General features: G+C 60.9%; 67 protein-coding genes, 1 tRNA gene and 2 pseudogenes (1 of these 70 running past the window's edge). 45 read left to right on the top strand and 25 right to left on the bottom strand.

The features are described from left to right. From rplT to thrS, 4 genes are all read right to left on the bottom strand, one after another. On the bottom strand, positions 1-257 hold the 5' portion of the coding sequence (gene rplT, locus GGR61_RS12155) for a 50S ribosomal protein L20 (RefSeq protein ID WP_016903313.1). The gene continues 103 nt to the left of window position 1, outside the view; only the first 257 of its 360 coding nucleotides appear in the window; its start codon is at positions 255-257; its stop codon lies off the left edge, out of view. A gap of 10 nt (positions 258-267) precedes the next feature. Continuing rightward, the gene (rpmI, locus tag GGR61_RS12150) at positions 268-465 is read right to left on the bottom strand and encodes a 50S ribosomal protein L35 (RefSeq protein ID WP_002811096.1); all 198 of its coding nucleotides are present in this window, start codon (positions 463-465) and stop codon (positions 268-270) included. A gap of 241 nt (positions 466-706) precedes the next feature. After that, positions 707-1,234, bottom strand: a complete 528-nt coding sequence (infC, locus tag GGR61_RS12145) for a translation initiation factor IF-3 (protein WP_074057168.1) — start codon at positions 1,232-1,234, stop codon at positions 707-709. 63 nt (positions 1,235-1,297) lie between these two features. Beyond that, a complete protein-coding gene (gene thrS, locus GGR61_RS12140) occupies positions 1,298-3,202 on the bottom strand; it encodes a threonine--tRNA ligase (RefSeq protein ID WP_184621622.1) in 1,905 nt (634 codons plus the stop codon). 521 nt (positions 3,203-3,723) lie between these two features. Between thrS and GGR61_RS21165 the strand changes: the two are divergent. Continuing rightward, positions 3,724-3,813: pseudogene (locus tag GGR61_RS21165) on the top strand (IS5/IS1182 family transposase); the annotation flags it as partial. 26 nt (positions 3,814-3,839) lie between these two features. Next, a pseudogene (locus tag GGR61_RS12135) lies at positions 3,840-4,398 on the top strand (transposase); the annotation flags it as partial. 560 nt (positions 4,399-4,958) lie between these two features. On the opposite strand, the gene GGR61_RS12130 reads toward GGR61_RS12135, so the two are convergent. The 11 genes from GGR61_RS12130 to GGR61_RS12080 all read right to left on the bottom strand — a co-directional run bounded on the left by GGR61_RS12130 (position 4,959) and on the right by GGR61_RS12080 (position 16,013). Further along, positions 4,959-7,412, bottom strand: coding sequence for a VirB4 family type IV secretion/conjugal transfer ATPase (locus GGR61_RS12130; RefSeq protein WP_184621620.1), 2,454 nt, complete (start codon positions 7,410-7,412; stop codon positions 4,959-4,961). 102 nt (positions 7,413-7,514) lie between these two features. Then, on the bottom strand, positions 7,515-7,826 hold the full coding sequence (locus tag GGR61_RS12125) for a VirB3 family type IV secretion system protein (RefSeq protein WP_184621618.1): 312 nt from the start codon (positions 7,824-7,826) through the stop codon (positions 7,515-7,517). Beyond that, complete coding sequence (locus tag GGR61_RS12120; protein WP_184621616.1) at positions 7,819-8,220, bottom strand: TrbC/VirB2 family protein; 402 nt, start codon at positions 8,218-8,220, stop codon at positions 7,819-7,821. Before GGR61_RS12120 ends, GGR61_RS12125 begins: the two co-directional genes overlap by 8 nt. Positions 8,221-8,282: 62 nt before the next feature. Beyond that, the gene (locus GGR61_RS12115; RefSeq protein ID WP_184621746.1) at positions 8,283-9,101 is read right to left on the bottom strand and encodes a lytic transglycosylase domain-containing protein; all 819 of its coding nucleotides are present in this window, start codon (positions 9,099-9,101) and stop codon (positions 8,283-8,285) included. A gap of 58 nt (positions 9,102-9,159) precedes the next feature. Then, complete coding sequence (virB11, locus tag GGR61_RS12110) at positions 9,160-10,200, bottom strand: P-type DNA transfer ATPase VirB11 (RefSeq protein ID WP_184621744.1); 1,041 nt, start codon at positions 10,198-10,200, stop codon at positions 9,160-9,162. Positions 10,201-10,214: 14 nt separating this feature from the next. Next, complete coding sequence (locus GGR61_RS12105; RefSeq protein WP_184621614.1) at positions 10,215-11,399, bottom strand: TrbI/VirB10 family protein; 1,185 nt, start codon at positions 11,397-11,399, stop codon at positions 10,215-10,217. Beyond that, entirely contained in the window at positions 11,396-12,163 is a 768-nt protein-coding gene (locus GGR61_RS12100) for a TrbG/VirB9 family P-type conjugative transfer protein (RefSeq protein WP_184621612.1), read from the bottom strand. The genes GGR61_RS12105 and GGR61_RS12100 overlap by 4 nt, the downstream gene beginning before the upstream one ends. Further along, positions 12,160-13,179: a type IV secretion system protein gene (locus GGR61_RS12095; protein WP_184621610.1), complete on the bottom strand. Its 1,020-nt coding sequence runs from the start codon at positions 13,177-13,179 to the stop codon at positions 12,160-12,162. The genes GGR61_RS12100 and GGR61_RS12095 overlap by 4 nt, the downstream gene beginning before the upstream one ends. A 125-nt stretch (positions 13,180-13,304) precedes the next feature. Then, positions 13,305-13,715 carry a TcpQ domain-containing protein gene (locus GGR61_RS12090; protein ID WP_184621742.1) on the bottom strand — a complete coding sequence of 137 codons (411 nt, stop codon included), beginning with the start codon at positions 13,713-13,715 and terminating at the stop codon, positions 13,305-13,307. A gap of 345 nt (positions 13,716-14,060) precedes the next feature. Beyond that, the gene (locus GGR61_RS12085; protein ID WP_184621608.1) at positions 14,061-15,734 is read right to left on the bottom strand and encodes a type IV secretory system conjugative DNA transfer family protein; all 1,674 of its coding nucleotides are present in this window, start codon (positions 15,732-15,734) and stop codon (positions 14,061-14,063) included. Positions 15,735-15,770: 36 nt separating this feature from the next. Next, positions 15,771-16,013, bottom strand: a complete 243-nt coding sequence (locus GGR61_RS12080) for a hypothetical protein (RefSeq protein ID WP_184406822.1) — start codon at positions 16,011-16,013, stop codon at positions 15,771-15,773. A 52-nt stretch (positions 16,014-16,065) separates the two neighbouring features. Here GGR61_RS12080 and GGR61_RS12075 point away from each other — a divergent pair, with 52 nt between their 5' ends. Beyond that, positions 16,066-16,350, top strand: coding sequence for a hypothetical protein (locus GGR61_RS12075; protein ID WP_184621606.1), 285 nt, complete (start codon positions 16,066-16,068; stop codon positions 16,348-16,350). 111 nt (positions 16,351-16,461) lie between these two features. On the opposite strand, the gene GGR61_RS12070 is transcribed toward GGR61_RS12075, so the two are convergent. Beyond that, positions 16,462-16,536 (bottom strand) — tRNA-Val (locus GGR61_RS12070). A gap of 96 nt (positions 16,537-16,632) precedes the next feature. After that, the gene (gene uvrB, locus GGR61_RS12065) at positions 16,633-18,654 is read right to left on the bottom strand and encodes an excinuclease ABC subunit UvrB (protein WP_184621604.1); all 2,022 of its coding nucleotides are present in this window, start codon (positions 18,652-18,654) and stop codon (positions 16,633-16,635) included. A gap of 94 nt (positions 18,655-18,748) precedes the next feature. On the opposite strand from uvrB, the gene GGR61_RS12060 reads away from it, so the two are divergent. Beyond that, the gene (locus tag GGR61_RS12060) at positions 18,749-19,336 is read left to right on the top strand and encodes a GspH/FimT family pseudopilin (RefSeq protein WP_326520628.1); all 588 of its coding nucleotides are present in this window, start codon (positions 18,749-18,751) and stop codon (positions 19,334-19,336) included. Positions 19,337-19,894: 558 nt separating this feature from the next. Here the strand turns inward: GGR61_RS12060 and GGR61_RS12055 are convergent. After that, positions 19,895-20,068, bottom strand: a complete 174-nt coding sequence (locus GGR61_RS12055) for a hypothetical protein (RefSeq protein ID WP_184621600.1) — start codon at positions 20,066-20,068, stop codon at positions 19,895-19,897. A gap of 539 nt (positions 20,069-20,607) precedes the next feature. Here GGR61_RS12055 and GGR61_RS12050 point away from each other — a divergent pair. After that, positions 20,608-22,302 (top strand): AAA family ATPase, encoded by a 1,695-nt coding sequence (locus GGR61_RS12050; RefSeq protein ID WP_221237375.1) that lies wholly within the window; start codon positions 20,608-20,610, stop codon positions 22,300-22,302. A gap of 14 nt (positions 22,303-22,316) precedes the next feature. Here the strand turns inward: GGR61_RS12050 and GGR61_RS12045 are convergent, their stop codons facing one another. The 4 genes from GGR61_RS12045 to GGR61_RS12030 are packed head-to-tail and all read right to left on the bottom strand — an operon-like array spanning position 22,317 to position 26,019. Further along, positions 22,317-23,045 (bottom strand): site-specific DNA-methyltransferase, encoded by a 729-nt coding sequence (locus GGR61_RS12045; RefSeq protein WP_184621598.1) that lies wholly within the window; start codon positions 23,043-23,045, stop codon positions 22,317-22,319. After that, complete coding sequence (locus tag GGR61_RS12040) at positions 22,963-23,208, bottom strand: Com family DNA-binding transcriptional regulator (protein ID WP_010364016.1); 246 nt, start codon at positions 23,206-23,208, stop codon at positions 22,963-22,965. Before GGR61_RS12040 ends, GGR61_RS12045 begins: the two co-directional genes overlap by 83 nt. Before the next feature lie 25 nt (positions 23,209-23,233). Next, a complete protein-coding gene (locus tag GGR61_RS12035; RefSeq protein ID WP_184621597.1) occupies positions 23,234-24,256 on the bottom strand; it encodes a phage portal protein in 1,023 nt (340 codons plus the stop codon). Next, positions 24,256-26,019, bottom strand: coding sequence for a terminase ATPase subunit family protein (locus GGR61_RS12030; protein ID WP_184621738.1), 1,764 nt, complete (start codon positions 26,017-26,019; stop codon positions 24,256-24,258). The genes GGR61_RS12035 and GGR61_RS12030 overlap by 1 nt, the downstream gene beginning before the upstream one ends. A gap of 142 nt (positions 26,020-26,161) precedes the next feature. Between GGR61_RS12030 and GGR61_RS12025 the strand changes: the two genes are divergently transcribed. From GGR61_RS12025 to GGR61_RS11895, 27 genes are all read left to right on the top strand, one after another. Continuing rightward, positions 26,162-27,004, top strand: coding sequence for a GPO family capsid scaffolding protein (locus GGR61_RS12025; protein WP_184621595.1), 843 nt, complete (start codon positions 26,162-26,164; stop codon positions 27,002-27,004). A gap of 54 nt (positions 27,005-27,058) precedes the next feature. Beyond that, positions 27,059-28,075 (top strand): phage major capsid protein, P2 family, encoded by a 1,017-nt coding sequence (locus tag GGR61_RS12020; protein ID WP_184621593.1) that lies wholly within the window; start codon positions 27,059-27,061, stop codon positions 28,073-28,075. Between the two features lie 3 nt (positions 28,076-28,078). Next, complete coding sequence (gene gpM / locus GGR61_RS12015) at positions 28,079-28,798, top strand: phage terminase small subunit (protein WP_184621591.1); 720 nt, start codon at positions 28,079-28,081, stop codon at positions 28,796-28,798. A gap of 98 nt (positions 28,799-28,896) precedes the next feature. Next, entirely contained in the window at positions 28,897-29,364 is a 468-nt protein-coding gene (locus GGR61_RS12010; RefSeq protein ID WP_184621589.1) for a head completion/stabilization protein, read from the top strand. Further along, positions 29,364-29,573, top strand: coding sequence for a tail protein X (locus GGR61_RS12005; RefSeq protein WP_005917735.1), 210 nt, complete (start codon positions 29,364-29,366; stop codon positions 29,571-29,573). The genes GGR61_RS12010 and GGR61_RS12005 overlap by 1 nt, the downstream gene beginning before the upstream one ends. A gap of 4 nt (positions 29,574-29,577) precedes the next feature. Beyond that, on the top strand, positions 29,578-29,934 hold the full coding sequence (locus GGR61_RS12000; protein WP_005929454.1) for a phage holin family protein: 357 nt from the start codon (positions 29,578-29,580) through the stop codon (positions 29,932-29,934). Further along, the gene (locus tag GGR61_RS11995) at positions 29,927-30,202 is read left to right on the top strand and encodes a phage holin family protein (RefSeq protein WP_005922189.1); all 276 of its coding nucleotides are present in this window, start codon (positions 29,927-29,929) and stop codon (positions 30,200-30,202) included. Before GGR61_RS12000 ends, GGR61_RS11995 begins: the two co-directional genes overlap by 8 nt. After that, on the top strand, positions 30,202-30,840 hold the full coding sequence (locus tag GGR61_RS11990) for a glycoside hydrolase family 19 protein (protein ID WP_184621587.1): 639 nt from the start codon (positions 30,202-30,204) through the stop codon (positions 30,838-30,840). Before GGR61_RS11995 ends, GGR61_RS11990 begins: the two co-directional genes overlap by 1 nt. After that, positions 30,840-31,328 (top strand): hypothetical protein, encoded by a 489-nt coding sequence (locus GGR61_RS11985; RefSeq protein WP_184621585.1) that lies wholly within the window; start codon positions 30,840-30,842, stop codon positions 31,326-31,328. The genes GGR61_RS11990 and GGR61_RS11985 overlap by 1 nt, the downstream gene beginning before the upstream one ends. Next, the gene (locus GGR61_RS11980) at positions 31,325-31,744 is read left to right on the top strand and encodes a phage tail protein (RefSeq protein WP_184621583.1); all 420 of its coding nucleotides are present in this window, start codon (positions 31,325-31,327) and stop codon (positions 31,742-31,744) included. The genes GGR61_RS11985 and GGR61_RS11980 overlap by 4 nt, the downstream gene beginning before the upstream one ends. Next, positions 31,732-32,181: a phage virion morphogenesis protein gene (locus tag GGR61_RS11975; RefSeq protein ID WP_184621581.1), complete on the top strand. Its 450-nt coding sequence runs from the start codon at positions 31,732-31,734 to the stop codon at positions 32,179-32,181. The genes GGR61_RS11980 and GGR61_RS11975 overlap by 13 nt, the downstream gene beginning before the upstream one ends. Before the next feature lie 81 nt (positions 32,182-32,262). After that, positions 32,263-33,153 (top strand): baseplate J/gp47 family protein, encoded by an 891-nt coding sequence (locus GGR61_RS11970; protein WP_184621580.1) that lies wholly within the window; start codon positions 32,263-32,265, stop codon positions 33,151-33,153. Beyond that, positions 33,146-33,691, top strand: coding sequence for a phage tail protein I (locus GGR61_RS11965; RefSeq protein WP_184621578.1), 546 nt, complete (start codon positions 33,146-33,148; stop codon positions 33,689-33,691). The genes GGR61_RS11970 and GGR61_RS11965 overlap by 8 nt, the downstream gene beginning before the upstream one ends. 11 nt (positions 33,692-33,702) lie before the next feature. Then, the gene (locus GGR61_RS11960; RefSeq protein WP_184621576.1) at positions 33,703-35,088 is read left to right on the top strand and encodes a hypothetical protein; all 1,386 of its coding nucleotides are present in this window, start codon (positions 33,703-33,705) and stop codon (positions 35,086-35,088) included. A 79-nt stretch (positions 35,089-35,167) separates the two neighbouring features. Further along, entirely contained in the window at positions 35,168-35,506 is a 339-nt protein-coding gene (locus tag GGR61_RS11955; RefSeq protein WP_326520629.1) for a hypothetical protein, read from the top strand. Positions 35,507-35,509: 3 nt separating this feature from the next. After that, the gene (locus tag GGR61_RS11950; protein ID WP_184621572.1) at positions 35,510-35,788 is read left to right on the top strand and encodes a hypothetical protein; all 279 of its coding nucleotides are present in this window, start codon (positions 35,510-35,512) and stop codon (positions 35,786-35,788) included. 98 nt (positions 35,789-35,886) lie between these two features. Beyond that, positions 35,887-36,429 carry a phage baseplate assembly protein V gene (locus GGR61_RS11945; RefSeq protein WP_184621570.1) on the top strand — a complete coding sequence of 181 codons (543 nt, stop codon included), beginning with the start codon at positions 35,887-35,889 and terminating at the stop codon, positions 36,427-36,429. Continuing rightward, the gene (locus GGR61_RS11940) at positions 36,426-36,785 is read left to right on the top strand and encodes a GPW/gp25 family protein (protein WP_184621568.1); all 360 of its coding nucleotides are present in this window, start codon (positions 36,426-36,428) and stop codon (positions 36,783-36,785) included. Before GGR61_RS11945 ends, GGR61_RS11940 begins: the two co-directional genes overlap by 4 nt. Positions 36,786-36,796: 11 nt before the next feature. Next, positions 36,797-37,963 carry a phage tail sheath protein gene (locus GGR61_RS11935; RefSeq protein WP_184621566.1) on the top strand — a complete coding sequence of 389 codons (1,167 nt, stop codon included), beginning with the start codon at positions 36,797-36,799 and terminating at the stop codon, positions 37,961-37,963. A gap of 30 nt (positions 37,964-37,993) precedes the next feature. Beyond that, entirely contained in the window at positions 37,994-38,503 is a 510-nt protein-coding gene (locus GGR61_RS11930; RefSeq protein ID WP_184621564.1) for a phage major tail tube protein, read from the top strand. A gap of 45 nt (positions 38,504-38,548) precedes the next feature. After that, positions 38,549-38,851: a phage tail assembly protein gene (locus GGR61_RS11925; protein WP_184621562.1), complete on the top strand. Its 303-nt coding sequence runs from the start codon at positions 38,549-38,551 to the stop codon at positions 38,849-38,851. A gap of 8 nt (positions 38,852-38,859) precedes the next feature. Further along, positions 38,860-38,973 (top strand): GpE family phage tail protein, encoded by a 114-nt coding sequence (locus tag GGR61_RS11920; protein ID WP_005922203.1) that lies wholly within the window; start codon positions 38,860-38,862, stop codon positions 38,971-38,973. Positions 38,974-39,002: 29 nt separating this feature from the next. Continuing rightward, positions 39,003-41,873, top strand: a complete 2,871-nt coding sequence (locus tag GGR61_RS11915) for a phage tail tape measure protein (protein WP_184621560.1) — start codon at positions 39,003-39,005, stop codon at positions 41,871-41,873. Between the two features lie 12 nt (positions 41,874-41,885). Further along, positions 41,886-42,287: a phage tail protein gene (locus GGR61_RS11910; RefSeq protein ID WP_184621558.1), complete on the top strand. Its 402-nt coding sequence runs from the start codon at positions 41,886-41,888 to the stop codon at positions 42,285-42,287. Continuing rightward, complete coding sequence (locus tag GGR61_RS11905; RefSeq protein ID WP_184621557.1) at positions 42,284-43,273, top strand: phage late control D family protein; 990 nt, start codon at positions 42,284-42,286, stop codon at positions 43,271-43,273. Before GGR61_RS11910 ends, GGR61_RS11905 begins: the two co-directional genes overlap by 4 nt. 136 nt (positions 43,274-43,409) lie before the next feature. Further along, on the top strand, positions 43,410-43,859 hold the full coding sequence (locus GGR61_RS11900; RefSeq protein WP_184621555.1) for a hypothetical protein: 450 nt from the start codon (positions 43,410-43,412) through the stop codon (positions 43,857-43,859). Between the two features lie 26 nt (positions 43,860-43,885). Then, positions 43,886-44,992, top strand: a complete 1,107-nt coding sequence (locus GGR61_RS11895) for an N-acetylmuramoyl-L-alanine amidase (RefSeq protein WP_184621553.1) — start codon at positions 43,886-43,888, stop codon at positions 44,990-44,992. Positions 44,993-45,265: 273 nt separating this feature from the next. Here GGR61_RS11895 and GGR61_RS11890 read toward each other — a convergent pair whose 3' ends face one another. Then, positions 45,266-45,703, bottom strand: coding sequence for a helix-turn-helix domain-containing protein (locus GGR61_RS11890; RefSeq protein ID WP_184621551.1), 438 nt, complete (start codon positions 45,701-45,703; stop codon positions 45,266-45,268). 70 nt (positions 45,704-45,773) lie between these two features. On the opposite strand from GGR61_RS11890, the gene GGR61_RS11885 reads away from it, so the two are divergent. The 5 genes from GGR61_RS11885 to GGR61_RS11865 are packed head-to-tail and all read left to right on the top strand — an operon-like array spanning position 45,774 to position 49,582. After that, entirely contained in the window at positions 45,774-46,016 is a 243-nt protein-coding gene (locus GGR61_RS11885; RefSeq protein WP_184621549.1) for a DNA-binding protein, read from the top strand. 17 nt (positions 46,017-46,033) lie between these two features. Then, positions 46,034-46,354 carry an ogr/Delta-like zinc finger family protein gene (locus GGR61_RS11880; protein WP_184621547.1) on the top strand — a complete coding sequence of 107 codons (321 nt, stop codon included), beginning with the start codon at positions 46,034-46,036 and terminating at the stop codon, positions 46,352-46,354. 10 nt (positions 46,355-46,364) lie between these two features. Then, positions 46,365-46,649, top strand: a complete 285-nt coding sequence (locus GGR61_RS11875) for a hypothetical protein (RefSeq protein WP_184621545.1) — start codon at positions 46,365-46,367, stop codon at positions 46,647-46,649. Then, entirely contained in the window at positions 46,646-46,858 is a 213-nt protein-coding gene (locus GGR61_RS11870; RefSeq protein WP_184621543.1) for a hypothetical protein, read from the top strand. The genes GGR61_RS11875 and GGR61_RS11870 overlap by 4 nt, the downstream gene beginning before the upstream one ends. A 9-nt stretch (positions 46,859-46,867) precedes the next feature. Next, the gene (locus GGR61_RS11865; RefSeq protein WP_184621541.1) at positions 46,868-49,582 is read left to right on the top strand and encodes a toprim domain-containing protein; all 2,715 of its coding nucleotides are present in this window, start codon (positions 46,868-46,870) and stop codon (positions 49,580-49,582) included. Between the two features lie 316 nt (positions 49,583-49,898). Here the strand turns inward: GGR61_RS11865 and GGR61_RS21160 are convergent, their stop codons facing one another. Further along, complete coding sequence (locus GGR61_RS21160) at positions 49,899-50,627, bottom strand: hypothetical protein (protein ID WP_260287630.1); 729 nt, start codon at positions 50,625-50,627, stop codon at positions 49,899-49,901. Between the two features lie 379 nt (positions 50,628-51,006). On the opposite strand from GGR61_RS21160, the gene GGR61_RS21155 reads away from it, so the two are divergent. The 8 genes from GGR61_RS21155 (at position 51,007) to GGR61_RS11825 (ending at position 53,586) form a co-directional block, all read left to right on the top strand. Next, complete coding sequence (locus tag GGR61_RS21155) at positions 51,007-51,225, top strand: hypothetical protein (RefSeq protein WP_260287719.1); 219 nt, start codon at positions 51,007-51,009, stop codon at positions 51,223-51,225. Next, the gene (locus GGR61_RS11855; RefSeq protein WP_184621537.1) at positions 51,222-51,509 is read left to right on the top strand and encodes a hypothetical protein; all 288 of its coding nucleotides are present in this window, start codon (positions 51,222-51,224) and stop codon (positions 51,507-51,509) included. The genes GGR61_RS21155 and GGR61_RS11855 overlap by 4 nt, the downstream gene beginning before the upstream one ends. After that, on the top strand, positions 51,509-51,781 hold the full coding sequence (locus GGR61_RS11850; protein WP_184621535.1) for a hypothetical protein: 273 nt from the start codon (positions 51,509-51,511) through the stop codon (positions 51,779-51,781). The genes GGR61_RS11855 and GGR61_RS11850 overlap by 1 nt, the downstream gene beginning before the upstream one ends. Positions 51,782-51,859: 78 nt before the next feature. Then, complete coding sequence (locus GGR61_RS11845) at positions 51,860-52,285, top strand: hypothetical protein (protein WP_184621533.1); 426 nt, start codon at positions 51,860-51,862, stop codon at positions 52,283-52,285. Next, on the top strand, positions 52,278-52,460 hold the full coding sequence (locus GGR61_RS11840) for a hypothetical protein (protein ID WP_184621531.1): 183 nt from the start codon (positions 52,278-52,280) through the stop codon (positions 52,458-52,460). The genes GGR61_RS11845 and GGR61_RS11840 overlap by 8 nt, the downstream gene beginning before the upstream one ends. Next, positions 52,453-52,725: a hypothetical protein gene (locus GGR61_RS11835; protein WP_184621529.1), complete on the top strand. Its 273-nt coding sequence runs from the start codon at positions 52,453-52,455 to the stop codon at positions 52,723-52,725. Before GGR61_RS11840 ends, GGR61_RS11835 begins: the two co-directional genes overlap by 8 nt. Further along, on the top strand, positions 52,722-52,958 hold the full coding sequence (locus GGR61_RS11830; RefSeq protein ID WP_184621528.1) for a hypothetical protein: 237 nt from the start codon (positions 52,722-52,724) through the stop codon (positions 52,956-52,958). The genes GGR61_RS11835 and GGR61_RS11830 overlap by 4 nt, the downstream gene beginning before the upstream one ends. Beyond that, the gene (locus GGR61_RS11825; RefSeq protein ID WP_184621526.1) at positions 52,951-53,586 is read left to right on the top strand and encodes a phosphoadenosine phosphosulfate reductase family protein; all 636 of its coding nucleotides are present in this window, start codon (positions 52,951-52,953) and stop codon (positions 53,584-53,586) included. Before GGR61_RS11830 ends, GGR61_RS11825 begins: the two co-directional genes overlap by 8 nt. Here GGR61_RS11825 and GGR61_RS11820 read toward each other — a convergent pair. Next, a partial coding sequence (locus GGR61_RS11820) for an integrase core domain-containing protein (protein ID WP_184621524.1) occupies positions 53,583-53,732 on the bottom strand: 150 nt, incomplete at its 5' end. The genes GGR61_RS11825 and GGR61_RS11820 overlap by 4 nt on opposite strands.

Below are 53,732 nucleotides of genomic sequence, written 5' to 3'. Positions count from 1 at the left end.
GCCTTCAACAGGCCATTCATGAAGCGGCTGTAGCTCAGGCCATTGATGCGGGCAGCCGCATTGATGCGGGTGATCCACAACGAACGGAAGACGCGCTTCTTCTGCTTACGGCCGATATAGGCGTACTGCTGTGCCTTGATGACCGCCTGCTTGGCGACGCGGAAGACCTTGCGGCGGGCATTGTAGTAGCCCTTCGCCAGAGTCAGAATTTTCTTGTGGCGGCGGCGCGCCTGCACACCACGCTTTACTCGTGCCATGGTTCAGTCCTCAGAGGTAGGGAAGCATACGGTCAAGACGGCCTGCGTCCTCGGCACGGACGTGATTCGTCTGCCGCAGGTTGCGCTTCCGCTTGGTCGCTTTCTTCGTGAGGATATGGCTACGGTTTGCGTGGCCGCACTTGTACTTGCCGGAGGCGGTCTTGCGGAAACGCTTGGCCGCCGCCCGGTTGGTCTTGATCTTGGGCATTGCTATGTCCTTGATGGTGTTTTGTCACTGACCCGGGCGGCAGTCTTGCGACCACGCTTTCCATCCATGCCCTTGCCTGCTTGTAAGTCCTTGATCGAACACGATCCGGACAGGTCCTGTACCGCCTACGCGGCGCCCCGGCAAAACCGGGCCGCGCAGTCTACCCGTTACCGGGAATTCTTGCAAATCGGACGCCGCCGCAGCAGCGCCGGACCCCAGCGAGGCCCGGCGCAACGTGCGATCAGATCTTCTTCTTCGGCGCGATCATCATGACCATCTGCCGCCCTTCCAGGCGCGGACGCGACTCGATGACGATGTCTTCGCCCAGATCGGCCTCGATCCGGGACGCCATTTCGCGGCCCAGCTCCTGGTGGCTCATTTCACGGCCACGGAAGCGGATGTTGACCTTGACCTTGTCGCCCTCTTCCAGGAAGCGACGCATGTTGCGCAGCTTGATCTGGTAGTCGCCCTCGTCCGTGACCGGACGGAACTTGAGTTCCTTGATCTCGACCTGCTTGGTCTTCTTCTTGGCCTCGTTGGCCTTTTTCTGCTGCTCGAACTTGAACTTGCCGAAATCCATGATCTTGCAGACCGGCGGATCGGCCTGCGGCTGGATTTCGACCAGATCCAGGCCTTCTTCCTCGGCCTTGGCGAGCGCTTCGTCGCGCGACAACACGCCGACCATCTCACCGTCACTGCCGATCACGCGGACGCGCGGCACACGGATTTCTTGGTTCTTGCGGTTCTGTTTGTTGTCAGGGGTACTGATATTGCAATCTCCCAGGGGAATCGAACCGGCGCATCCGGATCATCCAGACCGGCCGGGGTTGGCTCACGCTGCCTGCTCTGCCTGCAGGCGTTCGATGAAGGCAGAGACCGTCATGGTCCCGAGGTCCTCCCCCGAACGCGTCCGCACGGCGACTGCGCCATTTTCCTTCTCGCGGTCACCGACGACGAGCAGGTACGGCACGCGTTGCAGCGTATGCTCGCGAATCTTATAACCGATCTTCTCATTACGCAAATCGGCGTTGACACGGAAGCCTTGATTTGCAAGGGTTTTCCGAACCGAGTCCACATAGTCTGCCTGTGCGTCGGTGATATTTGCGACAACGACCTGGACCGGGGCGAGCCAGGACGGGAAGGCACCGGCGTGGTGTTCTATCAAGATGCCGATGAAACGCTCCATCGAACCGACGATCGCCCGGTGCAGCATCACCGGATGCCTCTTCTGGCTGTGCTCGTCCACGTACTCTGCGCCGAGGCGGCCGGGCATCATGAAATCGACCTGCATGGTGCCCAGCTGCCAGGTGCGGCCGATGGCGTCCTTGAGGTGATACTCGATCTTGGGGCCGTAGAAGGCGCCCTCACCCGGCAGCTCCTGCCACTCCACCCCGCACACGCCCAGCGCGCTGCGCAGCGCCGCCTCGGCCTTGTCCCAGGTGACGTCGTCGCCCAGGCGCTTTTCCGGGCGTAGCGCAATCTTGATCTCGATATCGTCGAAACCGAACGCGGTGTAGACCGCCAACGCCTGCTGATGGAACGCGGTGACTTCGGATTCGATCTGCGATTCCAGGCAGAACACGTGCCCGTCGTCCTGGGTGAAGCCGCGCACGCGCAGGATGCCGTGCAGCGCGCCGGAGGGCTCGTTGCGGTGGCAGGCACCGAACTCACCGTAGCGGATCGGCAGGTCGCGGTAACTGTGCAGGCCCTGGTTGAACACCTGCACGTGGCCGGGGCAGTTCATCGGCTTGACCGCGTAGGTGCGCTTTTCCGACTCGGTGAAGAACATCGCGTCCTGGTAGTTGTCCCAGTGGCCGGATTTCTGCCACAGCGACACGTCCAGGATTTGCGGGCAACGCACCTCGCCGTAGCCGCTGTCGCGATAGACCTTGCGCATGTACTGCTCGACCACCTGCCACAGCGACCAGCCCTTGGGGTGCCAGAACACCAGACCGGGCGCCTCTTCCTGCAGATGGAACAGGTCCTGCTGCTTGCCGATGCGGCGATGGTCGCGCTTGTCGGCTTCTTCCATGCGCAGGATGTAGGCGTCCAGCTGCTTCTTATCGGCCCAGGCAGTGCCGTAGATGCGCTGCAGCTGCTCGTTCTTGGCATCGCCGCGCCAGTAGGCGCCGGAAATGCGGGTCAGCTTGAACGCTTTGAGAAAGCGCGTATTGGGCACGTGCGGGCCGCGGCACATGTCCACGTATTCCTGGTGGTAGTACAGGCCCATCGCGGTGATGTCGTCGGACATGTCCTCGATCAGCCGCAGCTTGTATTCCTCGCCGCGCTGGGCGAACAGCTCGATCACCTCGGCGCGCGGGGTGACCTTCTTGATCACCTCGTAGTCCTGCGCGATCAGTTCCTGCATGCGCTGCTCGATCGCGGCCATGTCTTCGGGCGTGAAGGGGCGCTCGCTGTAGATGTCGTAATAGAAGCCTTCGGCGATGACCGGGCCGATCACCATCTTGACCTCGGGATACAGCTGCTTGACCGCATGCCCGACCAAGTGCGCGCACGAGTGGCGGATGATCTCCACGCCTTCGGCGTCCTTGGCGGTGATGATGCGCAGGCTGGCGTCATGGTCGATGACGTCGCTGGCGTCGACCAGCTGGCCGTCCACCTGGCCGGCGATGGTGGCCTTGGCCAGGCCGGCACCGATCGACTGGGCGACCTGCATCACCGAGACGGGGGATTCGAATTCGCGGCGGCTGCCGTCGGGGAGCGTGATGTTGATCATGGGCAAGAATGAGGTCTGTGCTGGCTGCAGCGCGACGGCTGCAAGGGAGATCTGCCCTTTGCGGGACAGGCTCGGATAGGGATGCGGCGAGAGGTGATGCAGGAAGAACGCCGCGCGGGCGCCCTGCGAACTGGCGCGGCCGGAATCAGCGGTGGGCGGTGGTAGTGCTCATGTCGCACGCTGGGCCGGCGCGGGGCGCGGGCCACCTTCTCGCAAGGGGTCTTGGAGACGAATGGTAAACCAATCAGCCCGGCGTTGCGCATGCCAGCACGGGGCCGGCGGGCGGGTGGCATGATGCCGGCCACTCGCCCGCCGCTACCGATCAAAGCGATGTGGTCGAAGACCCCTACGATCGGGCAAAATCCAAAGCGGTCACGACGATCGCGCTGGCTTTGAGCGCCAGATCACCGGCAGCAAGACATCGTTACATCGACATCGAACGCGCGGTTGTTTTCTGCTAATGACGGAACTGAACACATCTTGGGTCAGTGAAGCAGCCGATTCATCTGCAGAGGTACGATGCTTACGAAGGAGACAAAACACGGCAGTTGCCGCTTGATCTGGTTTTCGTGCCGGTTGCCCCACCGAAGCCCAACCGGATCGAGCCTTGGGTGGTACAACCGAGAGATGTACCCAGGCCGGCTGCTTTGAGGCCATTTTCAGCGATCTGATCTCACTCCTGAGTGTGGCGCAAGAGAAGAAATCCCAGCCGAGCGCGTTTTTTGATGGCCACCCGCTGCAGCGGGCCGCGTGCTGGATACTATGGCTACAAACGCAAGAAGGGAAGCAAGACCCATATGGCGGTCGATACGTAGGGACATCTGCTTGCCGTCCAGGTCACACCAGCCAATGAGCAGGGCGCGCCCAGGGCCGATCGTTGACCCAACAGGTACTGCACCCGACCCGTGAAACGATCAAGATCGCCTTTGTAGATTGGGCTACATCGGCCAGGAAGCGGCGCAGGCGACCAAGGAAGAAGGCATTGAGTTGCACATCATCAAGCTGCAAGAAGCGAAACAAGGCTTTGTCTTGTTACCGCGCCGATCGGTCGTCGAGCGCAGCTTCGGATGGGCCAAACGTTTCAGACAAATGGCACGCGACTATGAACGACTGCCGGAAACCTTGGCCGGTCTTCATTATGAATCTTTACGATCCTGATGTTGGGAAATGCAGCAACGCTCTTTCAAAGATCATAACATGCTCTATCCGACTGTATTTAAACCTTGATACCATCGGGATTGTTTAAGACCTTGTAAACAGCACTGAGCATGCAGCAACTCAGCGGCTCGCCACCCACTTGAAATAAATACTTCTAGCAATTGCGCGATGCGCCAAAAATTTCAGCTCCGGATGCCAAATCCATTAACCCCCTGACTATCGATATAAGCTCTCCGAGGGTCGGAGGCATATGGGTCGTTGCGCTGACCGGCTTACTTGAAGCTACACCCAAAATCTTTGCAGTTGAGATATCAATTCCAGGCTTATTGATCTTTGCCCTTAGACTCACTGCCCTGTGGCTGCGACTGGATCTCTGACTTTCAGCCAGTGCAAGCAATACTTTTCATTACAAGAAAAACCATACTCGCAGAATGACGCCCACTCTAAGCCACCCTGAGAGATCTATGGTTTTTCAAAAAAATGGCCCTATGCCTTCGTAAAAAATACATGAATTTATTTCATAACGCTCTTCACCCACCCACCCTATTACACGGATGAACATGGTGCCGCATACATCTGCCGCTGCTTGAAAAAGGTGTTATGCATCTTCGACTTCCTTGTCCTTGGCCGACGCGCGCTTGCCCGAGCCCTTGCGGTTGGCATAAAAATCTTCCAGCCACTGCTCCGGGGTCAGCTGGTCCACGCTCACCCCTAGCTGGCCGGCCTTGCGTGCCAGGATCTGATGCATGATCTCGATGTTGTCGGTCGATGAGGAGATCACCGACAGCGCGTCGTCCATCCCGCGCAGGTTGAGCTGGCACACCGCCGAGGCGTGGCCTTGCTTGACCAGGAAGCAGCGCGAGCGCTCGTCCAGCGACACCACCACCTGATACTCGGCATCGGTGAGCTTGAGGCCTTCCATGTAGTCGTCGCGACTGGCGCTGGGGTTGGGCAGCAGGATCATCGTGGCGGTCTGCTCGATCAGCGCTGCCGCGATGTCGCTGGCCAGCGCATCTTCAGGGCTTTGCGTTGCGAAGATCCCCATACCGTTCTGCTTACGGATGGTCTTCTGCTTGTTCTTGGCGAATTCCTTCAAACCGCCCTTGCCGTCCAGGATCTTCCAGAATTCGTCCATCACATAGATCAGCGGACGTCCATCGATCAGCGCTTCCAGGCGATGCAGCAGGTAGTTGATCACCGGCACGCGCACTTCGGCGTTATCGATCACATCGGTATAGTCGAAGCCGATGATCGAAGCGCGCGTCAGGTCGATCGTGTCCACCGGGTTGTCGAACACCCAGCCCAGCGAATTGCCCGCCGTCCAGCGACGCAGGCGCGCATACAGGCCGTCGTCGCCCATGTTGGGCAGGCTCTTGCGGAAGTTGCTCATGCTGCGCAGGTGCATCGGCGTGTCCAGCATGCCTTCCACTGCACGGTAGATGTCTTCTTCCTCGCGGGCGCTGTACTCGACCTTGCCGCCGAGCACCTTGATCAGCTCGGCCAGAAACTGCGTGTTCGCCTCGTTGCTCTCGCACTGAAACGGGTTGAAGCCGGTCGGCGCGCCGTTCTCCAACGCCAGATAATTGCCACCGCAGGCACGCACGAAAATCTCCGCGCCGCGATCCTTGTCGAAGAAAAAGATCGTCGGGATCGGATCGAACTTCTGCACCTGGCTCAACAGAAAGTTGATCAGCGCCGTCTTACCGGTACCGGACTTGCCGATCACCATCGTGTTGGCAATCGCCTTCTCACCGAGGGAATTCTCGGCCGGGTGCGTGGCGTGGAAGTTGAAGTAATACGGCTGGCCATTGGTGGTCTGCAGCGTGGTGACGCAATCGCCCCACGGGTTATTGTGTTGCTTGCCCTGGGCAAAGTTGTGCAGCGGCGACAGGCCCAAGAAGTTGAGCGAACTCAGGTTGGCGATGCGCGTGCGAAAGCGCCAGTTACCCGGCAGCTGCGCATAGAACGACGAGGCGATCGCAAGGTCTTCCTTGGACGACACAAAGCCAGCGTTGGACAGCTCCGCACGCGTGGTCGCAATCTGACGGGCGAGTTTTTCCTGGCTGTCGGCGTAGACCGCAAGGGTAAAGTGATACTCGCCCAGCACGAAGTTGCCCGACGCCACATCATCCATCGCCAGGTCCAGGTCGCGGATCTGGCTGGAAGACTTGTCGCCCGACGAAATCATCATGCCCTTGGTGCGTTCGAGCACCTTCAGCGCGTCGTGGCGACCGACCGGACTGAAGGAATGGGTAATCACATATTCAAAGTCCAGATACTTCAGGCCATTCAGGATGCCCGGATACGTCCCATCGGCATATTCCTTGACGTTGAGGATCGCGCCAAAATGATTGATGCCATCGGGCGTGCGGATGACGAAGTCGCCGGTCTTGTTCGCAAACATATGCTTGCTGACAGGCAGATACGCCGAAACCGGCGCCTGCAGCACCGGGACCGGCTCGTCGATCCGATTCAATAGATAACCCAGAAACTCCAGCGTCTCGGAAAACACGACGCCATTCTTGGCCTCGTACATGCCCAGTCGATAAGGCGAGTAATCCTTCAGCACCGCCTCAACGTTGGTGGCCAGTTCGATCACCTTGGCGATCGCCTGCTCTTCTTCGACGCGGATCTTGTCGGGATCACCCGACTTCTCCATCATTCGACGACCCGTGACCACCGGACGGTAGATCATGCTGAAGTACAATTCGTTCTGCATGATCTTTTGCGACGATAGCGCAGCGTAATACTCGTCGGACAGTCCCTGGTTGAACGACTGCTTGAAACGGCCGGCATTACCAATCCTGCGGCGGCGACGGACATCGTGCACCCAGAACGCCACATTGGCGAAGTCCGGAGCACGCAGGGTCTGCACAAGGCGATTGAACGTGTTGTGGCGCTGCTCGAGCTCGAACTCGTCACGCCCGACGAAAGGCAAACCAGCCAGATGCCAGATCAATAAGTAATCACCACCGGTCGTCTTGAGAACGGACGGTGCGACATGGGTTGAAATGGAGACAAATTCGCTGATCGGACTATCGGGGCTGAACATGGTCTTACCAATTTAAGAAGGAAGCATCACACCATTAGGATCGTTTCAAACGCCAACCCCATGCAGCTTGCGCGCATGGGGCTGGTCAAGCGGTTCACGTGCTCACCGAGGTTTTCCTGGGGGAGTCTTCCGATATTCGTTTGGAGTGAAGACCCACATTCCCGAATAGCGCTGGACGTTTCGAGCACGCATCCGGAACAACCATCGCAACCCCAGCAACCTGAAGATCATGTCATCCCTCTTGGCCATCTGTTGCATGACAAAGATGATGACCGGAATTGTCAGCAGGTACCAAAGATTGAAGTACATTCCCAACAGCAGGCCGCCGCCGGCGCCGATGAAGAATGGGATGTAAGGCACTCCCAGAAACATCGCCGGACGGGTACACCCACGGAAGAGGACGTCTTTATGCATAGTTGGCAAACTGCAGCAGCGTGTTGGATACGCAACCGTCGGTGCCACCGTCTTTGCCGATCACCATATTGGCAATCTGAGCGGCCGCGCCGATCAGGACACCGCCAATCAGAATCGGAGATACTTCAGAGATACGCTTGTGAGCAAACGCAATCTGATAACCGGCGATGACCACGGCAATTGTCACAACAAGCGCCGAACCCATATTCAGCAGCCCGTTGACGTTGTTAAGGAAGCCGCACATTTTTTTGCCCGTCTCTCCGAGACCACCAGTTTCCTGTGCCATGCCCCCGCCGGCAACCAGGATCAACGAGGTGAACACCAGAGCCTTCAACGCCTGCTTACCAATCATCTTGGCGTCGGCTGCCGTCTTCTTGTCGATTTCGAACTTCATTTCAATCTCCTTGGGAGCAGGGGGGGTCTAGCAGCCAGTCCTTGGCAGGTCTTCCATCCTGGTTAAAAAACAAATGCGGTATCTATTTGCTGCGTTTGAGCTGGTTGGCGCCCGGGCAAAGGGCCGCCTGCCGCTTGATTCGTCGTTGCTGGGGCTTCCTGTGCTCCGGCAGGTACGGCAACCCCTCGCCCCTGCCCTGTCGCCTTGACGACGTACAATTGGTCGTCGGCTAAAGGGGCCGGGGAGACTGCGGGCGGCTGCGGCACTGGTGTAGGAGACGCAAGCATAGGACTTTGCTGTGAAGCCGCTGTGCGCCCCGGGTTAGAAAGGTCCTGAATCCGACGCGCGACGATGGCATCGGCCAGTTCCGCAGCGGCCTGCCGCACGGGATTTTCGACACGCACCTTGATTGGACGATTCGGAACCACCGCGATGGGCTCCGCTCCGGAAGAGGCAACCGACTGACGAATGGAGGCATAGATCTTCTGGACATAACCGTGCTTGAAGCCGGTCTCGAAATTGCCCGAGTAGTAGCAGCTAAACGACTTGCCCCAATTGGCACCCGACCGGGAATGGCACTCAGCCAGAATCCGGGACGCGGCGACCAGATTCGGGCACTTGGCAAATGCCATCTCGTAGCTGGTCAGCCCATACTTTTGCAGGTTGTAACGATTGACCTGACCGAGCCCGAGAGAGAAATTGTAGCCCTTCTGCTCCAGCATCTTGGCCGTGGCGACCGCCTCTTCCAGCCCACGCGGCTCACGCACCAGCCGACCGCCAACCACACCAATGGCATAGGGATTGCGCGAGGACTCCACGCGAACGACGTGTTGCATGACCTCACCAGGCACGGCAAGTCCAGTACAGCCCATCAATTCCATGCCAGGAAGCATAACGGTCTCCTCTAAGCCCGATCAACGTCAAATCGCAGGCGGCTAGTCAGCCGCCTCGCAGGGTTCTAGCTGGATCAAAATCGATCCCGGTAATAAAGCGGCGCCCAGCGTGCGCCTTGATATGCACCACGATGTCGATGGTCATGCGCAACAACCGTTTGATCACTTCAAACTCCAACCCAGAGCCCTCGTTGGATGCCTTCACCATCAAGGCGAGTTGGTCCCAGGTCTGTTCGACGCTACCGGCGTGACAACTTGTGATCGAGCCAGGATGTCCGGACGCGCAATTGCGGATGAAGTAGAACGATTCATCGCCGCGCAACTCGGCCAGGATGATCCGATCCGGCTTCATGCGCAAACACGCCTCCATGCAGCTCTTGGCGGTCACATTACTCGCACTCTGCCCGCCTTTCGAGTACAGCAAATGCACCGAATTGGGCTGACTGATGAACAATTCACGGGCGTCTTCGATTGTAACAAGGCGCTCCTCGTTCGGAATATGGTTCACCAGTGCCTTCATAAACGTGGTCTTGCCACTACCGGTGGCACCAGCCACCACCACATTCTTCTTGTAAAGCACCGATTTCTTGAAGAACTCGGAGTACTCCTTGTTACGGCGCAATTCGAGCAGTTCGCGGTCGTGATCGCTGACGTCCGCAGCCTGCTCAAGCACCTGATCGAAGAACCCATCGCTGGTGTACTGCTCCAGGGTCTTGGTGTGCTTGGAAGGTAGACGAATCGTGATCGACACCTTGCCAGCATCGCAGGCAGGCGGAATGACGAACTGCGCACGTTGGCCGGTTGGAAAGGTCAACGACACCACCGGATCCGCATCGGTGATGCGCTGACCGGTGTTGCTTTCGTTGACCACGGCCGTGCAGAACTGCCTGGCCCGATCAAAGGTCAGGGACGGCACCTCCATTCGCTGCCAGCCGTTGATGGTCTCCAGGTACAGCTCGCCAGGGCGATTGATGCAGATTTCAGTCACCTCTGGAGAATTCAAATAGTCCAGAATTCCCAGCACGGAGTACTGGTAATCCAGGAAATCATTCGAAATCCGCGCAGTCGGGGAATCATCAATCGTCATGGCAGCGGTCTCGCTCACTTAGGCAGCACCGCCGAGAAGTCGACATCCTTTGCAACGTAAACGTTCAGGACCGTTCCTTGATTGATCGTCAGCGTCCCAGGGCGACGGCCGGATTTTTCTACGGCTTGCTGAGCGAGCTGCTGAATGCTTTGTGCAGTGTTGCTCTCAAAAGGCTGCTGCGTGACGATACCGGAACCTAGGCCAATCGTGGTTGTTTGGGGGCCGTACTCGGCTGCCGCGTACTTGAACGCGTCGCTCAACAGACTGACGAACAGGGCCGAAGCGATCTTGTTGCCCCAATGCGCATCGTACTGGCCTGGATGACCAGCGCTGCCAAGCGTATCGATACCAGGGCCGACCAACGTCACATCAAGTCCGGTTGGCGTGGTCACGCGATCCCAGACCACCTGCATACGCCGCGATGAGGGCTCACCTGCACCGTATTGGCCCAACATCTTGGAGCCCTTCGGCAACAACAGATTGTGACCATTAATCGAATAGACCGGCTCGGTGACGATGCAGGACGTGTAGCCGCCAAAATCAGAAATGATCCGCGTCTCCAGAATGCAGCGGATATAGGTTCCGCGCACAAGCAGACCGTCAGGATTGCTGATCGGCTTGGCCAACGTCAGCTGTTCTTCCTGCGCCACAGGCTGTGCACCGGGCTGCCCCGGCATACCGGCGGCAGCCCCACCTGCTCCCGCCGACGACTGTTCGGCCAGAATGCGGCGCTCCAACAAGGTTGGACCACGCGGGCGCTCCTGGTCAGACCCACTAGACACACTATCGATGTCATCAATCGGCGGAGGCGGCAAGGGCGGAAGACTGGGCTGTTGCGCTAGGGCAACCGGCGCCGTGTCCAAAGGAGCAGTCATATTTTGCGGAAGCGCTGGCGCAACGACCGTCTCTGCGCGTGGCTTCGGCGTTTCCGAGTCGTCAGACCCCTGCTTGACCAGCCAGAAAATTGCCAGCAGCAACAAACCGGCGATCAGCGCGAGGAAAACCAGCGCCTTACGATTCAGCCGTTTGATGTCGCTGGATCGCAGTACGGGTTCGTTCGCATCCAGATCGGGCTCTGCAGCCGACTGCTGGCGTGCGAAGTAGGGGTTACTACGCTCGTCGTACTCGTGATTTACGCGCCCTTCCCCATGGTTGCCCTGGGAGCGCTCATCGGGGCTGTTTGGAATATTCGAGTTCACTTTTGCTTGTTCCTTCGCAGACCGATGACATTATCGCCATGACGAACCACCAGGAAAGGGTAGGTTCCATGCACGATCAAGGTATTACCCTCGACGGTCGTATTCACGAGAAAGTCCTCGCTATGCTCTTTTTCACGAGCAAACACCGCCGGAAAGTTACCCGTGGGAAAGCGTGTCAAATCCATATTGATGTAAGTGAACTTACCGTCGTCGTAAACACGACTTGGAACCAGCGAGGACTTCTTAACCCGAGTCGAGTAATCATAGTCGTAGTAGTAACGCCGATCCTTGAGAATCTTTGCGTTCAACAACGGACCATTCTTGGCGGCCGCGGCGTCTTCAACATTATTGAAACTGGTGTCTTTCGGATAACTGAAAACGACCTTGTACTGCACGCCGGCTTGCTTGGCCTGCTCCAGACGTTGCCAGTCGGTTGCAACAACCTTGAGCTCTAGAATATAGGAGTGCGTTGCGGTACGAATCATCATATTCGTATCGACATCAACATTCTTTGGCTTCAAATAAAAGACATTTTCCCGACGAGTAAGCTCCCAACCGCCGGTAAAACCGGTACTGTAATCGAGGATCTTTTCATTCGGACTGAGTTCGACCTGGGTAGTAATGCCCAGACCGGTACGCACCTGATAAATACGATCAGGCGCATACTCATACTCCTGCACCACCTGAGCGGCGGCCGAGAATGCACAGAACGCGAGTGGCAGCGCTGCAGCCAATGCCGCCCTGTAGGGGTTAAAGGGTTTCATCGACCGCTTGCTCCATTGACATTGTTCGGCATCCCTTGGGGTTGGATCGTGGGCTGAGCTTGAGGTTGACCCGCAGGCTGGGCCTGACCGGGATATCCGGGCTGCATCTGTTGCACCGGCGCACCACCTGGTGTTGCGGGCATACCCTGCTGCATCGGCATACCGGTTTGTGTCGCGGCGCCAGCCGCATTCGGATCTACCACGCCAGGGGCGACTTGCTGCTGGTTTGGAGTCTGAGGGACAGGCTGCGGCTGCGTGCTGATCGAAGATGGTGCAGCAGGCAATGCCGAATAATCGTTATCGACACGATAGTCGGTTACGCGGAAGCCCAAGGGGTTTTCCACCCTGAGGCTATCGCTCATCTGAAGGTTGTCCTGGTAGACGAATCCCATCGTCGCAATTTTATTATCCAGCAATGTCGTCGCGGTGGAGGCCTTGTCGTAGACATTCCGCTGGAAACGCACCGTCGCACCGGTGTACGGTTGACCCTTGCCACCGATAAGCGTGATGCTGAGAATATTGACGCGAATCGATTTCATCCGACCGTACGTGTTGAAAGGCCTCATCGGGTTGTTGCCGGAATGCAACGTACGGTACTCAGCCAGCACATTGGTGGCCGCCATCGCGGCGACAGTGTTCCAGTCACGGTCACCGATCGTAGATGCATCAAACGATTCACGCGCCAGGATGAAACGCGCGATATTGCTGCGCGCCAACGCCTCGCTGGTACTGATCGTGCGCCCGCCATAATTGGCTTCGAGCTTGGCGATGGTGCTGGTACCGGAGTAAGCATCGGCCATCACCAGATACGGAACCTTCTCCTTCAGCGGCAGCATGTAGTAGTAGCCACCGGCCGTCATCACGGTGATGAGCATGGAAACGGTCGCGACGATCCATGCGCGCTTTTCACTACGGCGTGCGATATCAGCGATGCTGACCTCGTAGTTCACCGCTTTTTGGACAGCTGCACCCACTTGAGCAGACCCATCCTTCTCACTGACCTTCTTACGCAACATGTCTAGATCCGTCACCGTAAGGCCTTGTCAGGCCTAGAACTATCGCCGCGACGAGCGCGGACATGGAAAGCTTGAACGAATTGACCGACCGGATACCCATGGGACATGGCGTCCGAAATCGACCTTTAAAGCTTGGTTCCAGACGACACCGGGACCGGCTGTACCAACAGCTTGTTGGCCGATACCGAAACCGAGACCCCCTGCGCTGCATACGCTGCGCTCAGTTCAGTCGCTGCCTGTTGCACACTGGTTGTGCTGATGCTGGATACGGGTGCAATCAGGGTGTAATCCGACGGCAGGTTGTAGGACAGCTGCATGTTGGAATCCGCAGCCCAACGCTCCAGCATGGTCTTCAGCGTGCCGTCCATCGGCGTTGCCTGATAGGTGTAAGAGGTGTAGAGCGGAATTTCAGTTGGTGATTCATCAAAATGGTTGACGGGCTTCCAACGTCCACCAAAATCGGGAGCAGGCTTGGTCGCGCAGGCGCCTACCAATGCAGCGACCATCAAGACCAGCGACAGCTTGGACACATACATCGGCTTCACTCTGACTTCTCCAACTCATGAAATTTCGGGCTTAAGACGGACAGCACGACGCCCCCGCCCACCGGCAGGTGGCAGAGAAAAAATGCGTTTACGGAACCAATCGAGCGCGCACGACCACCCGCCCCGGCCAAAACGGCCCTGCTGGGATCACACATAGGCGCCACAGATGAACATGAATACACTGAAGAACCGTCCATAGCTTCAATCCTGTACGGCCTGTCCGGCGCCGCTCCCCTAACAAAGCTTCACAACCACAAATTCTTGCTAACTTTGCCCTTAACAAGTAGACGAGTCAAGAATTACCGCACCGCGCCCAACCTACATTCGTGACGATCATCACACTTTTATGGAAAGCGTTTTCACCTCGGTCTTCGGAAGCAGACGGGCTGTGAAATGACGATCTTCGTAATACCGGATCTTGTCGCATTTCACCGGGTGCGGGATGCCCTCGTAAAGGAAGACTTCCTTTTCGTTGCCCATTGCCTTGAGTTCCTGCGGGAGCATCAAGGCACGCCGCTCCTCCGAGGTGCTGCGCGTGGTCTCCCTGCCACGGGTGATGTTCTTCTTCTTGATGGTCGTGTAACCAAGCATCTCCGAGTAGTCGTTCGCGTCTTGCTGTTCCCGCGGCGCGTACAGAATTTGCAAGGCGTGGTTGGTGATGATCGTTCTTGACAGATCCTTGCCATAGGTCGCGTCCAGCTGCGCCATGCTCTGGATGATCGGCAGCAGACGCAGGTTGTAGCCGGCCATGTACGCGACCGCAGTCGCGATGATGTCTACCTTGCCGATGGAGGTGAACTCGTCCATCAACAGCAGGCACTGATACTTCAACTCCGGGTTGGACTTGGGAAGTTCGCGGGTGTTGAGGTTGATTATCTGACTGAAGAGCAAGTTGATGATCAGGCGGCTTTCGGCAAGCTTGTTGGGCTGGATGCCGATGTAAATGGTCATCTTCTTCTTGCGGAGATCGGTCAGCAGGAAATCGTCTGCGCTGGTTGCCGCATCCAGGACAGGATTGATCCACGCGTTGAGCGGCTCCTTCAAGGTGCCCATGATCGAGGCGAAGGTCTCATCCGCCTGGGACAACATGTTGGCAAACGCGGAGCGTGCGTTGCCGCTGAGGAACCTGCGCTCGGAGAGCGACTTCAGGTACTTCTTGAGATCGGTGCCATCACCGGACGACAGGCGGTAGATGCCACCCAGTGTCGGGGCGCCCGCCCCACCGGGGAAGCCAAGCTGCAGCTCCTCATCCCGGTTCTCGAATAGATACAAGGCGAACGCCATGAAGGCGTTACGCGCCTGACTGACCCAGAATTTCTGGTCGTCGGACCCATCCGGGTACAGCATCGCCGCAATGCTCATCAGATCCGAGACACGAAATGCAGGATCGCTGGAGACGTAGGTCAGCGGATTCCAGCGATGCGTGCGGCGGTCTTCTGCAAAGGGATTGAACAGGAACACCTCGTGTCCCTGACTTGCGCGCCAACCGCTGGTCAGGTCGAAATTCTCCTGCTTGATGTCCAGCACGACGATCGATTCCTGATACTCGAGCAGATTGGGAATGACCACGCCGACACCCTTGCCCGAGCGCGTCGGCGCGGCGAGGATCACGAACTGCTGTCCACTCAACCTGACGAGTTTGCCGTTGAACTTGCCGACGACGATGCCGTTGCCGCTCGGCTTGAACAAGCCATGCTTGGAAAGATCGGATGCCCCGGCGAAGCGCGCATCACCATGCAGCGCTCGCGCCTTGGGCTTGACCATGAGCACAACCGCGATGGCCCAGATGATCCCCGGCACACCGAAGCCGATGATGCCGGACATCTTGATCTTGCTCGCGTAAGGCGCTACTTCCGGCAGGCTCAGCGCCTTGAAGTAACGGTAGTAGGTATCCCACGCGTACAGCCCGGTATCGAGCCGCAACAGCAGCAAAGTCAAATATCCAGACAGCAGATACCCAACAAGCAATGTCACCACGGTGGCGATTGCAATTATCTTTGGCTTGGACACGCGCCCTTACTCCTTGGGTTGCAACTCAACGGCAATTTAGCGGCGGACGCCATGTTTATGATCGATGGAGTCAGCCTTGCGCCCACCGCTTTCGCTCTCGACGAGCGAGTCGATCCAGACCTTGGCTTGATCCAATGAAAGATCCGGCGTTAGCCGCGTTCCGGCATCCGTCACCACCGCATAAGCCACCACTGCGTCGGGCGCATAGGTTTCGTCGCGGGTGATTGCCACGACACGGTAGCCTCCCCTGGTCAGCACGGTGTGCTGATACTCGTCCATCGCCAGCCTTCCTTTTCGTCAGCGCGGAAGGGATGCTAAAGCAAGACGCGTGATGGAGAAAGCGGTTTCGGTAACGCCGACGGAACCGCGAGTTCAGGCGATGGCGTCGAAAACCGCCAAGACTCGGATGGCGGGCGCACGACCCCATGCCGCCGCCCTGCGCGACGCCGAAGCGATTCGAACATCAAGCAAGAAGAGCTCGCCGGGGGGCGGCGATTGGGCAGGTAGAGCACTGCCATTAAAAATGGCCGCATCAGGAGGAAACCAGGGGCCTCTAGCTACAGCGCTTGGTAAGGACGGCCAGCGCCTGAAGATGGAGATCAACAAGGCGGCGTAGAGCTCGCGTGACCTGCACCAGGTGACCCCAATGCAACTTCCCGAAACATCCCGTGTAACTCAGATGAGTTCTTTGAAACCACTCAAGTCGCCATGTCATCCGCACTTGCAGTGGTGGGCGGTACAGGGTTCGAACCTGTGACCCCTACCATGTCAAGGTAGTGCTCTACCGCTGAGCTAACCGCCCGTTTCCTGCGTCAGCATTGCGCTGTGCAGGGCGCGCATTCTAGCGCAGGGTTTTGATCACCACAAGCCCTGCCTGCAGCGGGCCTGTCGCCCCACCCTAGCCCAGGCTCGCGGCTTTCAGTTTCTGGATCTGGTCGCGAATCTGTGCGGCCGCCTCGAACTCCAGATCCTTGGCGTGCTGGTACATCTTCTGCTCCAGGCTCTTGAGCTTGCTGGCGATCTCTGCGGGCCCCATCGCGCGGTAGTCGGGCATCTCTTCGGCCACCTGACGCGACTTCGAGCGCCCCTTGCCCGCCTTCTTCTCGGCGGCATCCTCGCGCGCACCTTCCATGATGTCGGAGATCGGACGCGCTACCGACTTGGGCGTGATGCCGTGTTCCAGGTTGTACTCGACCTGCTTCTCGCGACGACGATCGGTCTCGTCGATCGCGGCCTGCATCGAACGCGTCATCTTGTCGGCATACAGAATGGCCTTGCCGCGCAGGTTGCGTGCGGCGCGCCCGATGGTCTGGATCAGCGAACCGGTCGAACGCAGGAAGCCTTCCTTGTCTGCATCCAGGATCGCCACCAGCGACACTTCCGGCATGTCCAGGCCTTCGCGCAACAGGTTGATGCCAACCAGCACGTCGAACTTGCCCAGGCGCAGGTCGCGGATGATCTCCACGCGCTCCACCGTGTCGATATCCGAATGCAGATAGCGCACGCGGATGCCGTGCTCACCGAGGTACTCGGTGAGGTTCTCGGACATGCGCTTGGTCAGCGTCGTCACCAACACGCGGTCGCCGAGCTTGATGCGCTCGTGGATTTCGGACATCAGGTCGTCGACCTGCGTTCCGACCGGGCGGATTTCCACGACCGGATCAATCAAACCGGTCGGGCGCACCACCAGCTCGGTGATCTCGCCCGCGGACTCGCGTAGCTCGTAGGGACCTGGCGTCGCCGAGACATAGATGCTGCGTGGCGAACGCGCCTCCCACTCCTCGAAACGCAGTGGCCGGTTGTCCAGCGCCGACGGTAGACGGAAACCGAACTCCACCAAGGTTTCCTTACGCGAGCGATCGCCCTTGTACATCGCGCCGATCTGCGGAATGGTCACGTGCGACTCGTCGATGACCAGCAGCGCATCTGGCGGCAGGTAGTCGAACAGCGTCGGCGGCGGCTCGCCGGGGGCCTTGCCGGTGAGATGCCGCGAGTAGTTTTCGATGCCGTTGCAGAAGCCGACTTCGGCCATCATTTCCAGGTCGAACTGGGTGCGCTGCGCCAGGCGCTGCGCTTCGACCAGCTTGTTCTGCGAATACAACTGCTCCAACCGTTCCTTCAGCTCATCCTTGATCGTGTCCACCGCACTCAGCGTGCGCTCGCGCGTGGTTGCGTAGTGCGTCTTTGGGTAGACGGTGTAGCGCTGCAGCTTGCGCAGCGTTTCGCCGGTCAGCGGATCGAACAAGGTCAGCTGCTCGATGTCGCCATCGAACAACTCGATGCGCAAGGCCTCGGTATCGGACTCGGCAGGAAACACATCCAGCACTTCGCCACGCACGCGGAATGCGCCGCGCGTCAATTCGAATTCGTTGCGGGTGTACTGCAGATCGGTGAGATGGCGGATCAACTGGCGTTGATCGATGTGCTCGCCCACTGACAGGATCAACCGCAGCGACAAGTAGTCTTCCGGCGCGCCCAGGCCGTAGATCGCCGACACGGTGGCCACCACCAACGAATCGCGGCGCGACAGCAAGGTCTTGGTCGCCGACAGGCGCATCTGCTCGATATGCTCGTTGATCGAACTGTCCTTCTCGATGAAGGTGTCCGACGACGGCACATAGGCCTCGGGCTGGTAGTAGTCGTAGTAGCTGACGAAGTATTCCACCGCGTTGTGGGGGAAGAACGACTTGAACTCGCCGTACAACTGCGCCGCCAGCGTCTTGTTGGGCGCCATCACCAGGGTCGGCTTCTGCACCTGTTCGATCACGTTGGCAATGGTGTAGGTCTTGCCCGAACCGGTCACGCCCAACAAGGTCTGCTTGGCCAGGCCGGCCTCGAAGCTGGCCACCAACTTGTCGATGGCTGCCGGCTGGTCGCCGGCTGGGGAGTACGGGGATACGAGCTGGAAACGGTCGGTCATGGAGCGGGTCTCGGGGGAGGACTACACGAAGCCGGAGGTCACGATCGGGAAAAATCTGACGCCCCATCAAGTAGGGTCAGACGTTACCTGAGCTATGGCCGCCGTAGAAACTGCTTTCTCCATGTCAAGGAGAAGCGCGATGCCAGCAGTGACTCGTTCGTGCACGAAAGGGTACACGGCAGTCGAACTACTGATCGTGATGGCACTCATCGGGATCATGGCGACCATCTGCCTGCCCAGCTTCAGGACGTTGATCGAATGGCAGCGAGCGCAGACACGGGTTCACCTACTCACCGGGCATCTAGCGATGGCCAGGAGTCTTGCTATCACTCATCGCATACCTGTCAGTGTCTGCCCATCGATTGATGGGGCGAGTTGCCGATCCGACCGGGACTGGAGCCAGGGATGGATTCTCTTCAAAGACCCGATGCGTAGCGGGCAACCTGCAGACGCAGCCTCAATCCTGCGGATTGAGCAGTACCCAGCAAGCGACAACATCAGCGTTACCGGAACGCTTGGCAGATCACTCGTTCGATTTCTTCCCAGCGGCCGCAATAGCGGTAGCAACATCACCATCAGCCTATGCACCCGCGCGCAGCGCCTGGCCGACGTTGTCGTCAACACCTCGGGGCGTGCGCGATCTGTCCGCTATACGCGGCCCACCAGTTGCCCCGCGCGATGAACTTCCGTCAAAAACAGAAGAGGCCGCGACTAGTCGCGGCCTCTTCAACATCTTGATCTTGGCGCCCGAAGTTGGACTCGAACCAACGACCCCCTGATTAACAGTTAGCGCTACTGAGCTTACGAATCAGCGACTTGCCTCACTTATTTTTCCCAGCGGCTGACGCCGGAGGCCTAGTGCGCGCGTAGGCGTCCTGCCAATTTTCCCGACCCTTGCGGTCACCGGCCACGCCCTAAATGGCTCAAGAATGCGTTCTCCGGGCGGTCACCTCAGCTCGGATCCTGGCCTCATGGCGCACTGCCCACATGACGGTGCCACGTCGCCCCTGGTCGAAGCTGCTGCAGTCACGCTGGACAAAGGGTGCGAAGGGTTTGCCAGCCGGCACCGACCTTTGGCGCTCCAGCAGCACGTACCACTCGCCAGTGAGTCTCTGCACCAACCTGGCCACCTCTTCACCCTCGAAGAAAAGCGCTGTCGGTGACCCCATCGCGCCCTGCCAAGGCCTGTCCCAGCGGAAGCCAGGCGGCAGCTCAGGTTCATCGCCGGCATCGATCGCGCTCATGCAGCAGTGACCGACATATATAAGGTGTGCTGCTGACCACCGTGCTTGTTGCCCAACTGGCTTCCGCGCTTGAGCACGGCCACGGCCTGGTCTACCACCCACCAGCGCTTCCCGCCCGCCGCGTCGACGGGATCGAGGTTTGCCTGCGGAGCATCGTGGGTCAGCGACATTGCGGGGGAACCGGTCGTAGCGAGTGGTGTGGCAACCCACTCTAGCGCGCCCCAATCTCAATTTTTCAGATGACCACGGGAAGGAGGTAATCTAGGTAATCCGCCTCCAGAAATGGGCATATTTCCTTATTTATCAATTACTTATAAGAAAATATCAAAGGTAATTAAAGGGTAATTGAGAGGTAATGGGATTACCTTTTGGGGAGGTAATCCCATCCCCAAAAAATATCCTTCAATTTCAATCACATAACCTTTCCATGGGGTGCCGATTACCTTAAATCACCCCAAAAGGTAATCCATAATTTCCCATTGATATCAGTCGCTTAGGCCTTGTTTCAGGTCTCGGATTACCGATTACCTGGTTCCGATGGTCATGTGCCGAAATGCACCCGGCGGTCAAGCCAAGGAAAGCAGCCGTACTCACCCGCAAAGCGCCCTAGGCGCGCAGGGATCTGCAGGGAAGAGAGGCCCCCTTGAATCGTACGGATCGGTAACAGCAGCGCGCCCTAGGCCCACCCTGCGGGGGTGCAGCGAAAACCGTGCATGAAGACCGCAGGCGTGGCGGGGCGACGATTGCGCGCCAGCGCCGAGGCGGGTTACAGGAGATGACGCGGATGTCGCGGGCGACAGCGGTTGCAGCATCTGCAACTGAATGCGAGGATCCCTATAACAATGGAGAGGAAGGACGAGGTATGTTTAGGAGCCAAATCCGACACAGCGAAATCACCGCGTTGCTTGAGAAGGTACGCAAGCGTAGCTACGGCACTTACTTGACGAAGATGACGCTCAGAAAAGTGCGCGGGTTTCAAGGAGAGCCAATCACCTTCGACTTTCCTGTAACAGCCATCATTGGTCCCAACGGAGGTGGGAAGACAACTGTTTTAGGCGCTGCTGCCTGTGCTTATAAAGCAGTACAACCTAAGCGCTTCTTCGCTAAAAGCGGGAAATACGATGAGAGCATGCAAGACTGGACAATCGAACACGAACTTATCGACCGGGGAAAAGATAGTAGAGACACGATAAAGAGGACCGCCCGCTTTGCGCGCCAGCGGTGGAATCGTGACGCCCTTGATCGCAAGACTTTAGTGTTTGGCGTTTCTCGCACCGTGCCAGCAATCGAGCGCAAAGAGCTTAGTAGCTACGCGTCCAATAACTTTGTAGTTAAAGATCAGGATATTCACGAACTAAGTGCTGACGTCGCCTCAGCTGTGTCGAAAATTCTAGACAAAGATGTGAGTGCATTCCGCCGCATGGAGGTTGATAGCAGGGGGACTGTCACTCTGCTAACAGGCGCCACAAAGACAGGCACAACCTATTCAGAGTTTCACTTTGGCGCAGGTGAGTCTAGTATAATCCGGATGGTTAATGAAATTGAGTCAATTGTCGATGATGAGCAACCCCTCATAATAATTGAGGAGATCGAGAACGGCCTGCATCCTGTCGCAACTATCCGCATGGTCGAATATCTAATTGACGTCGCCCAGCGCAAAGGTGTCCAGTGCATCTTTTCAACACACTCAAATGATGCACTCAAGCCGCTACCCAACGAGGCGATTTGGACTGCAACAAATGACCGCTTATTCCAGGGAAAGCTGGACATCGCATCCTTGCGCGCAATCACTGGACAGGTTGAACAGAAGCTCGCGATTTTTGTAGAAGATGATTTTGCGAAAATGTGGCTTGAGGCAATGCTACGCCAGCAGGGCTACAGTCTTGATCACATCGGTATATTCCCAATGCAGGGTGATGGGACCGCCGTGAAAATGAATGAGTACCACAACAGAAATCCGGCCCTCACGGTAAAGTCAATATGCATTATTGACGGTGATTCAAAAGAAGTGAATGATGCTGAAAAGCGTATATTCAGACTGCCTGGAGCCGCGCCAGAGCTCGTTGTCTTTGAACAAGTTCTGGCTAAGTGGCCACTAATAGGCGGGAAGGTTAGCGTAGGTCTATTTCAGGAATTGGCAGCAGCAGATCGCATAAAAGTTATTTGTGACGACACCGGTCGCCAGTGCCGAGATCATCATCTATTGTTCGCCCAACTTGGCGAGCACCTGAATATGATTCCAGCATCATCCGTCGCAATGGCGTTTGTGAATCAATGGGCGCAAGCGTACCCCGAATTAGTGGAGAATCTTCTTAACCCTTTAGCATCGTCGCTGCCACGCGAAACGCCGCCTCCTGCATCAGGTTCTAGTAAGACAGAAGGGGACAGTAGTGCCCCCTCCTAACTGATGAGCGGAAACTAGGCCAGAGATTTAGGTGCCGCATCTCTTAGCCTTTGGTCGGCGATATTGAAGTAGGTCGAATCAAGCTCAATACCAAGCCATTGGAAGCCCTCCAGGTCGGCGGCACAAAGCGTTGTGCCACTACCTGCAAACGGGTCTACGATCCGCCCTCCGGACTCACATATCTGCACGAGCTTCCTCATCAGCTCTGTAGGCTTCCCGGTTAGATGATGCTTGTCGGCCTTGCGTACCGACTCACGGATGACACCTGGCAGCACCGGCGCACGCCGATCAAGCGACATGTTGCCCTTGCTGCCCCAGACGATGTATTCGGCCTGGTTGCGGAAGCGCCCCAGCTGCGGCCGCACGCCCTCGGTCTTGTCCCAGACAGTGATGCCGCGCCAGGTGAAGCCGGCGATCTGCAGCGCGTCGGTGGTCAGCGGCAGCTGCCGCCAATCGGTAAACAGCAGCACCGGTGCGCCGTCCTTGAGCACACGCGCGCATTCGGACAACCACAGGTGCATCCATTTCAGGTGCGAGCGTTGGTCGCGTTCGTCACCGACAAAGTCGGCATGCAGTTGCGCGCCACCGCCTTGGACGTACTTCTGCGATGGCGGCTTGGCCCGTGCCACAGCAGTGAGACCGCCGCTGGCATACGGCGGATCAGTGATCAGCGCGTCGAACGAATTCGCTTCGAGCGTGGGCAGGATGGTCAGGGCGTCGCCCTGCAGGAGCTGGTTTTTCATGGTGAGAGCCTTCTTGGATTCGCTCGCGGCGATCGGAGGTGAGGCTCTCGGCCTTCAGGTGATTGAGCGTGCCGCAACGCGGGCACTTGATCTGGATTTCATCGAAGGCGCCGGCCTTGCACAGCAGGCGGGCGCATTCGCCACAACGGAGGTTCTTGAGCATTGCGTGGTCTTGCGGTGGGAAAGGATTACGCGGTCGCGGGCGGCGCGTACGGGGTGAACGAGATCACCTCATCGCCTACCCAGTCGTTGATCTTCAGCATGCGCGCCTGCAGCGGTTCCAACTCGTTGGCGGCCCACACGGCAGCGGCCTCACGGATCGATCCGAAGCCGCCTGCGTTCTGCGGCACGATGCCCATGAGTTGCGGCGGGATCCGCAGCGCGGCCAGCATGTCGTCGCGGGTGATGCCCTTGATGCCGCTGAACTCATCCTTGGCCGCCACTTCGCTGACCGGGATCAGCTTCAGCCCGTCCTTGTTGCCGCCTGGCGAGTACAGGAACAGGTTGCGGAAGTTGCCCGGCCCCTTGGCGCCCTTCATGGCGTTGCGCAGCGCGTCGACGTCTTCCTGGCTCTGCTGCGGGTCGGTCAGGTACAGGATGAAACCGGCGTGCGAGCCGTTGTTGTAGTACTTGCGGCGGAACAGCGTGGCCGATTCGTTGAGCAGCGCGGACTGCATCGCCGGCATCCACTCGGGCAGGCCGTAGAGCTCCTGATCGACATCGGCTTCGCGCAGCTGGAACACGCTGCCCGGCTCGAACACGTGCTCGTCATGCCAGGTGCGTACTTGGAAGTACTCACCCTCGGTGATGCCGCGCCGCATGTACTTGGACAACGGCGCAGCCAGCGACAGCGCACCGCCCATGCGGTTGCGGCGGCGCTCAAGGTAGCCATTGCCCAGCGTGATCCAGTCCAGCGACAGCTGCTCGAAGGCCTCGCGCGTGAGTAGCCGATGCGGCTTGAAGGTGCGCGCCAGCATGTTGCGCTTGAAGATCAGCCCTGACTGCAGGAACGGATTGCTGCGCGTGGTCTTGGACAGGCCATCCAGCGCCACCGGCGGCTCGTACCAACGCCCGTTCTGCCAGCACTCCAGATAGTCCAGCACCCCGCGCCCATCGAGTACCGGCGTCGGGTCGCCAAAGGTGAACGCCTCGGTGCGTGCGGGCACAGCTGGCGCTGCAGGCGCGGGGGCGGGCAGCTGGTCGGTCAACATCAAGAGATCTCCATGAAGCCGGAGTTGCGCGCGGTGCGCCCTTCCAGCGGTTCGTTCTGCAGCGCGTGGAACAGTGCCCACGCCAGGTCCGCGTGGCCGGTCTCTTCCGAGCGGCCAGCGGTGAAGGTGGATTGCCGGCCGCTGGCCGTCATTGTCTTGCGGATGGCCATCAACGACTGCGCCACGTCGGTCCAGCCAGCATCGAACTCCAGCCGGCCGTTGTGGATGACGTCGAACGCCTTGAGCACCAAGCGGGTCTTGACCTCGGGCGAGTAGCTGAAGGTGACCAGATTCGGGAAGAACTGCTTCACCAGCTGCGCCACGCCGCTACCCATGCCGGTGGTGTCGATGCCGATGTAGGTCACCCAGTACCGGCGCGTGATGCGCTCGATCTCGGCCGCCTGCTTGGCAAAGTTCATGCCCCGGAACTGGATCCGCTCCAGCAGCCGGAACTTGCCGCCAGGCAGCTGCGGTGGCGCCAGCACGACCAAGCCGGCGGTGTCGCCGGTCTCGGCCGGGTCGTAACCGATCCACACCGCGCGATCGCCGTAGGGGCGCGCAGCAAACGGTTTGTAGTCCTGGCCCCACTCGACCCAGCTATCGACCATGCACGGCTGCAGCATCGCCAGCGGGAAGATGCTGGCGCCGTCGTCGACGAACTCACACATCAACAGGTTGGCGAAGGCGTCCGGGCTGTATTCCTCGCGCAGTTCGTCGATGTCGAACAGGTCGCAGCCACGGCGCTGGGCGTCGAGGATGTTGACGATCTGCCGCCAGGCGCGATCCTGGCAGCGGCGCCCACCGGCCAGCGCGTCATGCGAGACATCGATCTGGATCCGCTGGACGGCCGGTTTGCCCTTGTTGCGGCGCTCGCCGGTCCAGAACGTGTAGGCCTCGTGGGCCATGCTCGATGGCGTGCTGAAGTAGGTCTTCCGCCACTTCTTGTGCATCGCCATGCCGCTGGCGACCTTGTTCAATTCGTTGAACCCGTAGGTCCAGAAGAATTCGTCGAAGTAGAAATTGCCGTGGTAGCCCTGCGCGGTGCGCGCATTGGTGCCCAGGAAGAACAGCTCGGCGCCATTGGGAAACACGATGCTGTCGCCGCCGGAGAGCGTCTCGTCGATCGTCTCGCGCACAAACTGCTGCATGTAGCCGCGAAACAGATGCGCCTGCGCCTTGGAGGCGCTGAGGAAGATCTGATTGCGCCCGGTGGTGAGCGCATCGATCAGCGCCTCGCGAGCGAAGTAGTACGTGGCACCGATCTGGCGCGACTTGAGGATGATGCGGGTGCGCTCGTTGCTCGCCCGGTACCAATCGCGCTGGTAGTCGAAGCAGCCCTCGATGAACGCGGTGGTCAGCTGCTCGACCTGTTCCTCAGTGAAGTCGTTGCGCTTGGGCTTCTTCTTCGGGCCAGCGTTGCGATTGGCGACAGCCGGATTCAAGTCGGCCTCGTTGCCGCCGCCCTGGTAGCGCTGGATGCGCGCCTGGCGCTCCAGCTGCCGATGCAGCAGATCGATTTCCTTGAAGTCGCCGCCGGACTTCTCCGGCTTCATAATCAACACAACCAAGCGCGCTTCGAGCGCGCCACCGATGCGCTCAACGTTGTCTGCGCGATCCCACTCGTCACGCGCCTTCCAGCTGTGTACAGTCTTGTCGTTCTCGCCGATGGCCTGCGCAATTTCGGTCACGCGCCATCCCATCCAGTACAGGAACTTGGCCTGTCTGCGGGTGTCCATCGGGAGCTGGGTGGCAACGCTTTGCATGCCGACCAGGGTGCAGCCCACCTCTTAATCCCGACAGTTGAACGACGCGTAATCGCCTGGTTTACACGGTGATTGCGTTGCTGCGTTGTGCGTCGCGTTTGACCATGGGTCATCGCAAACGCATCCAGCGCAGAGGACACCCATGTCGGCCAAGGCCAAGAAGTTCCGTTCCAACTGGTTCCGCGTGGCCGTCGAAGGCGCCACCACTGATGGCCGCACGATTCAGCGCAACTGGATCGAGGACATGGCCGCGACCTACAACCGCGAGACCTACAACGCCCGCATCTGGATCGAGCACATGCGCAGCCTGCTGCCGGACTCACCGTTCCGTGCGTATGGCGATGTCACCGCCGTCAAGGCCGAAGAGGTGGAGATCGACGGCAGCAAGCGCCTGGCGCTGTTCGCCCAGATCGAGCCGACTGCCGACCTGATCACCATCAACAAGTCCAAGCAGAAGCTCTACACCAGCATCGAGGTGCAGGAGAAGTTCGCCAATACCGGCAAAGCGTATCTGGTCGGCCTGGCCGTGACCGATTCGCCGGCCAGCCTGGGCACCTCCATGCTCAGCTTCGCCGGCCAGAACCCCGAGGCCAATCCGCTGGCCGATCGCAAGCAGTCACCGGGCAACCTGTTCACCGTCGCCGAAGAGACCGCACTGGAATTCAGCGAGGTCAGCGAAGGCCCGGTCGCCAATCTGCTGAGCCGGATCCGCACTGCGCTCAAGAGCGAGGACGCCACCGGCATCACGCCCGAGCAGTTCGCCGATCTCGGCGAGGGCGTCGAAGAGATCGCCGAGCACGTGCGCGGTCAGGACGAACGCTTCAACCGCCTGCAGGCCGAGCACGCCGAGCAAAAGACCAAGCACGAACAGCTTGCAAACGACCTGGCGCAGCTGCGCGAGTCGCTCTCGCAGCAGGCCGACCCCGCACAGCCCACACGCCCGGTGGTCACCGGCGGCGGCGCGGCCGTGCTGACCGACTGCTGATCCCACACAACGCACACACACACACGCCGCCAGCGCCCCACCTTCGGAGCCACCATGCAAAACGCCACCCGCCTGCAGTTCAACCAGTTCGCCGAGCAGATCGCCAAGCTCAACGGCATCACCTCCGCCTTCCACTCGTTCGCCGTCGATCCGACCGTGCAGCAGAAGCTGGAAACGCGCATGCAGGAATCCAGTGAGTTCCTCTCCAAGATCAACATCATCCCGGTGGACGAATTGTCCGGCCAGAAGGTGGGCATCGGCGTCACTGGCAGCATCGCCAGCCGCACCGACACCGGCGCCGGCAATACCCGCACCCCGCGCAACGTGGCCGCACTCGACAAGAACGAGTACGTCGCCAAGAAGACCGACTTCGACACCGCGATTCCGTATGCGCTGCTCGATGCCTGGGCCAAGTTCCCGGACTTCCAGGCGCGCCTGCGCGATGCCATCGTCAAGCGCCAGGCGCTGGACCGTCTGCAGATCGGCTTCAACGGCACGCATGCCGCCGCCGACACCAACCGCGACGCATTCCCGCTGCTGGAGGACGTCAACATCGGTTGGCTGCAGCAGTACCGCACCAACGCCGCCCAGCGCGTGCTGGCGAGCGGCAAGACGGCCGGCAAGGTGGTCATCGGCACCGGCGATGGCGCGGACTACCGCAACCTCGATGCGCTGGTGTTCGATGTGGTGAGCAACCTGCTGGATCCGTGGCACCGCAAGGATCCGAGCCTGGTGGTGGTGCTCGGCCGCGATCTGATGCACGACAAGTATTTCCCGATGGTCAACAAGGACCAGCCGGCCAGCGAGAAGATCGCCACCGACCTGATCTTGAGCCAGCGCCGCGTCGGCGGCCTGCAGGTGGCCGAGGTGCCGTACCTGCCGGACGGCGCGCTGATGGTCACCTCGCTGGCAAACCTGTCGATCTACTACCAGACCGGCGGCCGTCGCCGTTACATCCAGGAAGTGCCCGCCCGCGATCGCATCGAGAACTACGAGTCCTCCAACGATGCCTACGTGGTCGAAGACTACGGCCTGGGCTGCGTGGTCGAGCACATCGAGATCGAGGCCTAAGCCATGGCCGACAGTCCCGCCAAGCGTCACCACAGCCGCGTGCTCGCCGAGTTGGAAGCGGCGCAGCGCGCTCCGCACCAGCTGATGGCCGGTGCAACGGCCTACGAGCAGCACATGGCGCAGCTGCAAAGCGATCGCCTGCGGCTGAAGCAGATCCAGTCCACGCAAGGCAAGGCTGCACTCAAGGTGCAGCTGCTGCCGACCTACGTGCCGTATCTGGCTGGCGTGCTGGCCGGTGGCCAGGGCGCGCAGGACGAGATCGTCCTGACGTGCATGGTCTGGCGCATTGATGCCGGCGACTATGCCGGCGCGCTGGAGCTGGGCGCCTACGTGCTCAAGCACGGCCTGCAGATGCCCGACCGCTTCTCCCGCACCGTGGGCTGCGTGCTGGCCGAGGAAGTTGCCGAGGCAGCGTTGTCGGCGCAGAAGACCGGCCAGGCCTTCAATGCGGCGGTCCTGGCCGACACCGCCACCCTGACCGCCGAGCAGGACATGCCTGATGAGGTGCGCGCCAAGCTGCACCTGGCGCTCGCCCGCGCCTCGCTGGCAGACATCACCGACGAGACGCCCGCCGACCAGGCGCAGCCGATCGCCGCCGCAGCTGTGGCCGACCTGCAGCGCGCCATCGCACTGCACGGCAGCTGCGGCGGCAAGAAGGATCTGGAGCGCGCCGAGCGTCTCTTGAAGAAGTTCAGCGCTGAGCCTGCAGGCGACAGCGCATAACCGAGCGTCCCCGCAACCCTCGCCGGCTCGGGGCCGATCCACAGCAATGCATCGCTGCGGTGACGCCCCGACCACCGGCGATCTCTTCCGAGCCATCCATGAGCGGATTCACTGCCACCGGCACCACCAGCGCCACGCCTGATGCGATCGCCAATGCGCCGTTCTGGCCAGCGATCGCACCGACCAGCGTGCGGGCGAGCATGCGCCTGGATGGCACCGTGACCGATGCGCGGCTACGTCACGCGATCGTAGCCGCCATGCTGGCGGTCAACGATGAGTTGCAGACCTGGGCCGACACGCAGCAGCGTGCCGGCTACGCAGCGCTGGCCGATGTGCCCAGCACCACCGTCGATGGCGTCCCGCGCCGCGTGCAGCTGTACCTGCGCGCCGTTGCGTGTGCCACCGCCGTCGAGGTGGCAGAGCGTTACCGCAGCTTCGACGCGACTGACAGCGCCAATCAACGCGCCGACGACCTGTCGCCGAGCATCACCGAGCTACGCCGTGACCAGCGCTGGGCCGTGCGCGACTTGCAGAACCTACCGCGCAGCACGGTGGAGCTCATCTGATGCGCGTGCACGCCATGCAGGGCGACACCGTCGACCTGCTGTGCTGGCGCCACCTGGGCAGCACGGCCGGCCTGGTCGAGCGCACCTATCTCCTCAATCCCGGCCTGGCCGAACTGGGCGCCGTGCTCCCGCACGGCACGCCGGTGGAGTTGCCCGAGGTAACCACCACCACGGCGGCGATGACGCCGCTTGTGCAGCTATGGGACTGATCCGATGACCGAACCCACCTCCGTATCGAGCGGCTTTTTGATCGCCACCGGTGTGGGCCTTGCCTCTGTGCTGCCTGGCATCGACGGCGACGCGCTGATCGGCGCCTTCGCGGGCGGCGCGTTGTTCGTGGTGTCCGCCGCCAAGCAGCCGCTGCTGGCGCGGCTGATCTACTTCCCGGTGAGCGTGATTGCCGGCTACCAGCTGGCGCCGGAAATCCTGCGCTGGTTGCCGATCAAGTCCAGCGGCGTAGCCGCCTTCGCCAGTGCGGCGTGCGCGATCACGGTGACGCTGGGCCTGATCGAAAAGAGCAAGTCGTTCGACTTTTCCTTCCTACGTCGTGGAGGTCCGCCCAGTGCATAGCCTGGTCACCGTCCTGACGTTGATGGCCTCACTCGCCATCTGCGTCCGCCTGCTTACCTACCACCGCCCGGTCGACGCACGCCATCGACGCGGCGCCGGCTGGTGCGCGTGGTTGCTGATCGCCAGCACTGGCGGCCAGGCGCTGCACATCTTGCTGGCCGGCGCCGGCTCGCAAGTCAGTCTCTGGCACCTGGGCACGTTGATCGTGCTGGCGGTGCTCACCTACCGCGCCCAGGGCAATGTGGCGCGCATCCTGAAGGTCGATTGATGTTCACCGATACCCAGCTCGCCTCGATCATGCAGTGCTCGCCGCAACGCGCCCAGCGTTGGCATGGACCGCTGCTCGCCGCAGCTAACCGCTTCGGCATCACCACCCAGCGCCGCGCCGCGCACTGGCTCGGCCAGGTCGGCCACGAAAGCCTAAGCCTGTCGCGCATGGAAGAAGGGCTGACCTACACCACCAGCGCTCGGCTGCTGGAAGTGTTTGGCGCGCGTATCACGCCGGCCCAGGCGCCCAAGTTCCTACGCAACCCGGAGGGCCTGGCCAACTTCGTCTACGCCGACCGCCTGGGCAACGGCAACGAAGCCAGCGGCGATGGCTATCGCCACCGGGGCCGTGGTCCGATGCAGCACACCTTCCGTGGCAACTACCGCCGCGTCGGCGTGCTGATCGGCTTGCCGGTGGAAGAGCAGCCGGATCTGTTGCTGCAGATCGAACCCAGCGCACTGGGTGCGGCGGCGTACTGGCAAGACAATGGCCTGAACGCGCTGGCCGATACGGGCGACGTGCTGGGCCTGGGCCGCAAAATCAACCTGGGCAACGTGCGCGCCAAGCGCTTGCCCGAAGGCTACAGCGATCGCGTCACGCGCACGAAGCGCGCCCTGCAGATCCTGGGTGTCAGCTGATGGTCACGCGCCTGATCATCCTTCTGGCGCTGATTGCAGTGCTCGTCGGTGGCTGCGTGTGGCAGGAGCAGCGCGTCAGCGCCGCGCAGAAAGACCGCGACGCCGCGCTGCAGGCCAAGCGTCGGGCCGAGGCGGAACGCGACAGCGCCAAAGGCTCCACCACCGTCGTCACGCAGTACGTCGACCGCGTGCAGATCGTGCGCGAAGCCGGCACCACCATCACCCGCGAGATCCCGATCTATGTCACCCAGAAAGCAGACGCTGCTTGCGCTATCCCTGCTGGCTTTGTGCGGCTGCATGACGCCGCCGCCTCGGGCAACCCTGCCGGGCCGCCCACCGGAGATCCTGATGCGCCGGCCGCAGGCATTACGCTCTCTGGTATTGCCGGCACCGTCGTCGACAACTACACCAGCTGCCACGCCACCGCCGCGCAACTGAGCGCGCTGCAGGACTGGATCGACCTGCACGCACCGGTGCCGGCGCCATGATCAAGCCCGCCAGCCTGCGCGCGCATCTGGTGGCGGCATTGCCCGACCTTGCGCGCGACGCCGACCGGCTGCTGGTGTTCATCGACGCCGGTAGCCTGGTCAGCACGTTCCAGCCGGGGCTATCGTTCGAGTACCAGTACACGCTCAACCTGATCCTGACCGACTACGCCGGCCACCCGGACAGCGTGATGCTGCCGCTGCTGGAATGGGTGCAGGTCAATCAGTCCGAGCTGCTCTCCAACCCGGCGCGCCGTGGCGACATCGCTTTCGAGGCCGACATCCTCGCCAACGATGCCGTGGATCTGTCGATCAAGTTGCCGCTGACCGAACGCGTGGTCGTGACCGCAAAGGATGGCGGCGGCTACGACATGGCCCACGCGCCCGAGCCGACGATCGATCCCACATGGATGAGCTGACCGCGCTGGAGAACTGGGCGGCGCCACTACTGGCACGCCTGCAGCCAGACGAGCGTCGCACGCTGGCCCGCAAGATCGGAACGGAGCTAAGGCGCTCGCAGAGCCAGCGCATCGGGAAGCAACAGGCGCCCGATGGCTCGCCTTACGCACCGCGCAAGCAGCTGCTGCGGCAGAAGGCCGGGCGGATCAAACGCGCGAAGATGTTTGCCAAGCTGCGGCAGGCCAAGTTCTTCAAGGTCAGTGCCAGTCCCAATGCTGTGAGCGTGGGATTCGTGGGGCGTGTGTCGCGCATTGCGCGCACGCATCAAGAGGGTCTGACCGAGCAAGTGCGGCCTGGTGGTCCAAGGGCACGCTATGAGAAACGCGTGTTGTTGGGACTGACTGCCGGCGACCACGAACAGATCCGCGACATGCTCATCGAGCACTTGAGTCAGTAAGCGCGCGTCCTACGTGGCAAGCTGGTTGGCTCACGGCCATTGCGAAGTGACGCTATACGCGTCTTCATATCTGCTCGCGAAATGGCCTCCTTCACTGCGGTAGATCTCTCGAAACTTCAAGCTCCAGACCTGATTGAGGCGCTGGACTTCGAGACGATTTTTTCCGATGCGCTTGAGCAATTCCGCAGGCTGATGCCTGAGTTCTCTGCGCTCACCGAATCCGACCCGGTCTACAAGATCCTGCAACTATTTGCGGCCCGCGAGCTACTGATTCGCCAACGCGCCAACGACAAGGCTCAGCAGACGATGCTGGCTTTCGCCATCGGCACCAACCTCGATCACCTCGGCGCGCTATTCGGCGTTGCGCGTCTGGTGCTCGATCCGGGCCAACCGGAGAACGGCGTTGCACCGACCTACGAGTCAGACGTGGACTTCCGCCGCCGGATCCAGCTGGCGCCGGAGGGCTTCAGTGTTGCTGGCCCCGAGGGCGCTTACATCTATCACGCGTTGAGCGCGTCAGCCGATGTCATGGACGCCAGCGCGACCAGCCCCGCGCCTGGGCAAGTACTGGTCACCGTGCAGTCGCGCACCGGTGATGGCACCGCGCCGCAGGAACTGCTCGACGAAGTAGCCGCCGTCCTCACTGATGCCGATGTGCGCCCCTTGACCGACGAGGTAGATGTCCAAAGCGCTCAGATCGTCCTGTACGCCATTCGTGGGCGCGTCTACACCTACGCTGGCCCCGACTCGACGGTGGTCATGCGCGAGGCGATGCGCAGCTTGCTGGCCTATCTTGCTGAGGCACACCGCATCGGCCGCGACGTCCCCGAGTCAGCCATCAAGGCAAAGTTGTTTGTCGATGGCGTGCAGCGTGTTGAGCTGGACTCGCCTGCCGCCGACATCCGGATCAGCCGCACGCAGGCCGCTTACTGCATCGCGATCGACATCGTGCACGCCGGCATCGATGAGTAATTCCCCGCTGCCGCCCAATGCCACGCCGATGGAACGCGCCCTGGCCGCCGTCACCGAGCGCCTGGAGGCGATCCCGCTGCCGTATCCAGACCTGTGGAATCCGGACACGTGCCCCGCAGGCCATCTGCCGTGGCTGGCGTGGACGCTATCTGTCGATGACTGGAAGGCTGACTGGAGCGATGCGGTCAAGCGCTCGCGCCTGCGCAGCGCCATGGCGATCCAACGCCGCAAGGGCACCGCCAACAGCGTGCGGATGGTGGTCGAGTCGTTTGGCGGCGCAGTGGCCATCCGCGAGTGGTGGCAGCAGGAGCCGCGCGGCCAGCCGCACACCTTCGAGCTGGCGCTGACGCTGACCGGTGCCGATGGACAGAGTGCCAGCGCCCGGTTCGTCGAGGAAGTCATCGCAGAGGTCGAACGCACCAAGCCAGTCCGATCCCATTTCACATTTACCCAAGGCTTCCAAGCAGAGGCACGTATTGGCGTGCTAGCTGTCGCACGAGTGGCCGTCTATTGCCGCCTGCTTGTGGATGCCGAATAACTGGAATTCCCATGCCTGGACTGAAGCTCCAAGTTACAAACGCCGGCCGCGCTGCGCTGGTCAACCCGCCCAACACCGGCACCAACGAGCTGCTGGTCAGCTACGCTGGCATCGCCAACGCACCCTTCGCCGTCTCGGCCTCACTCACCGAGCTGCCAAACGAGATCAAGCGCATTGACGGTGACGGAATCGGTGGTACGGTCACGGCCAATGACACCATTCATGTGTCGATCCGCGACGACTCGACTGCTGTTTACGAATGTTATGGCTTCGGGTTCTATCTATCCGACGGCACCCTTTTTGCTGTCTACAGCCAGCCAACCCTGTTGCTCGGAAAATCCGCCGCCGCGATGATGCTGCTTGCGGTGGATGCCATTTTCGCAGATATCGACGTACAGCAGATCACCTTCGGCGCAACCAACTTCATCGTTCCGGCGGCGACAACCGCTACCCCTGGCATCGTAGAACTGGCAGATGAGTCTGAGGGGAAGGCCGGTACCGACAAGTTAAGGGCGATCACCTCGTGGTTGCTGAAAAAGGTGCTTGATACGCGTCTGGGCGAGGGAGCCCCAACCGCGTACACCAAGAAGCTACTGGCCCTGGGGACGGCTGCACTATTTCGCACCGAGTTGGAACTCAAGGGCGCCGCCCTCAAGGATGTGGGTCATGGCAAAGGCCTGGACGCTGACATGCTTGACGGTAAACATGGTGAATACTACCTCGCATGGGAGAACCATACCGGCGTCCCCGAGACCTTTCCGCCGGCGGATCATAGCCACCCCGAGAACGTTGCTAAGGACGGCGACACGATGACAGGCGATCTTCGGGTGCCAGCGCTTTACGCAGAGAATCAGGTTTACGGAAAAAGCATGGAGATGCTCTCGTCATCAGTCGGCTTCCAATTTTTCTGGAATTCGTTCGCCACTGAAAATGGGTACGGATGCAATGAATATGTAAACAATTATGGAAACGGAACCGGTGGGCACATCTTTTATTCACGTGAATCTAAGGCGGTTGGACCCTCGCGGACGATGAGCATTAGCCGTACAGGCTCAGTGGCGGCGCCAGGAGGCTTCGATTTTGGATCGTCGAAAAAGCTGAAGAATACTGAAGGTCCTCTACCATATGGCCTCGCGGAGGTTGAGCGAATCAAAACAGCCATCGGCCGTTATAGGCCGGAATACAACCAAGATGGCCGAAAGCGCCTTTTTATGGTTGCGGAGCAGTTGGCTGAGTTGATCCCAGAGGCCGTGGACATGGAGGGTGCCCATTTCAACGGCGAGAACGTTCCGGCAATCAAGATTGAGCAGATGTTGCCCGTCCTGGTGAATGCCATTGCGCAGCTCTCCACTAAAGTCACCGACCTGCAGCGTACCGTCTCCGCACTGCATCACTAAAATACACAGGAAAAAGCCGATGAATCCGAACTCCCGCATTCGCGCGATCGCGCCCAACGTCGACGCCGAGCGCATCGCTGTGGAATCTCACTTCTTTTACGACCCAATTGCGGGAGTCGCAAACGTCGTCTTCCAAGGAATGGAGTTCCTCATCGTCAACGGCACCGTCGACAAAATGCTAGAGGGCCGCGAGCCACTCAGCACCACCACTGCCGCGATCGCCAGGCGGAATTTCGCTCTTGGCCTGCTGGACCCTATCACTGGACAGGATCTCTCTAACGTCAGTGCAGCGGGCGTCGTTATTTACCTCAAGGCCGTGTACGACACACTTCACAACGAGCGTGCAGCTGCTGATTCGGCCGCGCAGGCAAACTTTGCGGCATCGCAAGTTGATGCCTCTGTGTCCAGCTCGGAGTAGCCCATGTCCAGCGGCTACCGCAACTCGGCAGGGGAAGATCTGGACGAACTGTTCGATCCCTACGTGCAAGGCACACAGCCTGCAGCGACTGGGTTCCGCACCAGGGATGGCGTCGACCTTGCCGCCCGCTACGCACCGATGGCCTATGGCACGAAGGGTGCCGACGTGAACCTGCGAAATTCCTCTGGAACAGATCTATCCAATCTGTGGGCGCAAAAGGGGAGCGCCGCCTATCCGAATGAACAGTTCGTGGACGATCGGCGTCAAACCGCGCGAGCCTAATTCGTTTGTAAGACAAGGCACGACAGCGCGATCACAGTGCAGTGGTGTGCGCGCGCGACGACGATGAAGACATGCCCACCCCAGATCACGCTCGCAATATGTCTAATCTGATTCGCCTCGGCACCATCGCCGAGGTGAATCTCGCCACCGCGCGATGCCGCGTGCAGGTCGGCGAAATGCTGACCGACTATCTGCCTTGGTTGGTCACCCTGGCCGGCACCACCATCATCTGGTCGGCGCCGTCTATCGGCGAACAAGTCGTGGTGCTGTCGCCGGCTGGCGACCTGGCCGATGGCGTGGTGCTACGGGGCCTGTACTCCGACCAATTCGCAGCGCCTGCCGCGTACGACACGCTCCACGTGCTGCGCTTCCCCGATGGCGCGCTGATCCATTACGACAACGAGGCACATGCGCTGCAGGCCACGCTACCCAGCGGCGGTACGGCATCCATCACCGCCGATGGCGGCATCACGCTCAACGGCCCGCTGACCGTCAACGGCGAGACGATGCTCAATGGTGATGCCACCATCACCGGTACCGCGACGGCAACCACCGATGTACTCGGCGGCGGGATCAGCCTCAAGAACCATAAGACCACCGGCGTGACCGCCGGCAGCGCGCTCAGCGGCGGCCCGCAGTGATCGGCATCGATGCCAACACCGGCCGTGTGATCGAGGGCGAGCAGCACCTGGCCCAATCGATCGCCTGCATCCTCACCACGCCCATCGGCACGCGCGAGCAGCGCCGCGACTTCGGCTCGCTGCTGCCCGAGCTGATCGACCAGCCGTTCAACGGCGCCACCCGCACACTGCTCTACGGCGCCACCGCCACCGCGTTGATGCGCTGGGAGCCGCGCCTGCGCCTGACCCGGGTCGCCTTGGTCATCGGCGATACGCCTGGCAGCTTCGTGCTGACCATCGAAGGCGACCGCACCGACATTGCCCCCGCCAATGCGCGCTCGCGCATGACCATCCCGCTCCGCTTCCGTTATTCCTGATCGAGGAACCTATGTCCACTACCTACCACCACGGCGTTCGCGTCATCGAAGTCAGCGCGGGCACGCGCACCATCCGCACTGTCTCCACTGCTGTCGTCGGCCTGGTCGCCACGGCCGCCGATGCGGACGAGACCATCTTCCCGCTCAACAAGGCGGTGCTGATCACCGATGTGCTCGGTGCAGTTGCCAGCGCCGGCACCCAGGGCACTTTGCGCGCCACGCTGCAGGGCATCGCCGATCAGACCAACCCGGTGACCATCGTCGTGCGTGTGGCCGAGGACGCAGATGCGGCCAAGACCTCGGCCAATGTCATTGGTGAGGCAAAGTCCAGCGGCTACACCGGCCTGTATGCGCTGCTCGCCGCGCAAGCACAGCTGGGCGTGCGCCCGCGTATCCTGGGGGCGCCGGGTCTGGACACGCTACCAGTGGCCAAGGCATTGGCGACGATCGCCAAGAAGCTGCGTGCGATGGCCTACCTGCGCCCGGTCGCCGACAACGTCGCCGAGGCCGTCACCTATCGAGGCCTGTTCAGCGACCGCGAGTTGGTGCTGATCTGGCCGGACTTCCTGGCCTTCGACACCGCAACCAGCACCACGAAGGCGGCGTATGCCACTGCGCGTGCGCTCGGCCTGCGCGCCAAGATCGACACCGAACAGGGCTGGCACAAGAGCCTGTCCAACGTGCCCGTGGCGGGCGTCACCGGCATCTCGAAAGATGTGCATTGGGATCTGCAGGATCCGGCCACCGATGCAGGCATCCTCAACGAGGCCGACATCACCACGCTGGTGACCTTCAATGGGCAACGCTTCTGGGGGTCGCGCACGTGCGCGGAGGACACCATGTTCGCCTTCGAGACAGCCACGCGTACCGCGCAGATCCTGGCCGACACCATCGCTGAAGGCGTGGCGTTCTACGTCGACAAGCCGATGCATCCCTCGCTGGTGAAAGACCTGATCGAAACCATCAATGCCAAGTTCCGCGACCTGAAGGCGTCCGGCTATCTGATCGATGCCAAGGCCTGGTACGACGGCACAGTCAACAGCGCCACCACGTTGGCCGATGGCGCGCTGCGCATCGACTACGACTACACGCCGGTGCCGCCGCTGGAGAACCTGCAGCTGTACCAGAAGATCACCACCAGCTACCTGGCCGACTTCGCCGAGCGCGTCAACGCGTAACGCAGCCACCTTAGATTCCCGGAGAACCCCATGGCTTTGCCCAAGAAACTCAAAGCGCTCAACCTGTTCAACGACGGTGAGAGCTATCTCGGCCAGGTTGTAGAAGTGAAGCTGCCGACACTGAAACGCAAGATGGAGGAATATCGCGGCGGCGGCATGAGCGGCCCGGTCGATATCGATTTCGGCCAGGAGAAGATCGAGCTCGAATGGAAGTGCGGCGGCCTGATGCGCAGCGTGCTGAACCAGTACGGTGCAATCACCCACAATGCGGTGCAGCTGCGTTTTGCCGGCGCCTACCAGCGCGATGACAGCGGCGCAGTCGATGCGGTTGAGATTGTCGTGCGCGGCCGTCACAGCGAGATCGATCCGGGCACCGCCAAGGCCGGCGATGACACCGAATTTTCGGTCAAGACCTCGGCCAGCTACTACAAGCTGACCATGAACGGGGCCACCGTGATGGAGATCGATTTCGTGAACATGATCGAGATCGTCGACGGCGTCGATCTGCTCGCCGCCCAGCGCCGCGCCATCGGCGCCTGACCCTTTCGGCCCGGTGCCGCCGGGCCTCCGACCTGAGACCTTCCGATGACCCCGACCTTTTCCCCAGCCATTCCCCTCGACCAGCCCGTCACGCGTGGCGAGCAGACCATCACCGACCTCAAGGTGCGCAAGCCCGGCGCCGGCGAACTGCGCGGGCTCAAGCTGACCGACGTGCTGCAGCTGGATGTCACCGCGCTGGCAATACTGCTGCCGCGCATTTCCTCGCCCACGCTGACCACCGCCGACGTCAATGCGATGGATCCGGCCGACCTGCTGGCGGTAGGCCAGGAGGTGCAGGTTTTTTTCTTGCCGAAGGCACAGAGGGAAGCAGATTTCCCGACTGCGTAGAGGATGCGATGGCCGACATCGCGGCCATCTTCCACTGGCCGCCGTCTGAAATGGACGGCTGGTCGCTGCACGAACTCACGGCGTGGCGCGAGCGTGCCCGCCTGCGAAGCGGAGCCGAATGATGCACCACCCCACGAACGAGGCCGCCTAAATGGCGGCCTCCGACAATCTGCGCCTGCAGGTCATCCTGGCCGCCGTCGACCGCGCCACCGGCCCGTTCCGGCGCGTGTTGAGCGGTAGCCGCGGCGTTGCCACCGCACTGCGCAATCAGCGCGACGCACTGCGGCAGCTCAACAGCCAGCACCGCGACATCGGCGCGTATCGCGAACAGGTCGCGCTGGCACAGCGTGCCAAGGCCGCGCTCGATGCGCAGCGACAATCCGTGCGTACGCTTGCCCAGCAGATCAAGGCCACCAGCACGCCCACCGCCGCCATGAATGCCGAGTTCGAGCGTGCCGTGCGTACCGCACGCGAACTCAAGACCGCACATGGCGCGCAAGAGGCAGGCTTGCAGCGCCTGCGTGGTCGTTTGGAAACGGCCGGGATCAGCACGCGCGAGCTGGTCACACACGAACGCCGCCTACGAACTGAGATCGAGAGTACGAACACGGCAATGCGCGCCCAGCAGCAGCGCTTGGTGGCGATCGATACCGCGCAACGGCGCAGCGCCCGCATCCAGAGCGCCGGCCTGCAGGCGAGCGCCTACGGCGCCGGCATGGCATTCGCCGGCCAGCGCGCACTGGGTGCCACTGCGCTGCCGATCAGCGATGCGATGGAGTTCGAGTCGGCCATGGCGGACGTGCGCAAGGTCGTGGACTTCAAGACCCCGCAGCAGTTCTTGCAGATGGGCCGCGATGTCGAGAACCTCTCCATGCGCCTGCCCATGCTGCCGGCCGAGATTGCCAAGATCGTGGCGGCTGCCGGCCAGGCCGCCATCCCGCGCCAGGAGCTGGTCCGCTTTGCCGAGGACGCGGCCAAGATGGGCGTGGCCTTCGACAGCAGCGCCGAAGAAGCCGGCCAGACCATGGCCACCTGGCGCACCGCATTCCGCATGGGCCAGGAAGAAGTCGTCGTACTGGCCGACAAGATCAACTACCTAGGCAACACCGGCCCGGCCGGCGTCAACAAGATCAGCGCGGTGGTAAACCGCATTGGTGCCCTGGGCGAGGTCGCCGGCCTGCAGAGCGGGCCACTGGCAGCGCTGGGCGCCACCGTCGCCGGCATGGGCATCGAGTCGGAAGTCTCGGCCACCGGCATCAAGAACATGCTGCTCACCCTGGCCTCGGGCGATTCGGCCACCAAGAGCCAGCGCGGGGCCTTCGAAAAGCTGGGCATCAAGGCCAAGACCATGGCCCAGCTCATGCAGAAGGACGCAGGCGGGGCGATCATGTCGGTGCTGCAGAAGCTGCGCGCACTGCCCAAGGCCGAGCAGGCCGCAACGATGACGCAGCTGTTCGGGCGCGAGTCGATCGGTGCGATCGCACCACTGCTGACCAATCTGGAGCTGCTGCAGGGCAACTTCGCCAAGGTGGCCGACGCACAGCGCTATGGCGGCTCGATGTCGGCCGAGTACGCATCGCGGGTGGCCACCTCGGCTAACTCGCTGCAGCTGCTGAAAAACACCGCCGTGGTGGTGTCGCAATCGATCGGCCAGGCACTGCTGCCGCAGTTCAAGCAACTGACCGAGCGCACGGCTGCGGTGGTCGGCCAGGTCACGACGTGGATCCGCGCCAATCCGGTGCTGGTGGGTGCGATCGCCAAGACGGCGATCGCTGGCGCCGCGCTGGTCACGATCCTGGGCGGGCTGCTGGTGGCCGGCGGCGTCGCCGCGATGGCGTTCTCGCAGATCCACGGCGTTGTGGCGCTGCTGTCGGGCGGTGGCGGCTTTGGTGCGCTACTGCGTCAGGGGCTGGCGTTCGGCGGCCGCGTGCTGCCCATGCTCGCCAATGGCGCGCGCCTGCTGCTGCCGCTGCTCGGCGGCGTCAGCCTGCCGGTGCTGGCGATTGGTGCGGCCGTCGCTGCGGTGGCGCTGCTGGTATGGAAGTACTGGGGGCCGATCAAGGCCTTTGCCATCGGCGTGTGGCAGGGCATCGTCGATGTGGCCGCGCCGGTCCTCGCCGAGCTGAAGGCCGCGCTCGCGCCACTGGCGCCGGTGTGGGACACCGTGGCCGCTGCGATGGGCCAGGCCTGGGCGTGGGTCAAGCAGCTGCTGACGCCGTTCGAGGCCACCACCGCCCAGTTGCACGGTGCAACTCAGGCCGGTCGCGGCTTCGGACAGATCATTGGCGCGGTGCTGGTCACCCAGCTGCAGCTGGCCGTCAAGGCGATCGGCTGGCTGGTGCAGGCGTTTGTGTTCGTGCTGCCGGTGATCAAGCAGATCCTCGGCGGCGTGTGGCAAACCGTCCAGGGCACGTGGTCGCTGATCGTGGGCGTGTTCACCGGCAACGGCGATCGCATCCGCCAGGGGTTGCTGCAGCTGTGGGCCGGCATCAACCTGCAGCTGGCCAACTGGCCGGCTCGGATGCTGCAGGCCGGCGCGGACATGATCAGCGGCCTTGTCCAGGGCATTCGCTCCAAGCTCGGCGCCGCCAGCAACGCGATCGCCAGCGTCGGCACCGGTGTGGTCGATCGCTTCAAGGGCCTGCTGGGCATCCACAGTCCCTCGCGCGTGTTTGCCCAGCTGGGCGACTTCACCATGCAGGGCCTCACCGTGGGCCTGCAGCGCGGCCAGGGCGCGCCTGTGCAGGCCGTCATGGCGCTTGGCAACCGGATGCGTGCCGTGGGTGCCGGCCTGGCCCTGGCGACGGCCACAGCGCCCGTGGCGGCGATCGACAGCCGGGCACCGTTGTCGGCCCCTCAGCGCGCCGCCAGCGCACCTGCAGGCGGCAACAGCTACGTCATCCACGTCCATGCCGCACCGGGCATGGACGCCACCGCACTGGCGCGCGAAGTCGCCCGCCAGATCGAAGAGCGCGACCGGCGCACAGCGGCCACCCGCCGCTCCAGCCTGCGCGACGACTGAGGATCCACCCCGATGATGATGTCCTACGGCACGTTTGTGTTTGCCCTCGATAGCGCCGCGTATCTGCAGCTACAGCGGCAGATGAGTTGGCGCCACGCCACCAGCGATCGCGTCGGCGCGCGAGCGGCCAGCCAATTCCTGGGCCCGGGCGATGACACCATCGACCTGTCTGGCTTGATTGCGCCCGAGCTCACCGGTACGCGTGCGTCGCTGGACACGCTGCGCGAGCTCGCGGCCGATGGTGAGCCGCTGCCGCTGGTGGATGGCGCTGGCGTGGTCTATGGACCGTATCTACTGCTTTCCATCAACGAGACGGCGTCGCTGTTCTTCGAGGACGGCACGCCGCGCCGGATCGAGTTCCAGCTGAGCCTACGCCGCACAGATGACATCACGCCGGAGACGACCGCCGCATGAGTTACCCAGTCCCACAATGGCGCGTGGTGCTCGATGGCACCGACCTCACCGAACGCATTGCGCCGCGCCTGCTCGATCTCACCCTTACCGAATGCCGCAGCGGTGAAGCTGACCAGCTAGATCTGCGCATCCACGATCACGACGGCAAGATGGCGCTGCCCAAACGCGGCGTGCGCCTGGCCGTGGCGCTGGGCTGGAAAGACACCGGCCTGGTCGACAAAGGCACGTTCATCGTGGACGAGGTGGAGTACAGCGGTGCACCGGACATCATCACCGTGCGTGCGCGTAGTGCTGATCTCACCGCCGATATGCGCACGCGGCGCGAGCGTAGCTGGCACAACACCACGCTGGGTACAGTGCTCAACACGCTCGCCGGCGAGCATGGGCTGACGCCGCGCGTGGCCGAGGCGCTTGCGCGCACCAAGCTGCCCCATCTCGACCAGGCCAACGAGAGCGACATGAATCTGCTCACCCGCTTGGGGCAGCGCTTTGATGCGGTGGCAACGGTGAAGGGAGGTGCGTTGGTCTTTGCGCCGATCGGCGCCGGCACCACGGCGACCGGCAAGCCGCTGCCGACTGTCACCCTGACGCGCCGCGACGGTGATCAGCATCGCTACTCCGTGGCCGACCGCGATGCCTACACCGGCGTGCGCGCGTACTGGGTGGACAAAGGCAAGGCGCGGCGGCAGTCGGTGTTGGTGGGCAATGGCGACAATGCAAAGCGCCTGCGCGAGTCCTATGCCGATGAGGCAACGGCACGCCAGCATGCGCATGCAGAACTGGAGCGCGTTAAACGTGGAACGGCGAAGTTCGACTACACGCTTGCTTTAGGGAGGGCGGACGTATCGCCAGAGCAAAGCCTAAAGCTCATCGGCTTCAAATCAGAAATCGATTTGCAGCAATGGTTGATCGCTAGGGCAACGCATACTATGGGCAATAGCGGCTTCACTACTTCACTGGCCCTTGAGGCAAACATCCAACCCTAGCACCCTCTTTGGCACTGCGATGGACAAGAAATATCACCTCGGATATGCTCGGGATGGGGTGGATCCGAGGCCTGACTAGTGCAAAATTTTAAGCACCAGCCAGGGTCTATTAGGGAATTTCTCAAGGAGTATGAGAATGAAATTTACATTGGAATTGAGTGCATCCACACTTGCCATAGCAGCCAGCCTGTTCATGGCTTCATACGCAAATGCGGCTCAGCAAAATAGCGACGGAATTGCCGCAACTAGTCTGTCCGCTATAGATCGAAGTGCCATTGAAGATTCAGTGACAAAGCAACTGCGGTCGGAAGCGAGCAAAGCCTCTAAGCTGCCGGGCCAACGCAAATTTGATGTTTCAGCTCACTTATCCGCGACTGAGAGCAAACTCACAATTGAGCTTGGCAAGAATGCTGTTCCTGAAACAGCTGGGGCTGCATCTGAAGACCAGTGCAGTGAGTTCGCAACTACTGCCCGCCAGTTGCTCCGTGGGGAAGTAAGCGTCTCCGAGTACGAGTGCACGTATGGTGGGAAGGATATCTACTTCTATCACCCTGAACCTGCAGTTGTAAAAAAAAAAGTGATCTAGTTGGCCCCACTGAAGATCCCTTACCCATGCTTTTATTGTCTGCCGGACATGGCTTGTACATTAAACACATCGGAACAAAATCCGAGTGGAGCTATCAACGCGACCCCGCCAATGGAATGCTCGAAGACACGACCACTCCAGCGTATGCCACAGCGGTAAACAATGCTCTTACTGCCAATGGAGCTCAGATAAATACTGCATTAACTCGATCTGAGTCAACAGCGATACATACGCCTTCGGGAAAGCCTTGGTGGGAGGTTTCCGCAAAGTATTACCTGATGGGCTTGCTGCCAGAGCAGCAAAAAATCTGGGCATCAATCCCAAACGACAAGACGAGTATAGAGCGAGAGAAAAACGAGGATATTCGTGCACGTCCACTGTACGGAAATTACTTGAAGGCAAGTTATGGCTTACATATACATACGAACGGGTCCAGTACAGCCACTGTTAGAGGCACCACCGGCTTCTACCAACTCAAACATCCCTTTACTGAAAAAAGCAAGGATCTAACCTCTAAAGTCCTTTGCTCCATGAAGGAGATTATAAATTCTGACGAAACTTATGCACAATGGGACGTCGACACTGCTCCGCGAGGAGAAGACAAGGGAGAGAATCGATTAGCCGAGTTCCCGTCTACCATCATTGAAGTCGGATTCCACACCAATGCAGCAGATGCCATAGCCTTGCAGAACACGAAATTTAGGACATTGGCTAGTAAGGGAATGGCGAAAGGTCTCAAGCTGTATAAAGAGGGGAAGGAGTGCATCCCCTTCAAGATTGATTCAATTCCAACTGTCTCGGGGCCAATTGGTACGCCCTTTGACTACAAAATTAACTACTCAGGCAACCCGGCATTCCCGGTTAAAATGTATTTCGAAGTTGTTAGTTGCCACAGCGGCTGGAGTTGCTCCGGAGGCACCCGCACTGCGACTGTAGTCAGTTCTCCACTTACTTTCCAAATCAGCTGCACTGGTAAAAGCACTGCCGGAACGTTCGTATATAAGCGCTGGCTTGAGGACGCCGATGGAGTGAAAACAGCTCCAGTCAACCAAACCTATAGTTGTGTACCGCCTAAGTCAAAGACGGCATCTCCCGAAATGGCGAATGGGTCTATCGGGATAACAGCCTCCTAAGTCAGCCTGGCTCTGCGCCGTCACGGTGACGAGGACTTTTCCTACATACCAAATTTAGGAATTGCGTCATCCTTGACCTGGATGTCTGGTCATCTCGCGCTGTCAGGACGACGGCAACTCGATCGCATGGAGCTACGCGCCGACACCCAAAAAAAGAAGCCGCCAGTCACAAGCTGGCGGCTTTTTTTTGCTACACAGCAAGCTCTACAGTTCAGTCAGGTATAGCCGATAACGGCCAATTCCCCACGAGTAGCTGTCCAATCGCGATGCTGATCACTTGCTCTTTTTTTTGCGCCCACCAACAACAATCTGCATATTGCTTTGGTCGATCGATGCAGTTGTAGAAATCACCGAGCCAATTTCGCTGTTGTTGAACGACAACGTTGGGCTAGCACTTGTTTGTTGAGCTGAGGCCTCCGTCACCAAGCCCAACGCAGCAAGTGCTGCGTTGCGAGCAGCCTGTGGCGCGCCCTTGAACGCAGACAGCAAACGAACATCGGTGAGATCCAATTGCGCCCGTTGTCCTGACAGCACATACAAAACATCCACGCCGCGATCCAGTGCAGCGAGCAGATACGCTCCGCCCGGCAGGTTGATGTCCTTCTCGAAGTTCAACTGCGCATAGCGCGAGACACCCAATTGGGTGGCCATCTCGTCCTGCGTCAGGCCCAACCGCTTGCGCTCATCCTTCAGGCGTTTCCCTACCGTCATACAGGCATTCCCTTACTTGACAATGTTGAGTTAAGTCCACAGAATTCCCAAAAGTAAACGGAACCGCCACATGCCCCGTAAGAGCCAAACGCAGCAGTTCACTCCCCGCAGCCCAGAACAGGCGCGACAGTGGCTTGAGGCGAATGGCATCACGGTCTCTGCGTTTGCGCGACAGAACGGGGTGAAGCGGTCGGTCGTACATGACCTGCTTCGCGGCCGATCTCAAGGCAAATACGGGGAGTCCCATAAAGCGGCAATCGCATTGGGGCTCAAGGCACTGCCCAATAGTGCCACAAAAATCCCAACCGCCTAAAGCTCAAGGGGGTCAGCATGTTCGGCCGAAAAAAAATTGTCTTTCGTTGTGAGGCATGCACGGGGAGGCTCATCAAACGCACCAGCTTCCTCGCGCATAAATTTTTGAGACATGACTCATATGTCTGCGAAAACCCGATGTGTGGGGCGACTTATACCGGCCATTCTGAGTTGACCGGTATTGCCAGCCCCAGCGGCGTGCCCACGTCGCACAGCGAGCTTCCACCAACACCGGCGCTTCAGCGCGCCCAGGCTTTGCAGGCGTACCGCGAGTCGCTTGGCGACCGCCAGATGGATCTGATTCCCGTAGGCGGCGAGCCGCTCTTCCCTCACCTCTGAGGCACCCGTAATGCGAAAGACCATTGATTGGGCGGCATTGCCGCCCACGGCGAAGCTCTGCCTGGAAGTTGCCCTCATTCACGGCGGCCTGGTGAAGACCGAGCACGGCTACATCGGCCGCACGGCAGCGCCAGAGACAGAGACAGATCAACGCTTCGGTGCTGTTGTGGTACTCGCACTCATGCGCGAAGGATTTGTCGCGGCCGACAGCGTGGATGAGCGACTCGTGACGCTGACCGATGCCGCCGTCGTCCTGTTCCATCTGCAACCCGCAACTGGGGAGGTCAGATCGTGACACACGCCAGCAGCTGGTTCACCGCACAGGAGCCACGATTCGTGGATGCGGCCAGCAATGTGCCGCAGCGCGTCGCGCCGCACGCCAAGCACGAAGAGGCACGCCTGCTCGCTGCCGCCGTTGACGCGCACCGTCGTGCCGGCGGTGCGTATGTCGTGATCGACAACGCCCCAACTCCGCTCGCGCCTTGGCGCCGGGCCGGCATCTAAGGAAGCTCGATGCAAGAGGATCTGCGGCAACAGGTGCTGTCCCGGCTCGAACGGGATTACGGACTCAAGCACCGGAGCGGTACCGAGTACATGCGCGGCGGCAAGTGCCCTTCGTGCGGCAAGAAAGAGCTCTACACCAACCACATCAAACCGTGGGTCGTGAAGTGCGGCCGACAATCCAAGTGCGGGAGAGAGCTACACGTTAAGGACGTGTACGACGACCTGTTCGACGACTGGTCCAAGCGTTTCCAGCCGACTGCTGCGGCTCCCAATGCTGCGGCCGATGCATACCTGCAGTTCTCGCGTGGGTTCGACCTGGCGCCGCTGAAAGGTCTTTACACCCAGGACAGTCACTACGATCGCAAGATCAGCGCCGGTACTGCGACCGTGCGCTTTCCACTGGTCAAGGGCGGCTGGTGGGAGCGCCTGATCGACCGCCCCCATCGGTTCGGAAAGCAAAAGGCGCGCTTCGCGCCGGGCCAGAGCTATGCGGGTGTGTGGTGGGCGGCACCGGCCGCGCTGACCGCGATGCAGACCACGCGCGAAGTGTGGATCGTTGAGGGCATCTTCGATGCCATCGCATGCATGCAGCACGGCATGTGCGCGGTGTCAGCCATGTCCTCCAACGCGTTCCCAGAAGAATCACTGCGCGAGCTTGCCAAGGCCCGCATGGCCGATCTTCCGACGCTCGTGTGGGCACTGGATAACGAGCCGGGTGCCCGCGCGTACACGCACAAGCACATCAAGCGTGCAGCGGCGCTCGGCTTCAATTCGCGGGCCGCGCAGATTGTCCAGCGCGACGGCAAGAAAACCGACTGGAACGACCTGCATCTGCGCGCTATCGCGTCGGACGATCCCAAGCAGTGGGATAACGACGTCAAGGAAGCCCGCTACCAGGGCGACCTGCTCGTGGCCCGCTCGGCGGTAGACAAAGGCCTGCTGATGTTCGAGCACGACGGCCGCAATGACTTCTGGCTGGAGTATCGCTCCCGTCTGTACTGGTTCGATTTCGACACACAGCGTTTCGACAAGCTGCGCAAGGAGAAACTGGGCGATATCGATGCCGACGACGGCGACGGCGACGGCGACGGCGACGAGGTTGCGGCCGAGGATCTGAAGAAGATCAAGCGCGCCGCCTGCTCCGTCCAGAAAATCGCCAACTGCTACCCCGAGGCGCTGTATTTCCAACGCCAAGAGGTCACCGACGAAAGCTGGTACTACTTCCGGGTCGATTTTCCGCACGATGGCCCCAGCGTAAAGGGCACCTTTACCGGTGGTCATGTCTCCAGCGCGTCCGAGTTCAAGAAGCGCCTGATCTCCCTGGCGGCCGGCGCCATGTTCACCGGTACCGGCCACCAGTTGGACCGTCTGATCGAGGAGCAGACCGAGGCAATCAAGACGGTCGATGCCATCGACTTCGTGGGCTACAGCAAGGAACACCGCGCTTACCTGCTCGGTGATATGGCCGTGCGCGACGGCGAGCTCGTGACGGCCAACGAGGAGGACTACTTCGAGTTCGACAAGCTGCGTTTGAAGACCACGCAGAAATCCATCCGATTGGAGATCCAGCGCGACGCCGAGGCGTTCCGCGTGGATTGGCTGCCATGGCTGTGGCAGTGCTTCGGCACGCACGGCATGGTGGCCATGACGTTCTGGTTTGGCTCGTTGTTCGCTGAGCAGATCCGAGCCGGGCACAAGAGCTTTCCGTTCCTTGAAGCCACAGGTGAGGCCGGCGCCGGCAAGACCACGCTGCTGACATTCCTGTGGAAGCTGCTGGGCCGATCGGACTACGAGGGCTTCGACCCGGCAAAGTCGTCCAAGGCCGGCCGTGCCCGCGCCATGGGCCAGGTGTCCGGCATGCCCGTCGTCCTGCTGGAGGCCGACCGCAGCGAGCCAGACAAAGCGCACTCCAAGACGTTCGAGTGGGATGAACTGAAGGACTTCTTCGGTGGCGGCACCCTGGCAACCCGCGGCGTGCGCAACGGCGGCAACGAGACCTACGAGCCGCCGTTTCGCGGCACGATCGTGATCACCCAGAACGCCGCAGTGGACGCCAGCGAGGCGATCCTCACGCGCATCGTGAAGCTGCACTTCAAGAGGCCGCAGGTTACGACCGACAGCCGCATCGCGGCCGACAACCTCAATGCGCTGCAGGTCGAAGAGGTCAGCCATTTCCTCGTGCGTGCCATCCGGCAGGAGCGGGCCATCCTCGACCTGTTCGCCGAGCGGGTGAAGGTATTCGAGGCCAAGCTACGCGCGCAGCAGGATCTGCGCCTTGAACGCGTCATCAAAAACCATGCGCAGATGCTGGCGCTGTTCGACTGTCTGCGACTGGTTGTCGCTCTGCCTGACGACATGGTCGAGCAGACACGGCTCGCGTTGTTGGACATGGCGCTGGAACGACAGAAGGCGATCAGCGCGGACCACGCGATGGTCAACGAATTTTGGGAGGTCTACGAGTACCTCGAGGCCACCGGCCACGGCAAAGCCGTCGTCAACCACAGCCGCGACGCGCAGCGCATTGCGATCAACCTCAACCACTTCGCGGCACGGGCCTCGCAGTTCAGCCAAGCCGTGCCCGATCTCAAGGTGCTGCGTGCGCTGCTCAGCGACTCGCGCCGGCACAAGTTCATCGGCGCGAACGTGGCCGTCAACAGCGCTGTCCTCAAGGACGACCTGACCGGTGTCGGTACCACCGTTAAGTGCTGGGTGTTCGCCAAATGACTGGATCCGCACTGATCGTTGCCAACCTGCAGATCCGGAGGGATACCGCTGGGCGCTACTGCTTGAATGACCTGCATGATGCTGCAGGTGGTGAGGATCGCCATCGACCTGCGCGCTGGATCAGAAATCAACAGACCCAAGAGCTGATCAACGAGGTGGATGCCCGATCCACGACGGCAAACAACAAACTGACCATATCTGGTCAGTTTGAAGCCGTGAAGAGTACGGAAGGTCGCGGCGGCGGTACTTTTGTGGCGAAGCCACTTGTGTACGCCTACGCCATGTGGATGCGGCAAAGCATGGAGAAAACTGAAGCTCAACGGTGCTTGGAAACTGCAGGTGCGACGCCAGTTGACAGCCCTAGAACATCCGACATGCGGGCGCTGACTTCTTTGCCCGCAATTACTGCAGTTTTCTCCCCATCATTGGGTTTAAGCCCGGTGAGCATCTTGCCCAAGACGTCCGCAACATCGACGTCGGGAGAACTGCCGAACGCAGCATGCACTGCAATTCCAGAGGCCAAAATAATCTGCGCGGTGGTCTCATGGCTGCCGTCTGGAATTCCAATAAATGAAACCCCTTGCACGTCCTTCGTTCCCTTCGACAACGAAACCGTGATGAAGCGGCTGGGAGCGAGTTGCAACGTGGCGACGTCATTGACAGCCCCCGACTGGATATCCGGATTCGCACGATCAGCGAGCGAGAGCCTGGATGCCTGTACATTAAAGTTCTGCACGTATTCGTCCAAGGTCAGCCCGAGCGTTGGACTCGTGGACGTGTCCACGTCGTTCGGCTTTTCGTTTGACGGGTTGGGAGCGACGGAGGCTGTATCGGATACCGCAGGTTTGGGCGCGATTGAAGCAGTCTCCGTCACAGCAGTGTTAGGTACTGGTCCGAGCACCGCCCCAACGACGGCTGTCGCCATAAATCCAGCGACCAAGCCCAAACCGTGCCTTTGTATCCGGCCCCAGCCGCGCGCTCTGCCGAAGCGAGCCGCCGCAAACCACGCCAGCGCGAATGCGCCAAGAACAAACAAGCCTTCCATGCGTTCCCTCCGTGGTTTCCGTGAAGTGCTGGATTGTGACGGCCCCGCCATTGCCCCGGCAATACATAAATTCCCAAAAAATCCCAAAATTTCCATTGACAGTGCTGGCATCTCGAGTGAGCATGGAGTTGTCGCCGCACATTCGGCGACCGGGATTGGCGTCCCGAATCAAAAGGCGCACCAGCGCCCATCGACCGATGCATGGCGCTTTTTTGTTGCCCGCATCGTCGCGGGTGCATGCCAGCCAGCTTTATGGCGGGCGGTGCGCGGGGGCCGCAAGGCCCACCGGTTCCCTTTTGGCCGGCACGCCAACCGCGTACCGTCCGCCACCCTGATTGGCGTCTGGGTGGCGGATTCCAAAACACAAAAGGAATCCTGCATGTCCTACGACGCTCAAGAAGCGCCGGCAAACGCCGCGCGTCAGATCGCCCATTTCTTCGGATTGATCGCCGACACCCTCGACTGGAACCACACCGCCTGGCTCGCCCTGCAAGCGAAGCTGCAGGCGGCCGGCAAGGCGCCCGAGGCACTGACCCTGGCCGACGTTGAGGCCGCCATTTCCAGCATCAATGCCGACCTGGCCGAGGTGCGCCAGTGAGCCGCCGCGACCTGCACAAGGCGCTGCGCGTGGCGCCCGGCGTCTACCTGCTCCTGCAGATCCGGCCGACCGACGTGCTGGCCGAACTGTATGCGGACGGTCTGCATGACCGCCCACCGGTCATGTTCGCCTGCAGCGCGATCGAGAAGCCGACCGAGGTGTTCCCCGTCGATGACGGCACTGGCCTGGTCATCGGCTCACTGCACGTGGTGATGCCGGAAGCCGAGGCCGCCGCGCTGCAGAAATGGGTGATCGAACGCATGCCTGCATTGGAGGTGGCCTGATGGACGCCGCTCACCCGAACGCACAGTTGCCGGCGGACGCTGATTTCTCGATCAACGAAGAAGAGCAATACCGCCTCTGGCGCGCGTACCACGCGGCCGCGTTGCTGGCCGCACTAACCAACGATATCGCGATCGAGGCAGGCATCAATCACGACGGACCGGCGGCAGTGGCCGAATACATCCGCCACGAACTGCTCGAAGTTCTCAATGGCGCGCAGCGCCTGCGTGAGCCTGACCCCAGCATTCCGCCATCCGGCGCCGACCTGATCTAACCCCGCAACAGCGGGCCGGCGGGCGGTGCTGTCACACCGCCCCAAGGCCCTCCACCAACGCAACTCAGGAGAGTCGATATGCAACAGCAAACTGGAACACGTCCAGCCACAGCAGCACATCCACTGGCTTTGGACACCGGACCCGGCGCGGAGGCTACCACGCCGGCCGTCGCCGGCTACGAACGCACCATGGGCGACTGCTCGGCGACCATCACCATGCACGTCACGCATGGTGCGGTCGTGGTCACTGCCACCCTGAACATGGGGCCGCTTCGTGAGGCTCGCCAGTCCTGGGAGCGGCGGAGCGGCACCGGCACCGGCTGGAAACTCATCGAAGGGCCTCGCCTGTGGACGACGGCGGAAGACCGCATCAGCACGGAGTTGGCCGAGTTCATGGACGGCCTGGACTTCCCCTTTGACCTGGCCAACATGCTGCCGCGCAGACCGACTGCGGCTGCAGCTGCAGCAGTCGCACAGGCCGCACAGGAGGTGGCCAATGGTTGAGTTGCTCACTCTGGCGATGGTCCTGGCGCCGACCGCCGGCGGCGCGCTTGTCTACAAGCTGTGGACGTCGCGCCGCCCGCGCCTCACCCAGACCGGCCTGGCCGTTGGACAGGTGCCACAGCGCCTGCGGCGCCGTACTCGCATGGCTGTGCGGCGGGAGGCTGCACATGGCTGAGTCCGTCATCCTTCTCGGCCCGCAAGGCAGCGCCAAATCTCTCAACGCCGAGGCTCTCTGTCAGAAACTCGGCCTGCAGGAGGTCATCGAACTGGACGAAATATTGTTCCCGTCCCGCGCTGATCGCTTGGAGTCCTCCGGGCAACTGATGCTGACCTGCAACGAGCAGCAGGCCCGCACCTGGTCGGTGCGCTGGGGCTTGCGCCTCATGCGTGTCGAGGAAGCACGCGCCCAGCTCGGCGCCGCATGGAGGACGCAGCCATGAACCTGCGGCGCACGATCGAGGTTGCTCGCGCCGCCGCGCGTATGGGAAGGCCTGGCCCCTTGTCCACCGGGGAGGCGCTGACCGCCGCTCTGGTGCTGAATCGTGCCGATTGGCTGGCCGAGATGGACTACACCATCGCCGAGGCGCTGGACCGGATCGACACCGACACATTGCAGCACTTGCGCGAAGCGGAGCGGACCATCTTGAGCGATAAGGAGGCCAACCATGGCTAAGTCCATTGACCAGGGGTTTTTCAGACAAACTCAGCACCTCGTAAACGTCAGCGGCGGCAAGGACAGTACCGCCACCTACCTGAAGGCGATCGAGTCAGGCCGACGGTTCCGCGCGGTGTTTGCCGACACCGGCAACGAGCATCCGCTGACCTACGACTTCGTGCATTCGTTGGCGCATCGCACAGGCGGACCCACCATCGAGGTGGTTCGCGCAGACTTTTCCGCCGAACTGGAGCATCGGCGCGCCTACGTGCTGCAGTCTTGGCCCAAGCACGGTATGCCAGATGACATCGTTCAGCGTGCTGCAGCTTTGCTGAAGCCTTCTGGCTTCCCCTTCCTTGACCTCTGCATGGTCAAGCAGCGCTTTCCAGCAAGCCAGTCGCAGTTTTGCACTGAGGAACTGAAAGTATTGCCGATCACTCTGCAAATCGTAGGCCCAATGCTTCGGAGTGGGCCGGTGCTTCAGTGGCTAGGAATTCGCGCGGAGGAAAGTGATCGCCGTGCGCGTCAGCCTCGATTCAATCACCACGAATCGGGATCCATGGTTTGGCGGCCCATCTTCGACTGGAAGGTTGCGGACGTGTGGGCCATGCGACATCCCCCCGCCCTGAGTAGCGGCTTGGTTTAGAGTCCGGGGGTAATGATATCGGTGTTGGCCAGATGTTGGGCATAAGCAGCTGGTGTCATGCCGCCGATTGCTTTCTTGGGGCGGTCCTCGTTGTATTCGCGTCGCCAGCGTTCGATCTCGGTGCGCGCGTGCAGCAGTGTCGGGAA

The sequence above is a fragment of the Xanthomonas sp. 3058 genome (assembly GCF_014199765.1).
In the GTDB taxonomy this organism is placed as follows: Bacteria; Pseudomonadota; Gammaproteobacteria; order Xanthomonadales; family Xanthomonadaceae; genus Xanthomonas; species Xanthomonas campestris_B.
This window is presented reverse-complemented; position numbering and strand designations above follow the sequence as displayed.

What these genes read in the sequence shown, in the direction of transcription:
- rpmI (WP_002811096.1), bottom strand. Translation starts at nt 465, where the DNA reads ATGCCCAAGATCAAGACCAACCGGGCGGCGGCCAAGCGTTTCCGCAAG.
- thrS (WP_184621622.1), bottom strand. Translation starts at nt 3,202, where the DNA reads ATGATCAACATCACGCTCCCCGACGGCAGCCGCCGCGAATTCGAATCC.
- GGR61_RS12130 (WP_184621620.1), bottom strand. Translation starts at nt 7,412, where the DNA reads ATGTTCAGCCCCGATAGTCCGATCAGCGAATTTGTCTCCATTTCAACC.
- GGR61_RS12125 (WP_184621618.1), bottom strand. Translation starts at nt 7,826, where the DNA reads ATGCATAAAGACGTCCTCTTCCGTGGGTGTACCCGTCCGGCGATGTTT.
- GGR61_RS12120 (WP_184621616.1), bottom strand. Translation starts at nt 8,220, where the DNA reads ATGAAGTTCGAAATCGACAAGAAGACGGCAGCCGACGCCAAGATGATT.
- GGR61_RS12115 (WP_184621746.1), bottom strand. Translation starts at nt 9,101, where the DNA reads ATGGAATTGATGGGCTGTACTGGACTTGCCGTGCCTGGTGAGGTCATG.
- virB11 (WP_184621744.1), bottom strand. Translation starts at nt 10,200, where the DNA reads ATGACGATTGATGATTCCCCGACTGCGCGGATTTCGAATGATTTCCTG.
- GGR61_RS12100 (WP_184621612.1), bottom strand. Translation starts at nt 12,163, where the DNA reads ATGAAACCCTTTAACCCCTACAGGGCGGCATTGGCTGCAGCGCTGCCA.
- GGR61_RS12095 (WP_184621610.1), bottom strand. Translation starts at nt 13,179, where the DNA reads ATGTTGCGTAAGAAGGTCAGTGAGAAGGATGGGTCTGCTCAAGTGGGT.
- GGR61_RS12090 (WP_184621742.1), bottom strand. Translation starts at nt 13,715, where the DNA reads ATGTATGTGTCCAAGCTGTCGCTGGTCTTGATGGTCGCTGCATTGGTA.
- GGR61_RS12080 (WP_184406822.1), bottom strand. Translation starts at nt 16,013, where the DNA reads ATGGACGAGTATCAGCACACCGTGCTGACCAGGGGAGGCTACCGTGTC.
- GGR61_RS12075 (WP_184621606.1), top strand. Translation starts at nt 16,066, where the DNA reads ATGGAGAAAGCGGTTTCGGTAACGCCGACGGAACCGCGAGTTCAGGCG.
- uvrB (WP_184621604.1), bottom strand. Translation starts at nt 18,654, where the DNA reads ATGACCGACCGTTTCCAGCTCGTATCCCCGTACTCCCCAGCCGGCGAC.
- GGR61_RS12060 (WP_326520628.1), top strand. Translation starts at nt 18,749, where the DNA reads ATGGCCGCCGTAGAAACTGCTTTCTCCATGTCAAGGAGAAGCGCGATG.
- GGR61_RS12055 (WP_184621600.1), bottom strand. Translation starts at nt 20,068, where the DNA reads ATGTCGCTGACCCACGATGCTCCGCAGGCAAACCTCGATCCCGTCGAC.
- GGR61_RS12045 (WP_184621598.1), bottom strand. Translation starts at nt 23,045, where the DNA reads ATGAAAAACCAGCTCCTGCAGGGCGACGCCCTGACCATCCTGCCCACG.
- GGR61_RS12040 (WP_010364016.1), bottom strand. Translation starts at nt 23,208, where the DNA reads ATGCTCAAGAACCTCCGTTGTGGCGAATGCGCCCGCCTGCTGTGCAAG.
- GGR61_RS12035 (WP_184621597.1), bottom strand. Translation starts at nt 24,256, where the DNA reads ATGTTGACCGACCAGCTGCCCGCCCCCGCGCCTGCAGCGCCAGCTGTG.
- GGR61_RS12030 (WP_184621738.1), bottom strand. Translation starts at nt 26,019, where the DNA reads ATGCAAAGCGTTGCCACCCAGCTCCCGATGGACACCCGCAGACAGGCC.
- GGR61_RS12025 (WP_184621595.1), top strand. Translation starts at nt 26,162, where the DNA reads ATGTCGGCCAAGGCCAAGAAGTTCCGTTCCAACTGGTTCCGCGTGGCC.
- GGR61_RS12020 (WP_184621593.1), top strand. Translation starts at nt 27,059, where the DNA reads ATGCAAAACGCCACCCGCCTGCAGTTCAACCAGTTCGCCGAGCAGATC.
- gpM (WP_184621591.1), top strand. Translation starts at nt 28,079, where the DNA reads ATGGCCGACAGTCCCGCCAAGCGTCACCACAGCCGCGTGCTCGCCGAG.
- GGR61_RS12010 (WP_184621589.1), top strand. Translation starts at nt 28,897, where the DNA reads ATGAGCGGATTCACTGCCACCGGCACCACCAGCGCCACGCCTGATGCG.
- GGR61_RS12005 (WP_005917735.1), top strand. Translation starts at nt 29,364, where the DNA reads ATGCGCGTGCACGCCATGCAGGGCGACACCGTCGACCTGCTGTGCTGG.
- GGR61_RS12000 (WP_005929454.1), top strand. Translation starts at nt 29,578, where the DNA reads ATGACCGAACCCACCTCCGTATCGAGCGGCTTTTTGATCGCCACCGGT.
- GGR61_RS11990 (WP_184621587.1), top strand. Translation starts at nt 30,202, where the DNA reads ATGTTCACCGATACCCAGCTCGCCTCGATCATGCAGTGCTCGCCGCAA.
- GGR61_RS11985 (WP_184621585.1), top strand. Translation starts at nt 30,840, where the DNA reads ATGGTCACGCGCCTGATCATCCTTCTGGCGCTGATTGCAGTGCTCGTC.
- GGR61_RS11980 (WP_184621583.1), top strand. Translation starts at nt 31,325, where the DNA reads ATGATCAAGCCCGCCAGCCTGCGCGCGCATCTGGTGGCGGCATTGCCC.
- GGR61_RS11975 (WP_184621581.1), top strand. Translation starts at nt 31,732, where the DNA reads ATGGATGAGCTGACCGCGCTGGAGAACTGGGCGGCGCCACTACTGGCA.
- GGR61_RS11970 (WP_184621580.1), top strand. Translation starts at nt 32,263, where the DNA reads ATGGCCTCCTTCACTGCGGTAGATCTCTCGAAACTTCAAGCTCCAGAC.
- GGR61_RS11965 (WP_184621578.1), top strand. Translation starts at nt 33,146, where the DNA reads ATGAGTAATTCCCCGCTGCCGCCCAATGCCACGCCGATGGAACGCGCC.
- GGR61_RS11960 (WP_184621576.1), top strand. Translation starts at nt 33,703, where the DNA reads ATGCCTGGACTGAAGCTCCAAGTTACAAACGCCGGCCGCGCTGCGCTG.
- GGR61_RS11950 (WP_184621572.1), top strand. Translation starts at nt 35,510, where the DNA reads ATGTCCAGCGGCTACCGCAACTCGGCAGGGGAAGATCTGGACGAACTG.
- GGR61_RS11945 (WP_184621570.1), top strand. Translation starts at nt 35,887, where the DNA reads ATGTCTAATCTGATTCGCCTCGGCACCATCGCCGAGGTGAATCTCGCC.
- GGR61_RS11935 (WP_184621566.1), top strand. Translation starts at nt 36,797, where the DNA reads ATGTCCACTACCTACCACCACGGCGTTCGCGTCATCGAAGTCAGCGCG.
- GGR61_RS11930 (WP_184621564.1), top strand. Translation starts at nt 37,994, where the DNA reads ATGGCTTTGCCCAAGAAACTCAAAGCGCTCAACCTGTTCAACGACGGT.
- GGR61_RS11925 (WP_184621562.1), top strand. Translation starts at nt 38,549, where the DNA reads ATGACCCCGACCTTTTCCCCAGCCATTCCCCTCGACCAGCCCGTCACG.
- GGR61_RS11920 (WP_005922203.1), top strand. Translation starts at nt 38,860, where the DNA reads ATGGCCGACATCGCGGCCATCTTCCACTGGCCGCCGTCTGAAATGGAC.
- GGR61_RS11915 (WP_184621560.1), top strand. Translation starts at nt 39,003, where the DNA reads ATGGCGGCCTCCGACAATCTGCGCCTGCAGGTCATCCTGGCCGCCGTC.
- GGR61_RS11910 (WP_184621558.1), top strand. Translation starts at nt 41,886, where the DNA reads ATGATGATGTCCTACGGCACGTTTGTGTTTGCCCTCGATAGCGCCGCG.
- GGR61_RS11905 (WP_184621557.1), top strand. Translation starts at nt 42,284, where the DNA reads ATGAGTTACCCAGTCCCACAATGGCGCGTGGTGCTCGATGGCACCGAC.
- GGR61_RS11900 (WP_184621555.1), top strand. Translation starts at nt 43,410, where the DNA reads ATGAAATTTACATTGGAATTGAGTGCATCCACACTTGCCATAGCAGCC.
- GGR61_RS11895 (WP_184621553.1), top strand. Translation starts at nt 43,886, where the DNA reads ATGCTTTTATTGTCTGCCGGACATGGCTTGTACATTAAACACATCGGA.
- GGR61_RS11890 (WP_184621551.1), bottom strand. Translation starts at nt 45,703, where the DNA reads ATGACGGTAGGGAAACGCCTGAAGGATGAGCGCAAGCGGTTGGGCCTG.
- GGR61_RS11885 (WP_184621549.1), top strand. Translation starts at nt 45,774, where the DNA reads ATGCCCCGTAAGAGCCAAACGCAGCAGTTCACTCCCCGCAGCCCAGAA.
- GGR61_RS11880 (WP_184621547.1), top strand. Translation starts at nt 46,034, where the DNA reads ATGTTCGGCCGAAAAAAAATTGTCTTTCGTTGTGAGGCATGCACGGGG.
- GGR61_RS11875 (WP_184621545.1), top strand. Translation starts at nt 46,365, where the DNA reads ATGCGAAAGACCATTGATTGGGCGGCATTGCCGCCCACGGCGAAGCTC.
- GGR61_RS11865 (WP_184621541.1), top strand. Translation starts at nt 46,868, where the DNA reads ATGCAAGAGGATCTGCGGCAACAGGTGCTGTCCCGGCTCGAACGGGAT.
- GGR61_RS21160 (WP_260287630.1), bottom strand. Translation starts at nt 50,627, where the DNA reads ATGGAAGGCTTGTTTGTTCTTGGCGCATTCGCGCTGGCGTGGTTTGCG.
- GGR61_RS21155 (WP_260287719.1), top strand. Translation starts at nt 51,007, where the DNA reads ATGTCCTACGACGCTCAAGAAGCGCCGGCAAACGCCGCGCGTCAGATC.
- GGR61_RS11850 (WP_184621535.1), top strand. Translation starts at nt 51,509, where the DNA reads ATGGACGCCGCTCACCCGAACGCACAGTTGCCGGCGGACGCTGATTTC.
- GGR61_RS11845 (WP_184621533.1), top strand. Translation starts at nt 51,860, where the DNA reads ATGCAACAGCAAACTGGAACACGTCCAGCCACAGCAGCACATCCACTG.
- GGR61_RS11840 (WP_184621531.1), top strand. Translation starts at nt 52,278, where the DNA reads ATGGTTGAGTTGCTCACTCTGGCGATGGTCCTGGCGCCGACCGCCGGC.
- GGR61_RS11835 (WP_184621529.1), top strand. Translation starts at nt 52,453, where the DNA reads ATGGCTGAGTCCGTCATCCTTCTCGGCCCGCAAGGCAGCGCCAAATCT.
- GGR61_RS11830 (WP_184621528.1), top strand. Translation starts at nt 52,722, where the DNA reads ATGAACCTGCGGCGCACGATCGAGGTTGCTCGCGCCGCCGCGCGTATG.
- GGR61_RS11825 (WP_184621526.1), top strand. Translation starts at nt 52,951, where the DNA reads ATGGCTAAGTCCATTGACCAGGGGTTTTTCAGACAAACTCAGCACCTC.